The organism is Pseudopedobacter sp., assembly GCF_040392825.1.
Taxonomy (GTDB): domain Bacteria; phylum Bacteroidota; class Bacteroidia; order Sphingobacteriales; family Sphingobacteriaceae; genus Pseudopedobacter.
Window position 1 is genome coordinate 1 of sequence record NZ_JBEBVH010000001.1, and the last position, 57671, is coordinate 57671.

Below are 57671 nucleotides of genomic sequence, written 5' to 3' on the forward strand. Positions count from 1 at the left end.
TATGTTGCTCTTTCTGGCCTTTAATGCGCCGCAGGTATCAGAAGCTAAATGGAAGTTTAAGCGTCTTACAGATTAATGACGGCTTTTACAAAACATTGTTCTGTCTAGGAGAGCTTCTGTTTCTAAAAACTTAAACAGGAATTAGCGGGGATAATTAGATCTCGGGGAACTCCGTGGTAATGGCGAGGTGTATCTTATCATTATCTTATTAGAATACTTTTACTTTCAATTATAATATGATTTTATCTCGTCTTCACACCAGGTGAAAAAAGTAAAACATTATTTTGTCGATTTTGTTACCAATTTATAATTAGAAGAAACTACCGTTGTAGTATAACCAATTTGAACTTAATTTCTTATTTATAATTGCTGTTTTGATAAACATTCGGCGTTTTAATAAGGTAATTTTTGCTGAAATATTAATATTCTTAAAGTCTATACTACTTAGATCACTTAACCAGCAACTTTGTATTAAAGTTTATAAATCTAATTAATCAATTAAATTGAACAGAAATGAAAAAATTGTTTGCTGAATTTTTCGGTACCTTTTGGTTGGTATTCGGAGGATGTGGTAGCGCAATCTTCGCTTCGCACATAGCTCCGGCTGAAAATGGACAAATAGGCATCCTTCTTCTCGGGGTTGCCCTTGCATTTGGTCTTACCGTACTTACCATGGCATATGCCGTTGGGCATATTTCAGGAGGGCATTTTAATCCTGCGGTCTCTTTTGGCTTATTGGCAGGAGGCAGATTTTCTGCGAAAGATCTGATTCCTTATATTTTGGCGCAATGTATAGGCGCAATAGTTGCGGCGGCGGCTCTGTATACCATTAATGGAGGGACTGGAGGTAATTGAGCGGGAGCTTTTGCAAGTAATTTTTATGATGCTGTGGTGTATTTTGGTAAAAGTTATTCATTGGGACAAGCTTTTCTAGCTGAGTTTTTACTGACCATGTTTTTTCTCATTATTATTATGGGAGCAACTGATAAATTTGCTAACGGGAAATTTGCGGGAATAGCTATAGGTTTAGCGTTGACTTTGATACATTTAATTTCCATTCCCATTACTAATACATCTGTAAATCCTGCAAGATCTCTTTCTCAGGCAATCTTTGTAGGAGGGCAGGCTACCGCTCAGGTATGGTTGTTCTGGGTAGCGCCTATTTTAGGTGCTATTGCAGGTGGGCTGATCTATAAATTTCTGCTACAGAAACACGAAGAATAAGCATTATAATTTAAATCAGGCAAAAACCTCCAGTAATTGCCTGATTTCTTTTACTTTTTCCTCTGACCCTAATTCTTCATAGGAAGATATGAGGTTTCTAAGTACTCTTTTAATGATGTCCACATTAGAACAAGGTTCATAAAAAGAGCGATCAGGTTGTACCTTAAGCTGTTTCAGGAAAAGATCTATATCTCTTCTGCCAAATATATATCCCCGGTTAAAAACATTTATATAAAACAATACATCGTTATCATATTGAGTTTGGTTCTCTTAAGCTAAGATAAAATGCTGAGGCAGGTTTACTCCATAAATAGGAATATCCAATTTCTGGGCAATGATAGAATAGATTATGGCCAGACTGATTTGGTTTCCCTTTTTAGATTCTAAAACCTGACTGATATAAGAATTTTGCGGATCTTTATGGTTTGTCGTATTACCACCAAAACCATAAATATTGTAGAATATATTATTGATTAGTCTCACCTTTTCCGAAGGGCTGGACTCATACATCATCTGCATCCAAACTTCGCGTTTAATCTCTTCTATCTGATTGATGATCTTTTGTTCTTCAAGATCCGGATACTGGTATCTGTTAATAATTAAAATACCCCTGAGCAGATCAAAAGAACCACTATTATACCAAAGTTCCAGATCCATTTTAACGTTCTGAAACTGTATCTTATGTATAAGATTAACCAAACGTTCCTGTAAAATAGGATTGAAAGATTTTTCCCACTCCAATTCCAGATAAGAAACAATGTCTTCACCGTAAGATAGTAACTTATCTTCTATATGTCGAAAGATTTCCGGATCCGGATCGTCTAACAACCTTATTAATGCTGGAATTTCCTTTTCGTTCATCACTTTTCCTTGAAAATATCAAAAAGCCATTCAGCAAAAAATATTCGTCATATTATTTACCTTTGGCGTATGGTAAAATTTCAGTTCATCAAAGACTTCATATATCATAGAATCACTTCGAAAACCAGACATGGTGTGCATTCACCCTTTGTCTATAAATTGATAGACGAAGTCATCTACGATTTACGATCTAAAGATGAATACAAAAATATCGAAGATTTACGTAAAAAGTTAATATTAGATGATAGAATTATTACCATAACCGATTTGGGTGCAGGTTCGCATATGAACAATAATAAGCAAAAAGCGGTTTCACAAATTGCAGAAAATGCTTTAAAGCCTCGCAAGCTGGCGCAATTGATTTATCGTTTGGCCAAAATAATGCGCCCTTCTAATATGATAGAGTTGGGGACCTGTCTAGGAATAACTACGGCTTATTTATCCAAAGCGGCGCCAGACGCAAGTGTAATAACAATGGAAGGGTGCCCCGAAACAGCTAAGATTGCCCAGGAAAATTTTAACGAGTTGGAGCTTAATAATATCCATATGGAAGTAGGAAACTTTGATGATAATTTTCCCAAAATCATAGCGCAGTATCCAAAATTAGATTTTGTATTTATTGACGGTAATCATAGAAAAGAAGCCACCTTAAATTATTTTAATTGGAGCCTGCCAAAAGTACATGAAAACTCCCTGCTGATTTTTGATGATATTTATTGGAGCAAAGGAATGAAGGAAGCGTGGGAAGAAATCAAAAATCACCCGGATGTAACTTGCACAGTTGATTTGTTCTGGATCGGATTGGTTTTCTTTAGAAAAGGTCAGGCTAAGGAACATTTTAAGGTGAAGTTTTAATAGAATTATTCTGTTTAACGGTTTGGCGCTTGGCGTTCGGGTGGAAAAGTCCGCAAGAACTTTAACGCTTGAAAGTCAGACTGGCTGATGTAAACCCTGGTTTGTGATTCGGGTATTACCAGTTTGTCTATTTAGCTGTCATTCTGTTTGTTTCTCGTTTTTAATAGCTGAAAGATATGTCCAAACGATAAAAAGAAATTGTAATGGAACTCTAAACCATAAATAAGAAAGTCCATTTCCGTCAAATGTCCCTTTTTGATAGTCAATCTGTTCTATGGCTGCATAAATGTTTGCAGGGAGTATTAGTATGAAAAATGCAATTAGTAACCACGCTGTCATAATTCGGAAATTAGGAATAAAAAGTCCGATCGCCGCAGCGATCTCAATAATGCCTGTCAAATAAACTACTTCTGTTTTGTATGGAATAAAATCGGGCAACATCATTGACATTCCTTTCGTAAATACAAAATGTGCAATAGCCGTAAACAAAAGCATTGCTGACATTGCAATTCGTCCTGACAACGCAAATTCAACGTTTCTGAAAACAAACTTAGTAGTCAAAAGTGTAACTGTAAATACTGAAAGCAAAACTATTAAAGGTTTCATTTTATTTAGTTTGTCATTGTTGTTTGTTTCCGTCTTTTGTTTTAATGTCGTTCGCTACCTGACCGCTAACTCTTAATATACCTGATCATGTGAGATATTTTTTGACTATCAGTAATAGTTTGTAGTTCACGAGCGCCATCTTAATACTAAACACTAGCTACTATAACACCATCAAAAAGCCTCACTAAGACTTATGTAAAAACCGGATATTCTTTTCTCTCCTGTAGGTTTCTCGCCAAAACCGTAATCAAATCTGACAGCCAGGCTTTTATCCAGATCGAAGAAAAAACGTCCACCCAATCCATAGTTAGGTTTTAGGTCAGAAAAAAGGTTATTGAATTTATTATCCACATTTCCAAAACCACCAAAGGCCACTATACCAAATCGGTTGCTAAATCTGTAACGTATTTCCGATTGTAGGGATATATACTGTTCATCGCGGTATCTTCCCTGATAATAACCCCGCATAACTTCATCATTACCCAACTGGCGCAGAACATAAAAAGGAATATGTCTGTCACTGTCTAAACCTTCATAAAACAGTTTGCTCGCAAATACAACTTTTTTATGCAGGGATACGAATTGTCGTATATCTGCTGAGAAGAAATTACCTGAAAAATTATCCTGACCAAAGAAATTAGGTGTATAACCGTATTTTATTCTGCCAAAAAAACCTTTAGTAGGATAAGTATTGGAGTTTCGCGTATCATAAAGTTGACTGATCTTAAACATCAGGAATTTACCGCCCTTTTGGTCGGCAGAAGGGAATGACTCAAATATACCACCTGCCTCTTTGTCTGTGAAGGAGTGAGACTCGAATTCTACACCTAAACCTGCATAGTAATTCTTAAAAAATTTATATTCTACCTCGCTATTTATCCTGATTTTTTCTTGTTTTAATTTGTCTTCATCGATAACTTCCGTATCATTCCCGATTCCGTAAAAATTAAACGGTATATGATAAAATTGTATAGTATGAATGTGATGCCATTTATTTCGTTTAGACCAGATATCGGATTTTAAAGAGAACTGGGTTTGTCCTTTGGTACTTACCAATGCCATGCCATTGATCTGAGAAGCACGGGTAGCATAGTCATGCTTATCCATATAAAATGAATAAAGTCCCGCAGCTCCAACTATAAATCCGGCTTCCTGATTGTATCCCACTGCGGGCAAAGGCATAAAAGTATTTCGTCGTGTAGTATCGTTGGGAAATACCCTGTTAAACTGTTCCAATAATTTATTTTGACCAAAACTTATTGCTGCTATATGTGAGAAAATGTAGGCTGCGAGTAGTTTTTTCATTAGATGATTTAAAGTAGTTTTTTGATATGTTCCCGATACAAGATCCTTTTCCGAAGTCGTAAAGATAGTATTTTAGACAATAGATGATAAGTGATAAGTCAGGGTGGTTTGAGAGAGAGTCCGGAGGGGAGGGGATTTTTTGTTATTTTGTAAATCTGGAAAGGTCCTCTCTAATCTTTTTAGATGCATCTCAGGCACATGTCACACATATCTCACTCCGAAGGGTTCATCTTTACCAGTTACCAACATCACAAATTATTAATAACAAGGAGTAGACAATCGACGATAAGACCAAATTTTTTGTCGATTCCTAAAGACAGTTAGTACATTGCTACTCGCACTATACCAGCACTATACTCCCAGTATACTCCCATCTTAGACCCACTTACATAAAAACTCAAAGTAAGCAACTAATAATTATTCGACCTTTCTTCGGGTTTCCTTCGGGAATTACCCCTGTTTTCTCGAAGAAGTCCCGAAGAAGCCTCGAAGAAAGATAGTGGATTTCTGGAAAAACCAGGAAAATATTGGCAAAATCAGGCATTCCATCTTAAAATGAGGGATGGGGTATGAGTTCATAGTGGTTAAAAGATAAAAAGTCTTACTTTTGTCCAAAAAATTAATGACATGAGTGTACAAAGAGGACCTATATCACAGTTTATAGAGAGAAATTATCTGCACTTTAATGCTGCAGCATTGATGGATGCCGCTAAAGGATATGAAAAACATTTGGATGAAGGTGGCAAAATGATGATTACCCTGGCAGGTGCTATGAGTACTGCTGAATTAGGTATTTCGCTTGCCGAAATGATTCGTCAGGATAAAGTTTCAATTATATCTTGTACAGGAGCAAATCTTGAAGAAGATATTATGAACCTTGTTGCACATTCACATTACAAGAGAGTTCCGCATTATAGAGATCTTAGTCCGCAGGATGAGTGGGATTTATTAGAAAATCATTACAACAGGGTTACAGATACCTGTATCCCGGAAGAAGAGGCTTTCAGAAGATTGCAAAAACATATTCATGCTATCTGGAAAAATGCGGACAATGCAGGAGAACGCTATTTTCCACACGAGTATATGTACAAAATGTTGTTAAGCGGCGTGTTGGAACAATACTATGAAATTGACCCTAAAAACTCCTGGATGTTGGCAGCCGCAGAAAAAAATATTCCAATTGTGGTACCCGGATGGGAAGACTCTACAATGGGTAATATCTTCGCTTCATATGTAATAAAAGGCCAATTAAAAGCCTCTACTATGAAAAGCGGTATAGAATATATGGCCTGGTTAGCAGATTGGTATACAAAAAATTCCGAAGGAAAAGGTATTGGCTTCTTCCAGATAGGAGGCGGTATTGCCGGAGATTTCCCAATATGCGTGGTGCCTATGCTTTATCAGGATTTGGAAATGGAAAATATTCCTTTCTGGAGTTATTTCTGTCAAATTTCCGATTCTACAACATCTTATGGATCCTATTCAGGAGCGGTTCCAAATGAGAAGATTACCTGGGGGAAATTGGATATAAATACGCCTAAATTTATTGTTGAGTCCGATGCTACAATCGTTGCTCCTCTAATTTTTGCGTGGATATTAAGACAATAAAGAAAAAAACTTTTAAAAACAAATAAGTAAAAGGCGAAAAATAATGGCATATCACTAAAAAAAGTGCTCTATGTCATTTGAACCTTATTTTTTTTACTAGTTTAGAATGGTTTTAAATTAGTAAAAACAGTCATCAAATTGTCAGGCAGAACGTAATTAATTTTACTTTTGTGGTGCGAAAATGAGGTAGGTTACGCATTTTCAATCAGAAAACATTAAAAAATTTAGTATAACAAGCTCAATATGAGAAACTTCTCATCTGATTTTAAGAAATTAGTAAGATCCCTTCTGATAGTCTCGGCTATCATTATTGGAGCGTCAGTTGTATCTGTTGCTCAGGAAGCTGCTGAAGAGCCTGCTGCTGCAGGCGGGGCAGTTGTTGGTGATGCAGCTGCAGGTGAAGCTTTATTTAAAGCAAACTGTACTGCCTGTCACGCGGTAGACAAAAGAGTGATGGGACCTGCATTAGCAGGTATCGATCAACGTCACGACAGAGAATGGTTACACAAATGGATTAAAAATGCTCCTGCAATGGTTGCTTCTGGCGATGCTGCTGCAGTGAAAATTTTTAATGAGTACAACCAGGCTCCTATGACTCCGTTTCCTCAATTGTCTGATGCTGATATCGACAATATTTTAGCTTATGTTAAAGCTGAGGAAACTAAAAAGGCAGAACAACCAGCCGGAGGCGCAGCAACAGCAGCTGCCGAAGACAAAGGTGTAAGCGGTTTTATGATCGCTGGTTTAATTGCGGTAGTCGTTATTGCTTTAGTTATTATCCTGGTTTTAAACCGGGTGATTTCAACTTTAGAGCGTTTGCTTTTAAATAAAGGTGATGCCTTAATTGTTGAAGAAGATGAAGAAGCTAAAGAGGAAAAAGATCAGTATGCTGGTGTTAAGAAATTCCTGAAGAATAAAAAAGCAGTATTCTTCACTGTAATTGGTCTTTTGATAATTATCGGTGCATACAGTACTTCTGTGATGTGGAATACCGGTGTTCAGCAAGGATACCAGCCGGTGCAACCAATTAAATTCTCTCACCAGTTACACGCAGGAACAAATCAAATTGAATGTCAGTATTGTCACTCTGGTGCATGGAAGTCTAAAAATGCAACTATCCCTTCGTTAAATGTTTGTATGAACTGTCATAAATATGTTCAGGCGACAGATAACTATGGTGGCGAAATTTCTCCGGAAATCCAGAAAATTTATACGGCATTAGATTATAATCCCGAAACTCAACAATACGGAGATAATCCAAGACCTATTGAATGGGTTAGAATTCACAACCTGCCAGACTTAGCATATTTCAACCACTCACAACACGTGAACGTTGCAGGTATTGAATGTCAGAAATGTCACGGTCCAATAGAGACTATGGAAGAAGTATATCAATACTCTCCATTGACTATGAAATGGTGTGTGAACTGTCACAGAGAAACTGAAGTAAATCATGAGCATAACTCATATTACGACAAAGTAATTGCGGCACACGAACAAATTAAGAAAGGTGAAAAAGTTACAGCAGCTGTCCTTGGTGGATTAGAATGTGGTAAATGTCACTATTAATTAATTGGTTAAATAATTAGAATAAACTGTAAGTCTTATATAGCTTAAATGGAAAGCACAAAGAAATATTGGAAAGGTTTAGAGGAGCTGAATCAAACTCCTGAATTCGTTGAGAAGAACAAAGGCGAATTTGCTGAACCGCTTCCTATTGAAGAAGTATTAGAAGGTTCTGGATTGAAGACTTCTACTCCACGTCGTGATTTTTTAAAGACTATGGGATTTGGTTTAGGTGCAGTAACTTTAGCTGCATGTAATACCGCTCCGGTTAGAAAATCTATTCCATATCTGATAAAACCAGAAGACGTAACACCAGGTGTTCCTAACTATTATGCATCAAGCTTTAAGGGAACAGGTGTTATTGTTAAAACACGCGAAGGCAGACCGATTAAATTGGAAGGAAACCCAGCGTGTCCTATAAACGCAGGAGGTTTAGATGCACAAGGTCAGGCTTCTGTTTTAGATCTTTATGATAACTCTAAACTACACGGACCTTTATTAAACGGTAAAGAATCATCCTGGGAAGATGTAGATAAATTTGTAAAGGCAGAACTGGCTAAGGTGCAGGCTGCTGGTAAATCTATCGTTATTCTTAGCGCTACAATAAACAGTCCTTCAACTAAAAAAGTAATTGCAGAATTTACTGCTAAATATCCAAACACCAAGCAGATTACTTATGATGCCGTTTCTTACGGTGGAATCATTAAGGCAAATGCTGATAGCTTTGGTAAAGCAGTAATCCCTCAATATAATTTTGATAAAGCTCAGGTTGTGGTAAGCTTTGGCGCCGATTTCCTGGGGTCATGGATTTCTCCTTCTCAGTATGCTGTTCAATACTATAAAAACAGAAACTATAAATCCTTAGCGGCGAAGAAAATGTCCAGACACATTCAGTTCGAGTCAATTCTTACTCAAGCTGGGGCATCTGCAGATTCAAGAATTGTAATTAAACCTTCTCAGGAAGCAGCGGCAGTACTTGCATTGTATGCGGAGTTAACGGGAACGTCAGTTTCAGGAGCCAATCTTTCTTCTAATCCGGCGGCAACTGCAGCTATCAAATTAGCAGCTAAAGAATTGTCGGCAGCTAAAGGAGCAGCTTTAGTGATTTCAGGCTCAAATGACCCTCAAATCCAGACAGTAGTTAATGCCATTAACAGTGCGCTTGGAAGTTACGGTTCTACTATAGACCTGGATAACCCAAGTAATCAATATGCAGGAAATGATACTGATATTGTAACGTTAATTAACGAAGCAAAAGGCGGGTCTGTTGGAGCTGTTTTCTTCCTGAATACTAATCCTGTATATACTTATGCAGATAATAAGTCGTTCAAAGAAGCAATCCAGAAAGTAGCGTTAAGAGTTTCTTTTGCTGACAGAGAAGATGAAACAGCATCATTATCTAACGTAGTTGCTGCAAATCATAACTTTTTAGAATCTTGGGGTGATGCTAACGCGTTATCTGGTTATTATACAATCGTTCAACCGACGATCAATCCAATTTATAATACAAGGCAAGCAGAAGAAAGCTTATTAAACTGGGCAGAGAATGCAACTCCGGAGTATTATACATTTGTAAAGAATAATTGGGAAACTGCAATTCTTCCAGGTTCTGGAAAAACATGGCAGGATGTTTTACAAACCGGTCATATATTACAGGCAGCCAAACCAGCAGCAGCTTATAGCTTTGTTGGGAATGTAGCAGCAGCAGCGGCTACATTAGCATCTAAGTACAAAACAACAGATGCTATAGAACTTTGCTTGTATACCAGTGTAATAGGAACAGGCGAGCAGGCTAATAACCCTGTTTTGCAAGAAACACCAGATCCAATATCTAAAGTAACCTGGGATAACTATGCAGCTGTTAATCCTAAGTATGCAGAGAAATTAGGATTAAAAGAAAATAGTCTTGTTAAAGTAACAGGTGGAGATTATTCTGTTGAATTACCTCTTTTACTTCAGCCAGGTCAAGCTCACGAGACTGTAGCAATAGCTTTAGGTTACGGAAGAGAAAAATCGGGAAAAGTAGGTGACGGCCTGGGTAAAAATGCATATCCGTTTATGGGCGTTTCTACTGTAACTATTGAGCAGGTTTCTGGTTACTATGAGTTAGCTCAGACACAAACTCACCATTCTTATGAAGGAAGAAATGTAATTAGAGAAGCTTCATTCTCAGACTACAAAAAAGACCCTTCAAGTGGTAACCCTCATAATCACCATAAGACTTACGATTTATGGAAAAAATATGAGACCCCTGGACACAATTGGGTAATGGCAATCGATTTGAATGCTTGTACTGGTTGTGGTGCATGTATAGTTGCTTGTAATATCGAAAATAACGTTCCTGTTGTGGGTAGAGACGAAGTTCGTCGTCGTCGCGAAATGCACTGGTTACGTATCGATCGTTATTACACTTTCAACGAAGAGGGAAAATCAATCACAGAAGAAAAAGAGATCCAAAAGATTGAAGGAAGAATGGAAGACATTTCAGTGGTTAATCAACCAATGATGTGTCAGCATTGTGACCATGCTCCTTGTGAAACTGTTTGTCCGGTACTGGCAACGGTACACTCTTCTGATGGTTTGAACCACATGGCATATAACCGTTGTGTAGGTACAAGATATTGTGCTAACAACTGTCCTTTCAAAGTTCGTCGTTTCAACTGGTTTAACTACTGGAACGATTCTCGTTTCGATAACTATTTAAATAACGAGTTTACACAATTGGTATTGAATCCGGATGTAACTACACGTTTCCGTGGTGTTATGGAAAAATGTTCAATGTGTATCCAACGTATCCAGGCGGGTAAATTGCAAGCTAAGATCGAGAGAAGAGAACTTAAAGATGGTGATATCAAAATGGCTTGTCAGCAAACTTGTGCTTCAAATGCAATCATCTTCGGTGATGCAAATGACCCTAATTCTGAAGTATCGAAAGCGCTTAAAAACGAAAGAGTATACTACGTTTTAGAAGAGATCAATGTTCAGGCAGGTGTTGGTTATATGACAAAGATTACTAACACAGGGTTACAAGAGGCTTAATTTTAGGATTTTATTAAAAAGAAAATATGGCATCTCATCACGAATCGATATTAAGAGAACCGTTAATAACCGGTAAAGACATTACGTACAGAAGAATTTCTGACGAGGTTCTTTTACCAGTAGAAAATAAACCAAACAAAGCTTGGTGGATAGGATTCACTGTAGCTGTAGCAGGAGCTTTGCTTTGGGTTGTCAGCATTAGTTATACATTCTGGTATGGTATAGGAGCATGGGGATTAAACAAGACAGTAGGTTGGGCTTGGGATATCACCGGTTTCGTATGGTGGGTAGGTATCGGTCACGCCGGTACATTAATCTCTGCGGTATTGTTACTTTTTCGCCAGAACTGGAGGAATTCAATTAACCGTTCTGCAGAGGCAATGACAATCTTTGCCGTTATCTGTGCTGCAACTTACATTATTGCACACATGGGACGTCCATGGTTAGCTCATTTCGTATTCCCGCTTCCGAATCAATTTGGTTCATTATGGGTTAACTTTAACTCACCACTAATTTGGGACGTATTTGCGATCTCTACATATTTCTCTGTATCATTATTATTCTGGTACATTGGTTTATTACCAGATATTGCAACTATCAGAGATAGAGCAACAGGTTTAAAAAGAAGAATCTATTCTATCCTTTCTTTCGGATGGACTGGGTCGGTAAAAACCTGGCAACGCTTTGAGGCTGTTTGTTTGATCTTGTCAGGTCTTTCTACACCTCTTGTACTTTCGGTACACACAATTGTATCCTTTGACTTTGCTACCTCGGTAATTCCTGGTTGGCATACCACAATTTTCCCTCCGTACTTCGTTGCGGGAGCGATTTTCTCCGGATTTGCAATGGTACAGACGTTGTTGCTAATTACCAGAAAAGTATTAGGTCTGGAGAACTACATTACCATGTTCCATATTGAATCTATGAACAAGATTATCGTGTTAACAGGTTCTATTGTGGGTGTTGCGTACTTGACAGAGCTGTTTATTGCATGGTATTCTGGTGTAGAGTACGAGCAGTATGCATTCCTGAACCGTATTTCTGGTCCTTATGCATGGGCTTACTGGTGTATGATGACTTGTAACGTGATTACGCCGCAATTATTCTGGTTCTCTAAAATCAGAACGAATATAGCAGTATCATGGGTGTTGTCAATCGTTGTAAACATTGGTATGTGGTTCGAGCGTTTTGTAATTATCGTAACTTCATTACATAGAGATTATATCCCGTCAAGCTGGGCAATGTTTTATCCAACTTGGGTTGATATCGGTCTATTTATTGGTTCAATCGGAGTATTCTTTACATTGTTCTTATTATTCATTAGAGTGTTGCCTTCTGTAGCTATGGCAGAGGTTAAATTACTGGTGAAATCATCTTCAGAACAAAGTAAGAAAGCATTGATTGAAAAAGGAGTTCTTAAACCAGAGGAGGTTGAATACTATAAAGAGTCTTTAACCAAATTTGATAGTGTTAACCAAGCTGATTACGCAAAATAATAACAATGAGCAACACTAAATATATTTTAGCATCTTATGCAGATCCTGACGATATGATGGCAGGGATCGATGCTTTACAAAAAAATAACATCAAGATTTACGACGCTTTTACTCCTATGCCAATACACGGTATAGAAGACAAGCTGGGCGTTAAGAGAAGCCGTTTACCAATCGTTGCATTTTTATTTGGTATAACTGGAACTGCTTGTGCTTTTAGTTTAATGTACTATACTCTGGTTTACGATTGGCCGATGAATATAGGAGGTAAGCCGGCATTCGCATTCCCGGATTTTATTCCGATTATGTTTGAGCTTACGGTTTTATTTGCTTCTTACGGAATGGGATTTACTTTCTTTTATAGAACACACCTTTTTCCGGGAAGAGCACCAAGAGTAATGGATTTTAGAGCTACTGATGATCATTTTGTGTTAGCAGTTGATGCAGCAGAGAACACAGACCACGAGAAAATCGATTCTTTGTTTAGAGAAACTGGCGCAGTAGAAGTTAAGTACAACGATAGAAAATATGTTAGCTATGAATAAGACCAGTATAGTAAGTTTCGCATTAGTAGCTTTAGGTGCTGTAGCTATATTAAGCTCTTGTAGAGATAAGAGAAGTACTGGATTAGAATTTGCTCCGAACATGTATGAACCAATTGCATACAATCCGGATCAGAAAAACCCGAATTTTGCTGATGGAAAGACAGCGCAAATTCCACCGGCGGGAACTGTGCCTATTGGATATACGAAATTTGAATATCCTAATACAAGAGAAGGTTACGACGCTTCTAAGGCAGCACTTAATCCTTTGGAAGTAAATGAGAAGAATTTAGCAGAAGGTAAACAATTATACATTGCTATGTGTGGCCCTTGCCACGGAGCAAATGGTACTGGCAACGGTCATATCGTTGAGCTAGGTAAGTATCCGGCGCCCCCTTCATACGCTACGGGAAATTCTTCAAGGGGAGGATTAATGAAGGATTTAACTCCAGGTCAGATTTACCATACCATAGAGTATGGATTAAACCTAATGGGATCTTACGCTTCTCAGCTTTCTCCTGAAGAGAGATGGAAAGTAGTAATGTATGTTAATCAATTACAAAACGGACAACAATAATTGATCAAAAAATAAAATGGGAACTCATAATCATACGCATAATTTTTCGGAACAATTCGAATTCTCAGGAAAAGCTAAAACGTATAGTTTAGTAGCGATTTTGATCGGTATTGTTGCTATCGCCTACGGTTTTTTAACTGAGAATGGTTCAAACCACCACGCAGAAAGGACTTTTGCCAATCTGTTATTAATGGGCTATTATTTCACTTGTGTGTGTGCTGCCGGAACTTTCTTCTTAGCAGTGCAATATGTAGCACAAGCAGGATGGTCTGCAGGTTTGATTCGTATACCTCAGGCATTTTCAAAAGTGTTGCCTATCGCCAGTATTATTTTAATAATAATTGCAGCAGCAGGTTTAGGTACACATAATTTATATCATCACTGGAACGGTGAGGGCCTTACAGAAGTGGGACACAAAAACTACGACCCGCTTATTGCAGGAAAAGCAGGTTACTTAAACACACCTTTTTTCCTTACCAGATTAGTTATCTTCCTGGCTGTTTATAGCTTTTTCGGATACCTATTACCTAAATTATCTAATAATGAAGATTTGGAAGGCGGATTGAGTAGCTATAAACGAAGCATTAAGAACTCAGCAATATTTTTGGTAATCTTTGGTTTCACTACACCAATATGGTCTTTTGATACTATTATGTCATTAGAGGCACATTGGTTCTCCACCATGTTTGGTTGGTATAACTTTGCAGCAATGTGGGTGACAGGTTTATCTGCTATTGCTATTGTAGTAATCTTATTAAAGAAAAGCGGATATTTAAGCTGGATAAATGAAAATCATATCCATGATTTAGGTAAATTTATGTTTGCTTTCTCTATTTTCTGGACTTACGTATGGTTTGCCCAATTCTTATTGATCTACTACGCGAACATGCCAGAGGAAACCGTGTATTTTTACAAAAGATTTGAACCAGAATATTTACCTTGGTTCTGGCTGAATTTAATCATGAACTTTGTTTCTCCGTTATTAATTTTAATGACAAGAGACTCAAAACGTAAAATGAACGTTATTCTTTTTGTAGCAATCTTAATTATCTGTGGTCACTGGTTAGATTACTATATGATGATTATGCCGGGTACAGTAGAGGCTCATAGAGGTTTCGGACTAATCGAAATAGGTATTTTCTTTGGATTTGTTGGTTTATTTACTTTCTTAACCTTGAGTGCGTTAAGCAAGGTGGCATTGGCGCCTAAAAATCATCCATTCTTAGAAGAGAGTGTACATCATCATATTTAATAGAAACTGGTACTACTTAAAATAAAATGAATATAAAGAAGTATTTAAATTTTAGAACAGTGTTGTCATTAGTTGGAGTAATGAGTCTGTCATTAACTTCAGTTATGGCGCAAACTGCAGAACAGGCGGTTGATGCTGCTACAAAACATGAGGGCTTGGGTAAGGTAGTATTCTACTATGTTTTGTTATTCCTTTTAATCGGCTTGTTTATAGGTGTGATTGGGAAGGTTCTTCATGTGTATGAACTGACAAAAAAAATTCAGGGTAAGAAGGAGGGAATTGCATGGAATAAATTCAATGGAATAATGTTTATAGTAGCATTATTAGTTGGATTATATGGTGCATATTGGTCTTATACTGTCCATGGCGCGCAAATTTTACCAGAGGCAGCTTCTGAGCATGGTAAATCTGTAGATAGCATGTTCAATACAACTTTGATTATTACTACAATTGTATTTGTATTGACACATATTGCTCTGTTTTTCTTTCTTTTCAAATACAAGTTTAGCAAGAAGAAAAAAGCTTATTTCTATCCTCATAATGATACGTTAGAGAAGTACTGGACTATTATTCCTGCAATTGCTCTATCTATATTGGTGTTAATGGGATTCTTTATTTGGAGAGGAATAACTAATGTTTCAGAGGAAGACATTGCTAAGGCAATTAAGATCGATGTTACTGCACAACAGTTTAAATGGAATGTAAGATATGCTGGTGCAGACGGCGAAAATGGTAAGAAAAACTATAAGCTTATTGGTAGCTTGAACGGTTTAAATGCTATAGGTTTGGATTTGTCTGATAAGAGAAACTACGACGATCTACAAGTAAATGAAATTGTACTTCCGGTAGGAAAGCCTGTTAGATTTACAATTTCTTCAATAGACGTTCTACATAGTTTTTACTTACCTCACTTCAGAGTTCAGATGAATGCGGTACCAGGTATGCCTACTTTCTTCCAGTTTACGCCTACCATTACTACAGCTGAAATGAAAGAGAAAACCAATGATGCTAAGTTTGAGTACATCTTGTTATGTGCGAAAATTTGTGGAGGTTCTCACTATAACATGAAGTTCAATGTAAAGGTGGTTAGTGAAAAGGAATATCAAAAATGGTTGACAGAGCAAAAGCCTATTGTAACCGAAGATATGAAGAAAGAATACCAGCTAGCTCTTGAGAAAGAAAATGGTGTCAGTAAACAAATTGCATTAAACAATTAAGAAAAATTAGAGATTATGGCAACAGCTGCAATTCATACAGATACACATCACCATGATGACCATTCTCATGGTCATCATCACGAGACATTCTGGACGAAGTATATCTTCAGCCAGGATCATAAAATGATCGCGAAGCAGTACCTTATTACAGGTATTATCATGGGCTTAATTGCGATGCTTTTATCATTAATGTTCAGGATTCAGTTAGCGTATCCTGATTCATCATTTCCTTTATTAGAAGTGTTGTTAGGGAAATTTGCTCCAGATGGCAGATTAGATCCTAACTTCTTCTTATCGTTAGTAACTATCCACGGTACCATCATGGTATTCTTCGTATTAACTGCGGGTTTAAGTGGGACTTTCTCTAACTTATTAATTCCATTACAATTAGGCGCTCGTGATATGGCTTCCCCATTCATGAACATGCTTTCATACTGGTTGTTCTTTGCTGCTAGTGTTGTAATGGTAGGTACTTTCTTTATCGAATCTGGGCCAGCGGGTGCTGGATGGACAATTTATCCTCCATTATCTGCAGTACCTAAGGCTATGCCGGGTTCTGGCTTGGGTATGACGCTATGGTTAGTGTCTATGGTACTTTTCATTATATCAAGTTTAATGGGAGGTATTAACTATATTTCTACTGTACTTAATATGCGTACAAGAGGAATGGACTTATGGAAAATGCCTTTAACTATTTGGTCGTTCTTCCTAACTGCTATAGTAGGTTTGTTATCATTCCCTGTATTAGTAGCAGCGGTAGTACTTTTGATTTTTGATAGAAGCTTTGGTACTTCTTTCTATTTGTCAGATATATATATAGGAGGACAAGCTTTACCAAATGAAGGTGGTAGCCCTATTTTATTCCAGCATTTATTCTGGTTCTTAGGTCACCCGGAGGTATATATTGTAATTATGCCCGCTTTGGGTATCTCTTCTGAGATTATCTCTACTAACTCACGTAAACCTATTTTCGGTTACCATGCGATGGTGTACTCTTTAATTGGTATTACTGTATTGTCTTTCATCGTATGGGGACACCATATGTTCGTAACAGGTATGAATCCTTTCTTGGGAGGGGTATTTATGATTACAACATTAATTATTGCTGTTCCTTCTGCGGTTAAGACGTTTAATTATTTGGCTACACTTTGGAGAGGTAATATCAGGTTTACTCCGGCAATGTTATTTGCAATCGGTTTGGTATCTTTCTTTATCTCCGGAGGTTTAACCGGTATCTTTTTAGGAAATGCAACTTTGGATATCAATCTACATGATACTTACTTTGTAGTTGCCCACTTCCACCTGGTAATGGGATCTGCTGCGATATTCGGTATGATTAGCGGTGTTTACCACTGGTTCCCTAAGATGTACGGTAGAATGTTAGACGAAAAATTGGGATATTTACACTTCTGGATTACTTTCGTAGCGGCTTATTTGGTGTTTTTTCCAATGCACTTTATGGGCTTAGATGGTGTTCCCCGTAGATACTATGCTTTCACAGAGTTTGAATTTATGCATGAATGGTTGTCTGTTAACGTATTTGTTACCTGGGCAGCAATCGTTGGAGGCTTAGCTCAGTTTATATTTGTGTACAATTATTTCCATTCTATATTCTACGGTAAAAAGGCAGAACAGAATCCTTGGCAGTCTAATACTTTAGAATGGACTACTCCGGTAGAACGTATTCACGGAAACTGGCCAGGAGAAATACCTACAGTGTATCGTTGGCCTTATGATTATAGCAAACCGGGGCATCACGAAGATTTCATTCTTCAAACTGTGCCTCATTCTCAAACAATGAGTTCTAATTTGCCTCACGATTTCGAAGGTAATGAAGAGGCAGAGAAAATACAGGAGCAATGGAATGCCCTAAATACTGTTGAACAAAACGAAGAAGTAAAATAATAACTTCAGAAATTCAATAATAAAATAATGGGGTATCCGGGTAAGTATACTTACAAGATACCCCATCATTATATAAAGTAATGGATCAGAAAAGAGAAAAAAGGTTTATTAAGTATAATTTTTATACTATTGTTTTCCTTTTTTTAGTGATTTTGGCAGGTGGGATTGTTAGAAGTAGCGGAGCTGGAATGGGGTGTCCGGATTGGCCGAAATGTTTTGATCATTATATTCCTCCTACAGACGTTTCTCATCTTCCGGAAGATTATCAGCAAAGATATGTCGAGCAACGCTTGGCTAAGAATAACAAATTTGCAAATATGCTGGATAAGATGGGATATCATGATCTGGCCTATAAAGTTCGTCATGATGAATCCATAAAGATCCCCGAAGAGTTTAATGTAACCAAGACTTATACCGAATATGCCAATAGATTGGTTGGCGCCATAACTGGTATATTCGTTTTGCTGACATTTATTGGATCGTTTGCTTATTTAAAAGCGCATACTAGAATTTTTGTAATAAGCTTTATTAACTTAATCTTATTAGGGTTTCAGGCATGGTTAGGATCCATTGTAGTCTCTACCAATTTACTGGCATGGACCATTACGGTGCATATGATAGTTGCCGTACTTATTTTAGCACTGGCAATATACACGTACCACTATGCAAGATCGTTATGTGATACCAGTGTTCTGGCTTTACAGTCATCTAATTTGTTAAAGATAGTTGTTTGGGCTTCTCTGCTATTATGCTTCGCTCAAATTATTATTGGTACAGAATTAAGAGAAACGATAGATGCGATCATTCAGTTTAACCCTTCTATGGCAAGAGGCGAATGGTTACAACATACAGGAGAAATTTATCTGAATCATAAATTACTTGCATTGTCTGTTGTTGCTTCAAGTGTGCTTATCTTTTTATTGGTTAAGAAGTATAAGGTAGGTCAGACACAATTAAGATTTGCGATATATGGATTGTTATTAGTCGCCTTACAATACTTATTAGGAGTTATTTTAAATTTCTTTGCTATGCCACCAGCTGCTCAGGCACTGCACATGGTATTGGCTACATTAATGTTTGGTGCACAGTTTTATTTGTTGTTGATGCTTAGAAAAGCATCTGTAAAGATGGGGGAGAATTGAAAACATTCATTAAAGATTTTAAAAATTTAGTAAAGTTAAGACTGACATTGTTGGTTGTTTTCTCTGCTTCTGTTACATTTCTGATTGGTCAGAAGATACAGATTGAAAGAGCCAATATTGATCATATTAACTGGAAAAACTGGTTAATACTGATTGTTGGTGGGTTTTTAGTAACCGGAGCTGCTAACTGTTTTAATGAAATTATTGAAAAGGATTTAGATAAACTAATGACCCGAACCAAAGACCGTCCAATGCCAGCGGGGCGCATGACAACCGGACAAGGCTTGGTGTTAGGTTTGGTGATGGGAATTATAGGTACAAGATTATTATTGATACTTAATCTTGAAACGGGATTCATATCAGTTTTCAGTATTTTGCTTTATGCTTTTGCTTATACCCCTTTAAAAAGAAAATCTCCTATAGCTGTTTTTGTCGGAGCTATTCCCGGAGCATTACCACCACTTATTGGATATTTGGCAGCTTTAGGACATACAACGGAGTTCGAAGTAATGGACTATCAAATAGCTATTATACTGTTTGCTATTCAATTTGTATGGCAGTTTCCGCACTTTTGGGCAATTGCTTGGGTGTTAGACGATGACTATAAGAAGGCAGGTTTCCGTTTGTTACCCACTACAAAGCGAGATAAGATAAGTGCAGGTTTTACTTTAGCCAGTACATTATTGCTAATTCCTGTGAGCTTATTACCAACTATATACGGATTTGGTGGCAATATTATTGCGGTAGTGTCACTTGTTATAGGAATCTGGTTTGCCTGGTTAGCAATAAAATTATTTATGAAATTAGACATAGATTCTGCAAGGAAATTAATGTTTGCAAGTTTCATATATCTGCCTGTAGTGCAATTGGTATTATTGTTTAATTTGAACTAATATGATTATGCAAAACGCGAATAATGAAATAGATAGATATAACCTTCAGCCCAAAAAATTTATCATGTGGCTGTTTTTAATCTCATCAACCATATTTTTTGCTGGTTTAACCAGTGGTTTTATAGTGTATACCGGATCTGGCAGAGTATTGAATGTTCAGCTCCCGAAAATTTTTGGCTATAGTACGATTGTAATTATTTTAAGCAGTCTTACATTGTATTGGGCCTCTCAGCAAACAAAGCGTCTGAATTTTGCAAACCAAAGGATAGGGCTTTGGCTTACCTTCTTTCTGGGTATTGCCTTTATCGCTATGCAGATTTACGGATGGAAAATTTGGACAGGATTAGGAGCGTATTTTATAAACTCTAATGCAAGCATTAGTTTTGTTTACGCATTTACATTCCTACATATATTGCATATATTAGCAGGATTAATAATAATCATAACTGCGCTTGTAAGCAGTTATGGTAAATTACCAAATGTCATTAATAGTTTTAGGATGCAAATCACTTCTATTTTCTGGCATTTTGTAGATATCTTATGGATATATTTGTACCTTTTCTTACTTTTGAATCAGTAAAATTTTTAATTAAAGAATTTACAACCAACAATTTTAATGAATACTACAGTAGCAAAATTAGACGAAGTTAAAAGTACTCCATGGAGTGGGGGTAAGTCGCCTTTTTCCGTAGAATACGGAAAAATAATGATGTGGTTTTTCCTGGTTTCTGATGCCTTTACATTCTCAGCATTCCTGGTTTATTATGGAGCGCAAAGATTCAGTAATTTGACCTGGCCTGATCCAGATATCGTTTTCCAGTCTATTCCGGGAATTATGGATAGTGGTGCCCCATTGGTATTTGTGGGTATCATGACCTTTATACTGATTATGAGTTCTGTAACTATGGTTCTAGCTGTAGAAGCAGGGCATAGGAACTCAAAGAAAGAAGTTGTTGGATGGATGATTGCCACTATTATTGGTGGTATGATGTTCTTAGGCTGTCAGGCCCTGGAGTGGAGCCATTTACATCACACAGGTTTTTGGTGGGGAAGTGTTCCGAGCGCAGAAGTGATGACTACTTTAGGCTCAGATTATGTAAGTACCTTACAGTTTGCGAACCTTTTCTTTACTATCACAGGTTTTCATGGTTTCCACGTTACAACCGGACTTATTTTAAACGTCATTATCCTCATAATGGCTATGAATGGAACTTTCGAGAAAAGAGGTTCTTATTTAATGGTGGAAAAAGTGGGTTTATACTGGCACTTTGTAGACCTTGTTTGGGTATTCGTATTTACATTCTTTTATTTGGTTTAATCTTATAGCATTATAGAATATGTCTCAAAATTCAAATATAGAGCATGCAGAAGGGCATGAGCATGCATCAATGAGTAAAGGAAAGATTTGGCAAGTATTCTTTATCTTGCTGGTATTAACGGTTATTGAGTTCATTATAGCTTTAGCTATACCAGAAACAATGTTAAGACACAGTATAAAGAACTTTATTTATATATTCTTAACGCTATTAAAAGCATACTACATTATAGCGTATTTTATGCACTTGAAATTTGAAAAATATGGTCTGATAGTTTCTATAGCAGTATCTTTCATTTTCATTATCTACTTTATTATACTTTTGTTAGTTGAAGGTGGGTATCAGCATATAACCAGACACTTTGGATGATATGAGGAAGCAATTTCCTTTAAAGAAGATATTAATCCTGGTAGCCATATTAGCGGTACCAGGATTTTTATATTATTTACTACAGGACAAAGGTAAAAACAGGTATAAACCGCTTCCATTTTATGGACCAAAAACGGTGTTGGAAACGTTTACTACAAAACGCGGAGAGAAGATACCCGATACACTTTATCACAAAGTTCCAGCCTTTAAAGGAATAAATCAGAATGGAGATCCCTTTGATTTTGGAACGGTAACAAACCATATAATAATAGCAAGTTTCTTCTACACAAAATCAGAAAAATTGGGTGAAGAAATGAATAAACAACTCGATTGGTTACACAATCGGTATATTGGAAATAAAATGATCCGCTTGTTATCTATTTCCATTGATCCGGAGTATGACCAGGGAAAAATATTAAGAAGCTTTGCGAATCAGTTTAAAGCAAAACCAGGAAAGTGGGACTTTGTGTCAACAGATACGACTACTGTTTATCCACTATCATCACGAGGTTTTTTTGTAAATGCATTTAAAGAAGGCGATAAATACATATTATCTGAAAAAATTATTCTCTTAGACAAACAGCATAGAATCAGAGGTTATTATAATAGTTTGCAACCTGAGGATATGAAATCTTTAAATGACCAGATTAAAGTGCTGATAACCGAAGAGCTAAGAAAGATGCCCTAATAGTTATGAATGATAAAGTTATTTTCAGGCTTATTACTGCCGTTTCAATATTTGTGTTTCTTGTTGTAGTGATTTTGAACAGAAAGATTATTCCTGTAACAATAGAAACACCGTCTTATATTTATTTTTTTCCGAAGTTAAATGCAATTATTAATGGTACTTGTACCATATTGCTGTTAATTTCATTTTATTTTATAAAAAAAGGAAACATACGAGTACATAAAAGGATAAACCTTTTTGCATTCTTTCTCTCTTCTCTGTTTCTTATTTCTTATATTGTATTCCACTATTTTGCTCCCGAAACCAAGTTTGGCGATTTAAATGGAAATGGAATTTTGGAGGCTGAAGAAATTACAGCGGCAGGCAATGTAAGGTATATTTATTACGTTATATTAGTAACACATATCATTCTGGCTGCTATTGTGCTTCCTTTAATTCTTTTAAGCTTTTACAGAGGTTTACAAATGAACGTAGAGAAACACCGAAAACTGGTAAGATACAGCTTCCCGGTATGGTTATATGTGACGATAACTGGAGTGGTAGTTTATTTAATGATTTCCCCATATTATCAATTTTAATGATATGAAAAAGGTAAAGATATTTTTGGCAAGTGCTGGTTTCAGTCTGGCTATGTTTATAACACCTTTGAATAGTAATGCACAGTGCGCCATGTGCCAATCTACCGTTGAGTCTAATATAAACTCAGGGGATAGTACCGCTAAAGGTTTGAATAAGGGTATAATGTATTTGTTAGCGGCACCATATATTGCCGTGGCTGCCATCGGTTTTTTGTGGTATAAAAAATACCGGAAAAAAGATATAACTATCGATATCAAAAAAGAAAAAATTAATTTAAATTAGGACTTGAACCTGCTTAATTGCAGGTTTTTCCATTTATTAGATTAAATTATGTTGGTTTAATCTAATATACATTTAATATTATTCTTATGGCTGGTACACCTAAACTACAGGCAATGCTGCATGCCAAATGTCCAAGATGCAGAAGAGGCGATGTTTTCCAAAATAGTATGTATGGAATAAAGTCTCAGAAGATGTATGAACACTGCCCTCATTGTGGGTTAAAGTATGAAATAGAACCAGGATATTTTTATGCTGCTATGTATATCAGCTATGCTATAAACGTGGCTTTAGGTGTAACTATCGGAATTTTGACCTATATCATTACTAAAGAAGAAAAATCACCGTGGATTTATATTACTACAATTTTAGTGGCAAGTTTTATTACAGCACCACTGAATTTTAGATATTCAAGAGTGATATTATTGCATTTATTGTCTCCAAAAATTAGTTATAGACCAGATTATGATCACGATTAAAAAAGATGTATATGAATTTCTTAAGTTGTTAAGAAAGAATAACAATCGCGAGTGGTTTGATAAAAATAAAAGTTTGTACGAAATAGCAAAAGAAAATGTTGATGAATTTGCAGCGTTTTTAATTAACGAGATAAGTAGTTTTGATTCGGCGGTACCCGTTGATACCAGCGTAAAAAAATGCGTATTGCGTATTTATCGGGATGTAAGGTTTAGCAAGGATAAAGCGCCATATAAGAATAACTTCGCTATCATTATTGCCGAAGATCGAATGAAAGAGGGGCCAGTTTATTTTATTCATATAGAGCCAGACAATAATTATATTGGTGGCGGATATTGGAGACCGTCTGCTCAACAGCTTAGTGCGGTTAGACAAGAAATAGACTATGGTACTTCTGAATTTTTGTCTATCCTGGAAGATAAAAATTTCAAAGATTTCTTTGGAGAATTAAGTAGAGAAGATGTACTTAAAACAAATCCAAAAGGCTATGACAAGGACCACCCCTATATTGAAATTCTGAAGCTAAAAAGTTTTATCTGTATAAAGCATTTTGAGGATAAAAGTTGGGAAACGGAAAAAGGGGTTAAAGAATTGCTCCGAGGACTAAAGTTAATCAAACCATTAAATCATTTTTTAAATAGAGCATTAGAATAATTATGAGAATTAAAATCTTATTAACGTTTGCTTTTTCTGCGCTTTTACTGAGCTCATGTGTAGTCATGTCTAAAAAGAAGTACCAGAAATTATTGTCTGATCAGGATTCGCTATCAGGAGGTTGGGGAACTGCACAGGTTAAAATTGAGTCATTAGAAGAAGAAATGGCCAGATTAAAAAGAGATACAGCAAATCTTCACCAGAAAGTTTCCGGTTTGAATAAAGAATTAGACGATTTAAGAGGTAATTACGCAACACTGAGGTCTAACAGCTCATCGGAAATAAATAAGCTGTCTGCAGACTTAAAAAGGAGGGAGCAAAGACTTAAGGAAGTTGAAGATATGATTAAGAAGAGGGATGAAGCCAGCAACGCCTTGAAGAATAAATTACAAAAAGCATTGCTAGGTTTCCAGGATAAAGGTTTGACCGTAGAAATGAGAGATGGGAAGGTATATGTTTCTTTAACAGATAAATTGCTATTTGCTTCTGGTAGTATTGTTATAGACGAAAGGGGAAAACAGGCGTTACATGAGTTAGCTGTAATATTAAATACACAACCAGAAATTAATATTGCGGTGGAAGGGCATACAGATAACCAGAGAGTAGTCAATCTGGGACAGATTAAAGATAATTGGGACTTGAGTGTGCTCCGAGCCACTTCTGTTGTGAGATTTTTGACCACTGAACAAAAAATATCTCCAAACAGGATTATTGCTACCGGAAAAGGTGAATATCAGCCAATCAGTTCTGATAATTCTGCTGACGCAAGAAGTAAAAACCGAAGAATTGAGATTGTGTTGTCTCCAAAACTGGATGAATTATACAATTTGCTAAATTAAGACAGACTAATAAATTGAAGAAAGCACAGGCTATATATTGATCCTGTGCTCTTTCTATTTCTTCGCTTTTTTTTCCAGTTAAAAAGGGCTTCTCAGATCTTTAAAATTGACAAGTTGTTTGTCTTTCTCAGATAAAATAACTTTATCCGTATCAAATTGCCAATCTATTTTTAGATCTTCGTCATTCCAAATAACACCGATTTCCGACGCTTTGTCATACATTCCTGTTACTTTGTATTGAAAAATGGTGTTGTCTTCTAAAGTTATAAAACCATGTAAAAAGCCTGGAGGAATCCAGAACATAGTAAAATTTTCTCCGGAAAGCTCAATGGAGAAATATTGTCCATAAGTTGGTGAGTTTTTCCTTATATCTACAGCTACATCAATAGCTTTTCCTTGTATGACCCTTACCAGTTTCCCCTGAGCATATGGGTTGGCTTGTGCATGTAAACCTCTTAACGTTCCTTTTTGAGAAAGAGATTGGTTGTCTTGTACAAAATTTGTATCTATACCTGCTGCTTTAAATAGCTTTTCATTGTAGCTTTCGTAAAAATAGCCTCTATCATCTTTCCAGATCTTCGGTTCGATGATGATAAGGTCCTTAATAGGACTTTCTATAAAGTTCATTATAATGGATTTGATAATTCTAAAACACTGGGAAAAAATAGTACCTGATTAGGGAATTGCTGCATTAATAATTCCTGAAGGTTGGGAAGGTGTTCGTCTCTGAACTCTTCTAATTCCTGTCTGCTATTTGCAAAACATTGTGCACAATAGGTAACTCCTTCATTCACGGGTTCTGTTAATTTAAATAATTTTGCTTCATGAAATTTATGACTGGCTAAAGCAGCAGGAATGTATATATGATGCATAAAATGATGAAACTCCTTTTGTATTTTTTCATCAACAATTGCTGTTACATTGAAAATAATCATTCTGCAAAGTTAATCTATTGAATCGGAAATTCACCTTTTTTAGTTTACAGCGAATCACCTCGTAAACGCCGGAAGCGCCTTCTGGCATCGCTGATATATAAGCTGCCGGGGAATTCATTCATTAATTTTTCATAGTATGCATTTGCCGTTTTTGAATCTTCCAATTTGTCCTGGTAAAGAATTCCTAAATGATAGAGTGCATCATCGGCCCAAATACTCGCCGGATATGCTTCATGTAATTTCTTGTAAGCAGAGATAGCTTCCTGAAATTGTTGCAGAGATGTATATATTTTAGCTTTGCTTAAGAGTATATCGTCGGCCAGTTTAGTGAGTGGAGAGCGCAGCAGAATGCTGTCCAGACTGGATAAAGCTCTTTCGTATAAATGCTGTTCTCGAAAAAATTCCGCCTTTGCATATTTTTGAAGATCACTATTTACACTATCTTCATCAAAATGATCCTGAATTAGAAGACTTAAATCCAGGGCGTCATTAGCTATTAATTGTGAAGTAGAAGCTTTTAATACGTCTAATTGAGCTTTTGCCCATTTAAAATCTGCATTGTAAAAGGAAAGTTTAGCATTTCTAAATTTTGCTTCTTGCCCCAGGATAGTATTCGGAAGCGATTTTTCAATTTGTCCGTATAGTAAAGATGCTTCCCAGGGGTTGTTATTCAGTATATTTATGTCTGCAAGTTCTAATTTAATTTGAGCCAGTTCGCCAGCGCTTAAACGTGGTATATTTAGAGCATTTGTCAACAGGCTATCTGCTGCATTTACTTTGCTAAGCTGGTTTGCTTTTAATTTTGCAAGTTCCAAAATAGCAAATAAAGTGCGTTGATTTTGACCGAATTCATGGATTACGGATTCATAAGCAGCTTCTAAAGAAGATAGATCGGTTTTTACCAGCCCCTTCTTTTCTGCTTGTAATTGCTTTAATTTAAGCAATTCAATTTGTGAAGAAATATAAAACGGATTGGTTTTTCCTTTCGAAATAATATAATCCAGTGCTTTTTGTGCATATTCATATTCGTAATTGTTCTTTAAAACAGAAGCGAGCATAAAAATAGCGCTTCCATCTTCGTTTAAACGCTTGTCAATGGAAATGGCTTGTATAAGGGCAAAGTTGTATTCTTTTAATTCCACATAGGTCCAAGCTAGCAGGTCACTTAAGGCAATGCTGCTGGTGTTCTTTTGAATTCTCCGCAATAGAATGCTTTTTAGAGTTTGGTAATCCTGGTTGTTTTCGTAAACTCTGCTTAAACTGGATTTAGCGGTAGGCAGATAATCAGGTTGTAATTCTATAATGTTTAATATCTCCTGCGTGAGAAGATCTTTTTGACGTAAATAGCGATATAAATTAATTAGTTCGAACGAAAAAAGTGTTTGATTGTTCAGAACTTTCCGACCGGAATTTAGAACTTTTGCAGCGTATTCAAATTGATTTATTCTGTAAAATCCATTTGCAATTTGACTTATTGAAAAGTTGTCGACAGGAAGTTTTTGCAACAAATCCTGGAGGTACTTGTCGGCATTATTTTTGTCACCTTTTTCTATGTAAAGTTGGATTAACGAAACTTTATTGTTCGGGTTTGCGGGATTTTCCCTTAAGTCTTTTTTTATAATTTTTTCTGCGGTATCATACTCCCGTAATTTTAATAGTGTATTAATATAACCTTCAAAGGCGAGATTTTTATAATCTCTTTGCTGATAAAGTCGCTCGTATATCTTTTTTGCTTTTTCGTATTCGCCATTTATGAAAAACTGCTGAGCATGCATGAAATTATCATTGTCTTGTGCATAGGTTAATAGGCCAAGACTGAGTATTGAGAAAAGGATAAGTACCGTTTTTTTCACACTCAATAATATAAAATATATTTTTGAGATTATATTAATATAACTTATTTGTTACTTTTTGTATTGCCCTCGTTTATTGAAGTTTTAGTTAATTTGAAAGTTACGGTTTATTCGCATTTAATATTCATAAAATTGATCCAGTGACTCGAAATTTTCTACTAAGATATGTATTTGCTGGTTTGGCCTTGCTGCTTTTCAGTTGCAGGGGAGATAGCTACAAAGAAAAAATTCCGGCAGAAACATTTTTTAAAAACTCCGAATCTTCTTTTTTTAAAATATCTCCAGACGGTAAATATGTTTCTTCTCTTAAAGAAAACCAAAATGGTGAAAAAAACCTTTTTATTCATAATATCTCGAATGGAAATCATTCACAACTAACTTCATTTGAAGGAAAATCTATCCGGGATTATTGTTGGGTAGGCAATGACTTTTTGTGTTTGATAGTTGAAGATGCTGGGTGCAAAGATTTCGGGATGTATACTGTACAGCGCGATGGGAATAAATTAGAAGAAGTGGTGCTGAGTTATAGCGTTACAAAAATTGATTTTATTCAAAAAAGTAATCCTCCGAATAATACTTCGGTACTTTTTGCTATGAATGACAGGGATCCTGAGCGTACCGATGTGTACAAGCTAAACGTACCTTCAGGCAAGAAGGAAGTTATAGTCAATAATCCTGGTCATGTTCTTGAGTGGTTTGCTGATGAAGATAATATCGTCAGATTGGCCAGAGGGAGTGAAGATACAAATGAGAATTGGTATTATAGAGAAACAAACGAAGAGGACTTCAGGAAGATTATTTCAAATCATTTTACTACTAACATTAAACCAATATTATTTGTTAAAGGAAAGCGGCACCATTTATATGCATTATCTAATATAAAAAGAGATAAATATGCTTTGGTAGAAATAGATTGCAGTACTGGTAAAGAGCAAAGAATAATATATGAAAATCCGAATACGGATATTCTGAATGTGGTTTATTCGGCAAGGACCAACCAGATTATTTATTTTTCAACGGGCTTGGCAAAGGAAAAAAGACATTTTTTGTTTCCTGGTATTGAAACTTATTACAAGAACCTGAACAAAAAGTTAGGAACGGAGGTTATAGAAATTATTGACCATGATGAGTCTGAAAAAAATATCATTTTAAAAGCCTATAGTGATAAAGTGCCCGGATCCTATTATTTATATAAATCTAAACAGAATCAGTTAACGAAGTTAGGAGATGTCAATGCTCAAATAATTCAAGAAAGAATGAATAGTATGGTCCCTATCAGTTATAAGAATAAAGAAGGAATTCAGATCCATGGTTATTTAACCTTGCCTAAAGGAGGTAAGCAATTGCCGCCGTTAATTGTTATGCCACACTCTGGTCCATATAAGAGAACCAACTGGGAATATGATCCGGAAGTGCAATTTTTTGCGAGTCGGGGATATGCTGTCTTTCAGCCTAATTTCCGGGGGTCTACCGGATATGGAAAAGAATTTTTTAGAGCGGGACTTAAACAGTGGAATGGTAATATCCATGCAGATATATCAGATGGTGTAGACTGGTTAATCGCAAATAAAAAGATAGATTCTAGCCGGATTGTAGCCTTTGGAAAAGGGTTTGGCGGATTTGCGGCACTTAATCTCGCTATTCAGCAGCCAAAACTCTATAAATCTGTAGTCTCTTATGCTGGTATTATGAATCTGTTTACCTATATCAAAAGTACTCCGGATTACTATAAGCCACATAAGCCGGTTATTGAAGAGTTAATTGGAAGCCCAGAAAAGGATGTCGATTATATTAAATCTGCATCTCCAATATTTAATAGCGGAAAACTAAATATACCTTTACTTTTCTTTCAGGGAGGAAAAGATTCAAGAGGTAATCTTAGTGAGGTGACTCAGTTTGTCAAAGAGTTGAAAAAACACAATAACAACGTAGAATATATAGTAAGAGATGAAGAAGGGCAGAGAATTAGTAAATTCGAAAATAAAATTCATTTTTATAATACTGTAGAAGCATTCTTTGCAAGGTATTTGAAATAAGTGCTTATGAGAGCAGACAGACTGAATTTCCAAAAAAATAGATTATTGATTATCTTATTTTTGATACTGCTTTCAGTCTCGCTGATAGTGGCGTTGGGATTGGGACATAATTTAACAAAAAGGCAAGTTCAGAGCGAATTTAACTCACTTAAAATAGATATTCTGGAAGATTCAATGTCACCTTATGAAGCGTTCTTCCAGCAAACTATTCCCGAAATTTCATATTACCAGGGTTTCTTAGATTCACTTTCTGCGGCAAGATACGCTAATACTGTTTTAGACAAATATCCATTTGTAGAAACCATAATATTTTATGATTCTTATGTGTCTAACAGAGACATTTTGCATGGAATTGCAGTGAGGAACCTAGGAATTGGAATTAAAAACGTATATAAATTTGGAAAAAAAGTACCTCCGGGTTCAGGAGTAATTTATGATAGCAGGAAGCCCGGAAAATTGAGTCTTAGTAATGCAGACGAATTTAATAATATAGGTCTTAAAATGGCTGCTTTCATAGAGTCTGCCGATACTACTAAAAATGTAAGTAATGAAACCATTTTTAAAACATTTTATAGTTTCTCACCTAATAAAATAAGTTATATGAGTGTTCCCAGAAGGCAGGAAATTAGCGCCTTTCAGGAAATTATGAATAATCCAAATAAAAAATATCCGGTTTATGAACAAGACTTGTTTTCTTTCGAACTAAATCCATATAAGCTTAAGATTATCAATAGGCATCCTAATCTTTACCAGAATATTAGTATTGAGGAGCTTTCTTTTGAATCTATATTCGAAAATCCTAACTATTTAAATACCAGTATGCCACTCCCCGGGGCTTTTTCGGGATATAAGCTATATTTTACCAGCAGTAAGTTATACTTAAAAAGAGAAGTTAACAGGCGTTTTTTACCGATAGCATTTGGAGTATTTTTTATATATGCTATTATGATAATCATAACTTTTCTGATTTATAGGAACTTTCGTATGAGCAGAAAACTTTTTAAACTTCAATATGACTTTGTAAATAACCTTACTCACGAATTTAAGACTCCCGTAGCGGTTATTAAGATTGCCGGAAATAATATTAGAAGTGCGCATGAGCTTAGTATGCAGGAACTGAATCATTATGGGAAAATATTGGACGAAGAAGCCGATAAGTTGAATGAGTTAATGAATAAGTTGCTGTCTTTTACCCAGATTGAAAATAAAACCATTAATATCAAGCAGGTTGAAATAGAATTGGAAGCATTCTCTCAAAATATTATTAACGGATATCAGTTAAAATATCCGGATTATAAAATTGATTTGGATGTTAAAAGAAGCGTGAAAACATTTATATCTGATCCGGTGTTGTTAACTAGTATTTATCAGAATTTAATCGAAAATGCTTATAAATATTCCAATCCTCAACAAAAATATTTGAAGATAACGGTATCCAGGAGTAAGAAAAATATCGTGTTTAGTTTTAAAGATAAGGGAATAGGTATAGAAAAAACAGAAATTGATAATATATTTAAGAAATTTTATAGAATAGAGAGTCAATATAATCAGCAAGGAAGTATTGGTTTAGGTTTGGCTTTTTGTAAAGAACTTGTTAACTTAATGAAAGGTAATATTACCGTAAACAGCAAAGTGGGTAAAGGTTCTGAATTTATAGTGGAACTACCTTATATCAATAAATAATATGCAGAAAAACAATAAAATAGCAGTTATTGAAGATGATGAAAATTTAAGGTTTTTGGTTGTTCATCGTTTAAAAACAGAGGGATACTCAATTGTAGAAACAGGGAATGGGAGTGATGCAGAAGAGTTGGTGTTAAAAGAAAATCCGGAAATTGTTTTATTAGACTGGATGCTGCCTGGTGTACAAGGGTCAGAAATATGTAAGAATTTAAGAGCCAAGGGATACGAAGGATTGGTTGTAATGATGACTGCCAAAGCCCAGGATCTGGACAAAATAGATGCTTACAATTTTGGCGTGTCAGACTATGTAACCAAACCATTTAATATGGATGTTTTAGTTGCAATGTTAGACAGTAAGGTTAAGTTTTTAGTTAATAATGATAAGCATGAAATATCCCGGTTTGGAGATATGGAGCATCATCCGCACATTCATTCTATTATTAAGAATGGTAAAAAGATAGAGCTTACCATTTTGGAAAATAGAATTTTATTGTATTTTCTGAAAAATGTAAATAAGGTAATCAGCCGTGATGACTTAATGTTAGAGGTATGGGGATACAATTCTGATGTTAATACACGTACATTGGATATGCATATTGTACGCTTGAGAAAGAAAATTGAAGAAAATCCGGATAGGCCTGAATATCTTCAGACTATAAGAGGAGTTGGATATAAATTCAACGCATAAATAAAAAAGGGAAATCAATGATTTCCCTTTTTTATTTAATGTTGGTTCTTTGGTCTGTCTCTTATTTGAGAAGGCTTTAAATAAACCTTTTCGCCTTTTTTATTGATGTAATATTTTTTGTTATTTCCATCTATATAAACGTTGGAGCCATCAGGAGCCATCTTCCCTCTATACGTTTGATCGGCAATTTTTGAAACTCCTTTAGAAGCTACTTCGGCTGTTTTTTTTCCTACCGCCTTGGCACCTTTTTCAATTGCTTTTCCGGTATTTTCTGCGGCTTTTTCTACTTTATCCTGCGCATTAATGCTAGTGGTGTATAGAAGTACAAAAGCAAATGCTGATAAACCGATTAAAAATTTCTTTTTCATGATAGTACGCTGTTTTCTACTATACTATCAAAGAATTTGCCAATATAATTTTATTCGGCTAGAACTTCAATATCAAAAAATAATGGAGTGTTTGGAGGGATTGTACTGCCACCATTTGATCCATAAGCTAAGTAAGAAGGTAGAATTAATTTAATGTGCCCGCCTTTTTTTATCTTTTGGATGCCTTCTATCCAACCTGTGATCAGGCTTCCATTGTAAATTGTCGTTTCAAAAGGAGTTTCTCTACTTGACGAATCGAACACCGTACCATTAAAAAATCTCCCTGCGTAAACCACCTTAACAGATGATCCGATGGCAATTTGTGACCCTGTTCCTTCATTTACTATTTTATAATAGAGGCCAGTTTCTTCGTCTTTAGTATAAACGTGACTCAAGGTCTTAATGTATCTATTAATTAATGTGTCTTCTGCGGCAGTCTGCGTTTTTGCATTTATAATATCTATAGTCGCATCAAGAATAGTATTTCCTTTAATTAATGTACTGTACCCGTCTTTTCCGAACATGATATATGAAGGTAATAATGCTCTTACCTTTTCTCCATACTTTGCTTTTAGGAGGACATTTCTAAGTCCGATAGGTGTAATATAGCCAATAAATCCGCCCTTTGCAGAGTTAAGATTAGGCATATAAGAATATGTGTCAGTTGAGGTAATTAATGCGCCTGTCGTTGTAACATTAGCGCCTTCTAAAGTCTTTAAGTCCATTAGAAAGAATACCTGATTATAATTTTGCAAAGTATCTCCCTCTCCGGTTCTTAATGTACTATAATAAAAACCAGTGCTGTCTTTCTTAAACTGAGAAGTAAGATTGTTTTTAGTTAGGAAGTCATTAATACTTAATTCCTCTATTTCTTTTAAAGTTCTTGTTTCTTTAGTACATGCGCCTAATAAAATAGAGAAGGTAAGTATCAGACCTAAAAATTTCTTTATCATTTTCTATTGTATATCTATTAATTCTATATCAAAATCTAAAACAGAGTTAGCAGGTATAATGCCTTGGCTCTTATTTCCGTAACCATATACCGAAGGAATGATTAAACGTATTTTTTCTCCTTTTTGCATTAATTGTATTCCTATTTGCCAGCCTAATATTACATCAGCTAGTTTAAATTGAGCTTCTTTGTCTCTAGAGTCAAAGATAGTTCCGTTTAGAAGCCTGCCTGTATATTTTACAGTAATAATTGTATTTGGATTGTAACTATACTTTTCGCCTTGACTTTTATTTTGCTCGTATCTATAAAAGTAAATTCCCGATGCATCTCTAGTGGCGGGTATGCCTTTTTCCACCAGAAACTTACTAATTAGCATCTCATCATTATTTAACTGAGCCTGATACTCCATTTGAGGATTTGCCGTTTCTTCAGACTTTAAGCAAGCCCCAAAGATAAACATACTACACAGCACCGCAACAGATACCAACAAATTTTTCATAACTCTACTTACAAATTTATTTATCTTTTTAGATAAATCTAACATTTAACATTTTTTAAGACCTAGTCTATACGCCAATTTGCTGTTTATGTGATACAGTTCCTTTTGTGAGTATATGTAATTTTTTTATGAAAAGAGGTGCATTGAAATTACTCACATCAAATAGAAGAATCCCAAAATGCTCCTGTTTAGAGTAGGAAAGGACTAAAATGTGTCAGAAATAACAAAAAAGCACAAAGCTGACATATAAAATGCTTTGTGCTCTTACCAGAAAATAGCAGTTAATCGGTAGCATCATCCTGTTTAGAAACAATATTTATTAGCTTCTATTAATTTTTTTGCAACGCGTTGTCGGGCTTCTTTTATATTAAAAGGAGAAGTTTTTGTAAAACGCCTTAATCCCATCATCATCATATTCAGTTCATCGCCATCTGCGAAAGAATTTAACGCCTCTTTTCCAGCAAGGTGAACTTTATCTACTGCTTCCTGTATATAAATTTTCATTATATCTATTTGTCCGGAAACCGCTTCTTCACCTTTAAGATTAACTAATTTCTCTACTCGAAGCAATGTTGATTCTGCAACATATACATATCCGATAATGTCGGCAATATTCATTAATATTTCCTGTTCTTTTGCTAGCGTCATCATGAGTTTCTGAACAGCGGCGCCCGCTATCATTAATCCTGCTTTCTTTAAATTCTTGAGGATTTTCTTTTCTGCATAAAACAATGAGCCATCTTCAGCGATATTAAAGTCCGGGATAGATGTTAATTCTCCGGCTACAGCCTGCGCAGGAGTCATTAAGTCTAATTCTCCTTTCATTGCCCTTTTTAAAAGCATATCAACAATCAACAATCTGTTAATTTCATTTGTTCCCTCGAAAATTCTGTTTATTCGGCTGTCTCTGTATGCTCTGTCCATTGGTGCTTCGGCAGAAAAACCCATACCGCCGTAAATCTGGACGCCTTCATCCACAATATAATCCAGCATCTCTGATCCCCATACCTTAATGATGGCACATTCTACCGCAAATTCTTCCGTAGATTTTAGCTTAGCTTTGCCAGAATCCATCCCCGATGTTATTAATCTCTCATAAGCGTCATCTATATTTTGTCCAGCTCTATAGGTAGCACTTTCTATGGCAAAATTGCGGGTTGCCATTTCCGCAAGTTTGTAGCGTATTGCTCCAAATTTTGAAATTTGTAATCCAAACTGAACACGTTCGTTAGCATAATTAATAGCAGTATTGATGACTTTACGAGATGATCCAATGGTAGCCGCACCTAATTTTATCCGACCAATATTCAAAATATTAACAGCTATTTTGAACCCGTTACCTCTTTCCGAAAGCATATTTTCTACAGGTACAGGGCAATCATTAAAAAATACTTGCCGGGTAGAAGATCCCTTTATTCCCATTTTATGTTCCTCGGGATTCATGCTGATACCGCCAAAATTTCTTTCTACAATAAAAGCCGTCAGGTTTTTATCATCTTCAATTCTTGCAAAGACGATAAAAATATCTGCGAATCCACCGTTTGTAATCCACATTTTTTGCCCATTTATAAGATAGTGGGTTCCTTCGGGATTTAAACTAGCTTTGGTTTTGCCACTATTGGCATCAGATCCGGAATTAGGCTCGGTTAAACAATAAGCAGCTTTTAATTCACCTGACGCCAGTTTTGGAATGTATTTATTTTTTTGCTCCTCATTTCCATAATAAAGAATGGGTAAGGTACCTATTCCTGTATGGGCAGATAAGGCGACAGCAAAGGAATGTCCTGCTCCAATAACATCGGTCACCAACATGGAAGTGTTAAAGTTTTTTCCAAAACCACCATATTCTTCGGGAATAGAAACAGCCAGCAGTCCGAGCTCACCGGCCTTGTCCATTAAAGACTGCATTAATCCCTCTTCCTGCTGATCAATCTCCTCTAATTTTGGGTAGATTTCTGTTTGCAGAAAGTCTTCGCAAGTCTTTTTTATCATCAATTGTTCTTCGTCGAACTCTTCCGGGATAAAAATATCTTTGGCTTCGGTTTCTTTAATGATGAATTCACCACCTTTTAAAGATTGAACTGCATTTTGCATGGTTTAATTTTTTATGGATGAAAAATTTAGGAACCTGGGGCTCCTAAATTATCATCGTATTGTTAGTTAGTGTTATATCTTTATAGTAACTCAAAAATTCCTGCAGCACCTTGTCCGGTTCCGACACACATGGTAACCATTCCGTATTTTTGGTTAGTGCGTTTTAGCTCGTTTAAAATCTGAACAGTAAGTTTTGCTCCTGTACAACCAAGTGGGTGCCCTAAAGCAATCGCTCCACCATTTACATTTAGTTTATTGGTGTCAATATCCAAATTGCGTATAACAGCTAATGATTGAGAGGCAAATGCTTCATTCAGTTCTATCAGATCTATATCATTGAGATTCATATTCGCCATTTTCAAAGCTTTCGGAATGGCTTCGATGGGGCCTATTCCCATAATCCTGGGCGGAACTCCTGCAATCCCATAACTTATTAATCTGGCTATGGGCTGTACATTTAATTCTTTAAGCATTTTTTCAGATACGACCAGAACAAATGCAGCCCCATCCGAAGTTTGGGAAGAATTTCCGGCAGTAACAGAGCCGTTTAGAGCAAAAACAGGTTTCAATTTAGCCAATGCTTCTGGATTGGTGTCTTTTCGGGGGCCTTCGTCGGTATCTACAACAAATTCTCTTGTTTTCTTTTTCAGATTTTCGTCTAAATAAGTCTCGTGTATTGTAATCGGCAGTACACCGTCTTTTAAATGTCCATTCTCAATAGCGGCAATTGCTTTCTTGTGGGAATTATAAGCAAACTGATCCTGGTCTTCTCTGCTTACATTAAATTCTTTAGCCACAGCTTCGGCTGTAAGGCCCATACCCCAATACCAATCTGGATTCTCTTTTGCTACTTTAGCATTCGGTACAATTTTATTTCCACCAAACGGCATTCCAGACATTATTTCTACGCCACCAGCTATAATACAATGGGCCATCCCTGCTTTAATTTTGGCCACTGCGGTAGCAATAGTTTCGAGACCCGACGCACAGTATCTGTTTACAGTAACGCCAGGTACCTTATCTGTACTCAATCCCATAAGGGAAATCATACGACCAATATTTAAACCTTGCTCGGCTTCGGGAGTTGCATTGCCCACAATAACATCGTCTATACGATTTATATCTAAGTTTGGAACAGAAGCAACCAAACCTTTTATAACATCGGCAGCCAGATCATCTGCCCTTGTAAATCTGAAGACGCCGCGTGGAGCTTTTCCTACTGCTGTTCGGTATCCTGCTATAATGTATGCTTCCATATTATTATCTAGATTTGAGTAGTGTGTATTGAGATTGCTTGTATGTTGTCTTGATATTAGAGATGGACTTTATAATATTTTAAATGTTTTCTAATGATTTTTGAAGTTTACAATTCATTTTTTGAATTTCATCTATTTTATTGAGAATCTTTTCTGTTGATATATCGTCAATAAACTCTAGCTTATTAGCGATTACTATTTGAGTTAATTCGTAGGATGAGCCATTGGTTATTCCTAAAAACTGCTTAAATTCTTCTTTTGTATTTCGTCCTGTTTCCTCAGAAATATTTAAAGATATTGAAATAGCGCATCTGCGAGCCTGAGAAGTTAATCCAAATCTTTCATCAGGTGGAAATTTAGCAGTTGATTCATAAATATCAATTGCTAAATCTATTGACTTATTCCAGATTTTCAACTCTTTAATATTGTGCATAATTATAAAGTCTAATGTCCTTTTTAATACTTTTCTATTGTCAAATATGCAAGGTCTTAATACGCAATACTCACATCTCAATACTTAAATCTCTCAATCAATTCCTCAACGGTTTACCTCCTGTAATTATGCTTTGAATTCTTTCTAGTGTCTTACGTTCTGTACATAAAGAAACAAAGGCTTCTCTTTCCAGATCTAAGAGATATTGTTCGTTAACAATGGTAGGAGCAGATAAATCTCCTCCGCACATTACATATCCTAGTTTTTGAGAGATTTTTTGATCGTATTCGGAAATATAGTTTCCAGATCTCATACTATTAGCGCCGGCATAAACCATACCCAATCCCGAATTTCCAAGGACCTTAACATCCTTCCTTGGAACAGGTGCTGAATAACCAGCATTGGCCAGATCCAAAGCCTTCGTTTTTGCATCTGAAATAAGGCGATCCCTGTTCATGGTTATCGAGAACTTTCCGGTTTGTAAATAACCTAATTCAAAAGCTTCAAGCGCAGAAGTAGATACTTTAGCCATGGCTATTGTTAAGAACCTGTCCTTTAATATATTCTGGTCTATCTGTCCTTCTTTAAATTCATCGGAGGCCCTGAGAGCAAATTCTTTGCTGCCACCGCCACCAGGAATTAAACCAACACCAAATTCAACCAGTCCCATATACGTTTCTGCATAAAGCTGTACATGGTCTGCATGCAGGCAGAATTCGCAACCTCCACCCAATGTTAAATTATGCGGGGCCAGAATAACCGGAATAGCAGAATGACGTATTCGCATAGAAGTATCCTGGAACATTTTAATAGCCATATTTACCTCATCCCATTCTTGCTCAACGGCCATCATGAATATCATTCCCACATTTGCTCCGGCAGAGAAATTAGCAGCGTCATTGCCGATAACAAGCCCTTTATAAGATTTTTCAGCTATGTCTATCGCTTTGTTAATTCCAGCCAGAACCTCTCCATCAATCGTATTCATTTTTGTATGAAACTCAAGGTTTAAGATGCCATCTCCTAAATCGGTTAAGGTAGTTCCTTTATTTTTCCAAATGGTTTTTGTTGGCCGTATATTATCTAAAATAATGTAGGAATCACGACCCGGTATGGTCTTGTAAGTTTTAGTAGGTATATCGTAATATTGTTTTATTCCGTTTTCTATTTTGTAGAAAGATGCATTTCCAGAGCTTAACATGTCATTTACCCATAAAGCAGGTTTTTTGCCATGTTGTTCCATAATTTCAATTCCTTCTTTTACACCAATCGCATCCCATACTTCAAAAGGTCCCAATTCCCAGCCAAAGCCAGCTCGCATAGCATCGTCTATTCTGTATAATTCGTCGGATATTTCCGGAATTCTATTTGAAACATATTCAAACAAACCTGCAAAAGAAATTCTGAAGAATTCACCAGCTTTATCTTTTCCTTTCGCATAGACACGCATTCGCTCTTGTAGATTATCTATTTTTTTTGTTTCGTCTAAAGTCGTAGATTTTACTTTTTGCTGCGGTTTATATTCTAAGGTTTTAAGATCTAACGACAAAATTTCTGACTTTCCGTCTTTGTCCTTCACTTTTTTGTAAAAACCCTGACTGGTTTTGTCTCCCAGCCATTTGTTTTCCTGCATCTTTTTAACATAATCCGGAAGTACAAATGCATCTTTAGATTCATCGTTGGGTGCATTTTGGACTAAGCCATTAGCAACGTTAATCATTGTATCCAAACCAACCACATCTGATGTACGAAATGTAGCAGATTTAGGACGGCCTAATGCTGGTCCGCTAAATTTATCAACTTCTTCAACCGTTAAGTCTAATTTTTGTACCAAATGAAGTAAAGACATAATAGAAAATACTCCTACTCTATTGGCTATAAAAGCAGGTGTATCTTTACACAAAACAGTTGTTTTTCCCAAATAAAGATCTCCGTATTCCAGTAGGAAATCTATTATTTCGGGATCTGTATAAGGTGTAGGTATAATTTCTAAAAGTCTGAGATATCTTGGAGGGTTAAAAAAGTGCGTTCCGCAAAAATGCTTTTTAAAATCTTCGCTTCTTCCTTCTGCCATTAAATGGATAGGGATGCCAGAGGTATTAGATGCAATAAGAGTTCCAGGTTTCCGGTATTGTTCAACCTGGTCAAAAACAGATTTTTTTATTTCCAGATTCTCAACTACAACTTCTATTATCCAGTCGCATGAGGTTATATCTTTCATATTGTCAGCAAAATTTCCTGTGCTGATTTGATGAAGAACAGATTTACTGTAAATAGGAGACGGATTGGATTTTAATGCATTTTGTAAAGAACTATCGACAATCCTGTTTTTTACTCTTTTGTCTGATAAATCTAATCCTTTGGCTTGTTCTGCAGCAGTTAGTTCTTTAGGTGCTATATCCAACAATAAAACTTCTACGCCAATGTTGGCAAAGTGACAGGCTATGCGAGACCCCATGATTCCAGAACCTAAAACAGCGACTTTTTTAATAGTTCTTTTCATAAAATGAATATAGATTATGGTTGATAATCTGTTGTTAACTTATTTATCTTTTTCAAGGACTCAATTAAATGCTCCTTATCTGTTTCTGCGATATTATGATTTAAATAGTCGTTGAATTTTCTAACAACGACTCTTGCTAAATGCCTTTTTTCTTTACCCAAATCTGTTAAGAAAACCTTTACAGAGCGTTTGTCCGTTTGATGGCTTTGTCTATATATCAACCCATCCCTTTCCAAATTGTTTAACATTCTGCTCAGACTTGTAGATTTAAGACCCAATAGCGAAGCAACTTCCGATACGGTTGTGCCTTCTTCTTCGTGTATATTGATTAATAAATAACCAACTGATTGTGTAATTCCAAATTCAGAAGCAATACTATTATATTTGTTGGCAATGTTTTGCCAAACAACCTTTAAAAAATAGTCTATGGTTTCTTGATGCTTCATGTTAAAATAGTTATTGGGTTATAGTAGTTTTAACAAATATAATAAACTAAAAAACATTATGCAAGCATAATAAATCTATTTTTTGGAGTAGTTTTTGTATATAAAACTGCTATGCTGAACTTAAATCATTAAATTTTATTCTAATTAAGACGCTCTAAGTAACTATGATATTAATTGTTGACGATAAAGCAGAAAACATTTATTCGCTCAAAAAACTTCTCGAGTTAAAAAATTTTTCTGTAGATACGGCAATGTCAGGAGAGGAAGCTCTCAAAAAAGTACTTAAAAACAATTATGCCTTGATTATTCTGGATGTACAGATGCCCGGCATGGATGGATTTGAAGTAGCCGAAACATTATCAGGATTTAATAAAACAAAGAATATTCCCATCATTTTTTTATCTGCCGTAAATAAGGATAAAAAATTTATCACAAAAGGCTATGCTTCAGGAGGAATTGATTATGTTACTAAGCCAGTAGATCCGGATATCCTTTTGTTAAAAGTAAAGACATTCTATAAGCTTTATGAGCAGACATTAATATTAAACGAAACACAAAAAAACCTGCAATCGGAGATAGAGATTAGGAAAAATGTACAAGAAGAACTTAGAAAAAAAGTAGAACATTTACATTTTACATTAGAGTCGCTGCCTCAGATAGCTTTTACGGCTACTGCTGAAGGGACAATAGATTTTGTTAATAAGAAATGGTTTAGTTACGCTGTAACGGACAGAAGCTTCCCCCCGGTACATCCCGAAGACAAAGATATTTTTCAAGAATGGTCCATTGCCATGTTGACAGATAATGCTCTGGAAATGGAAGTTAGAATTAAAAAAATCAATGGAGACTCCTACAGGTTCCATTTATTGAGAATTGTACCTATAAAAGAAGACGGGAAAGTAGTAAAATGGGTTGGAACCTTTACAGATATTGAGGATCAAAAACAAATAGAGAAGAAAAAAGATGAGTTTTTGAGTATAGCCAGTCATGAACTTAAAACACCGCTTACAAGTATAAAGGCCTATGTCCAACTTCTTGAACGTAATTTAGTTGATATTGAAGAAACGCCTGCGAAAACATATATCAGCAGGGTGCAGTCACAATTGGATAAGCTACAAAGTCTGATTACCGATTTATTGGACATTTCAAAAATAGAGAATGGGAAATTAAAGCTTAATAAAAAGCTATTCTTACTGGATGATCTGATAGATAATGTCATTAATACGATATACCATACTTATGGTAATTTAAAAATAGAGATAGTTAAGGATGGAGAAGCCCTCGGCAGAGAAATTTTGGGTGATGAAACTAGAATAGAACAAGTTCTTATTAACTATCTCACCAATGCTATAAAATATGCGCCGGATACAGAGCAGATTCTGGTAAAAACAGAAATTATTCGAGATTTTGTAAAAGTTAGCGTTATTGATTTTGGAATTGGAATATTGGAAAACAATCAAAAAAATCTTTTTGATAAGTTTTACAGAGTTGAAGAAACCTCTGTTAAATTTCAGGGATTAGGAATTGGCTTATATATCTGTTCTGAGATTATCAGGCAACATAATGGGAATGTTGGCATTGAAAGCAAATATGGGTCTGGCTCTACTTTTTATTTTACTTTACCTTTAACCTACTATAATTAAAAAATGGCAAAAGCATTTTTAAGAAACCTTCAGATAGGTTTTGGAATTTCACTTTTAATATTAATCTTAAGTTCCGGAGCTTCTTATATCAGTATTCAAAAGTTAATCCAGAGTAGGGAGGAAATAGCTAAAACAAGAGAGATAGTTGAATCAACAATTGAGGTGCTGGTTGATTTACAGAATATAGAAACAGGTCAGCGAGGTTATCTCCTGACGGGTCGGGACGTTTTTCTAGAACCATATAATTCCGGTGCAAAAAAGGTATATTCTTCTTTAGAAAAGGTTAAAAAACTGACAGAACCGGCATCGTACACAAGGCGAAAGATAGAAAGTCTTGAGGTCTTAACCAATGCGAGACTTGGGTATCTGGAAGAAGCCTTGGTGCAAAAACGTAATGGGCTGCCTATCGAGACTAAGAAGCTGGAGTTGGGCAAGAGTACAATGGATAAATGCAGAGCCGTAATTGATGAAATTGTAGAGTATGAAGAAGCTATATTGTTTAGAAATGGGAATAAGCTGGAAAATTACATTGCATATAGTGTCATCTTTATTATAGTTGCAGCGATAGCTTCTATATTCATAACAATGTACTTTTATAACAGAGTAAGGTTGGACTTTAGAAGGAGAGATGAACTTCAGACAGCATTGAAACAAAAAGATGCTGAAATGACGAGAAGGATAAATATTATCAGAAATATTGCCAACAAAATATCCGAAGGAGATTATGAAATTGAGATCAATGATGCTGAAGAAGATGATTTGGGAGTTGTAGCCAATTCATTAAATCATATGACAAGGTCATTGAAAACTGCTTTCGATCAAATAAACGCAAATGAATGGCAGCAAACAGGCTTGGCCAGCTTAAATAAAAGCCTGGTAGGTAATAAGACTGTCGAAAATCTATGTAACGATGTATTAAAGTTCATTGCAAACTATGCGAATTGCTATAATGGAGCGCTGTATTTATGGCAGGATGATAAAATAGTGCTAAAGGCGGCTTATGGTTTGGAAAACTATATGGCTAAATCTTTTAATGTTGGTGAGGGAATGATTGGACAGGTGTTTAAAGACAGAGAATTCAAGCACTTCGAAAATATAGACACCAAAGATTTCACTGTTAGTTTTTCCAGTGGCAAGCTAAAGGTAGCAGACATCGTTCTTTTTCCATTGATGCTGGAAAAAGAATGTTTAGGTGTTATCGAATTGGGATTACACGAGAGTTTGGATGAAAAGCAATTGTCATTTTTTAGGGAGGCCTGTAAAGATATGGCCAATGCTATTGCAGATGCTTATAACAGGAATAAAATCCAGACCTTATTGGAAGAGTCTCAGGCTCAGTCCGAAGAGTTGCAGACACAGCATTCAGAACTCGAAAATCTGAATATGGAGCTCGAAGCACAAACGCAGAAACTACAGGCATCTGAGGAGGAACTAAAAGTACAACAAGAAGAGCTTTTACAATCTAACCAGGAACTAGAAGAACGATCGAAATTATTGGAAGAAAAGAATCTAATGATAGCCGAACGTAATCTTGAAATACAGAAAAAAGCAGAAGAACTGGCTGTAAGTACTAAATATAAATCTGAGTTCCTGGCTAACATGTCTCATGAACTCAGAACGCCGTTAAATTCAATTTTGTTGTTATCACGCCTGATGGCAGAAAACACAGAACACAACTTGAATGAAGAGCAAGTAGAATCTGCAAAGGTTATTCAAAGCTCAGGAGCAAGTTTATTAGAACTGATAGATGAAATCTTAGATTTATCGAAAATAGAGGCAGGTAAAATGACTTTGGACTATCAGGATATAAGTATTGAAGGGATCATACAGGAGATGCAAGCTTTATTTGCTCCAATTGTGCGAGAAAAAAATCTGCAATTCGATATAAAGGTTAATTCAGATGTAAATCAGACTATAGAAACAGATAAAATGAGATTAGAGCAGGTTATTAAGAACTTGCTGTCTAATGCAATTAAATTTACATCGAAAGGTAGTGTCGGTTTCTCCATTAGCAAGGAAAAAGAAAATGTTTTATTCTCGGTAAAAGATACGGGAATTGGTATTCCACCAGAGCAACAGAAAATAATTTTTGAAGCATTTCAACAAGCCGATGGCTCAACAAGAAGAAAGTTTGGTGGAACAGGGCTGGGACTGTCAATCAGTAGAGAAATAGCAAAATTATTAGGTGGGGAGATAAGGCTAACAAGTAGGGAAAATGAGGGCAGTACCTTTACTTTAGTCGTTCCAATTAGAAGCTCCCATACGGTAAATAAGCCTCATGTACAGGAACTAATAGAAGATATTTCGGCCGATGTTGAGGAAATACAGCATATAACTCAACAGCAGGCACCTAAAACAAACCTGGCAGTGTTAGAGATTCCGGAAAATGTAGATGACGATAGAAATGATATTGGACGGGATGACAAGGTAATTTTGATTGTAGAAGACGATGTTAACTTTGCTAAAGTACTACTCAAATATACCAGAAAGAAGAAGTATAAAGGTGTTGTCGTTGTTCGTGGTGATATTGCTGCGGAATTTGCAGAACGGTATCAGCCTTTGGCTATACTCCTGGATATTCAGTTACCTGTGAAAGATGGTTGGCAGGTTATGGAAGAAATAAAAAGTAATCCTGCTACTAAACATATTCCGGTTCATATCATGTCTTCGCTTAAAGTAAAAAAGGAAAGTTTATTAAAGGGCGCTATCGACTTTATTGACAAACCTGTTGCCTTAGAGCAGATTAATGATATGTTCAAAAGGATAGAAGAAGCTTTAAATCGTTTCCCTAAAAAAGTCCTGATTGTAGAAGAAAATCAAAAACACGCAAGTGCTTTATCTTATTTTCTAAGTAGCTTTAACATCCACACAGAAATAAAAAATAGCGTAGCAGATAGTATCAACGCCTTAACTTCAGATAAGGCAGATTGCGTAATCTTAGATATGGGAGTTCCTGATACTGTAGGTTACGAGACTTTAGAAGCAGTAAAAAGAAATCCAGGATTGGAGAATTTACCAATTATCGTTTTTACAGGAAAGAACTTGTCCCAGTTAGAGGAGGCAAGATTAAAGCAATATGCCGACTCTATTGTTCTGAAAACAGCCCACTCATACCAAAGAATTTTAGATGAAGTTGGATTATTCCTGCATTTGGTAGAGGAAAAAAAGCAATCTGACAATAGTACAAAACGAACCAATAAACTTGGTGCTCTGCAGGAAGTATTGAAAGATAAAAAAGTGCTTATTGCAGATGACGATGTTAGAAATATCTTCTCTTTAACAAAAGCTCTGGAAAAATATCAAATGAAAGTTATTTCTGCTATAGACGGAAAAGAAGCTTTAACTCAGTTAGAAAACAACCCGGACACGGCAATTGTATTGATGGATATGATGATGCCTGAAATGGACGGATATGAAACAATCAGGGAAATTAGAAAAAATAATAATTCGGAAGACCTTCCTATAATAGCCGTAACGGCAAAAGCAATGGTTGGAGACAGGGAAAAATGTATTACGGCGGGAGCGTCGGACTATATTTCCAAGCCAGTAGATACAGATCAATTACTTTCTTTATTAAGAGTTTGGTTATATGAATAACAGCCTTGAATTATGGAAGACAAAAAAAATGTATTGATAATAGACGATGATAGCCGGAATATCTTTGCGTTAAGTCTTTACCTCAAAGCGAAGGGATTTCAAAGTGTTTCTGCATTGAGCGCTAAAGAGGGCATAGAAATCTTAAACAAATCTGACAATGTAAGTGTTGTCTTTATGGATATTATGATGCCGGAAATGGATGGGTACGAAGCCATCAGGAAAATAAGGGAAATACCCAGATTTAGTTTATTACCGATAATAGCTGTTACAGCACAGGCGATGATTGGCGATAAAGAAAAATGTTTGGATGCCGGAGCATCCGGATATATTTCTAAACCTATTAATATGGATAAGCTGGTAGCTATGATTAACGATTTGACATAATGGTGGAGCAGGATATTATTAATGATGAAGATTTGGATATGTTGCTGGAAGATGTATCATCGTTATATGGATATGATTTCTCACAATATAGCAGAGCTTCGTTAAAAAGAAGATTAAATAGAATATGTGTAATAGACAAGTTTACAAGTTTCGCCGAACTTAGGTATACTGTTATTAAGAAACCGGATTATTTACAGCGTTTTATAGAAGAAATAACTGTAAATGTAACTGAAATGTTTAGAGACCCCTCTTTTTACAAAACGCTCAGAGAAAGTGTTTTGCCTCAGTTGGGTACCTATCCATTTATTAGAATTTGGGTAGCAGGTTGCTCCACCGGAGAAGAAGCTTATTCAATAGCAATTCTTTTAAAAGAGGCAAACCTCCATAACAGATATCTTATATATGCAACGGATATTAACCCTACAGTGTTGGAAAAGGCGAAAAAAGGGATGTTTCCCATAGGATATATGCGCCAGTATTCAGAAAATTATAATAATTCAGGAGGTAAGAAAGATTTTTCGCAATATTATACTGCCAATTATGACGTAGCAAAGTTTGATTCGGATTTAAAATCTAAAATCATTTTTTCTACTCATAATTTGGTTTCTGACAGATCTTTTAATGAGTTTCAACTGATTGTATGTAGAAATGTGTTGATCTATTTCGATAAAGAGTTACAGAGTAAAGTGCTTACTCTTTTTGATGAAAGTTTAGAGTCATTAGGCTTTCTGGCCTTGGGATCTAAAGAAACTTTACGTTTTTCGGATCTGGAAAAAGGCTATAAGCAAGTGGTGAATGATAAAATTTGGAGGAAAATAAAATAATGAAAGAAACTGTGGGCATTTTTTTGATTGGGGGTTCTGCGGGGAGTATTAAGGTAATACTACAAGTATTGCCAGAGCTTGTCAAACCTAAATTTCCAATTTTAAGTGTGCTTCATAGGGCTCCTTCGGCTCAATCTGTCCTGCAGGATCTGTTCTCCAGTTATACGGATGTACCTGTTTTTGAGATAGAGGATAAGACAATTTTGGAGTCGGGAAATATTTATGTAGCACCTGCAGATTATCATCTGTTAATAGAACAAGATAGATCCACGACATTAGATTATTCTGAAAAATTAAATTATTCAAGGCCATCTATAGACGTAACATTTGTGTCGGCAGCTCAGGTTTATAAGGAGAAAACATTTGGGTTACTGCTTTCCGGAGCTAACGAAGATGGAGTTAAAGGTCTTAATTACATTAAATCCCAGAAAGGTACTGTATTGGCACAGGATCCTGGAACTTGTGAGGTAGAATATATGCCCAAACAGGCAATACTTAAGGTGGCTGTTGATCTTGTGGTTAAGCCAGAAGAAATAGCCATGTTTATTAATAAATTAAGCGGTTTGTAAATATTTTAAGTTGTTATCTTTACAAACCGTCTATTGAATAAATATAAACCAGGTGAAACTTTTTGAATATTATGAACAGGAAGAAGATTTTAATTTTCGATGATGATGTCAACATTTTAGAGCTTTGCTCCATTGTTTTGGTGGACTATGGGTATGACGTGGAAGTTTCCGAAACATCTCACGACATAATTGAAAAAGTTGCACAGGTAAATCCGGATGTGATTTTGATGGATAATTGGATACCCGATATTGGAGGTATAAAAGCTACTCAGTTGTTAAAAAGCAGTTCTGAGTTTGGCCACATTCCGGTAATATATTTTTCTGCAAATAATGATATTCATTTACTTGCAGAAACTGCAGGAGCTGATGCTTATTTATCCAAACCTTTTGATTTAACGGAATTGGAATCCATTGTGTCCGAAGCGGCAAATAAAATGAAAAATGGATAGCAGCCCATCGTGTGGTCGCTCTAAAGAGAGTATATGAATCTAACGAGTATATACTCTCTTTTTTATATCTCATGATGCTCCTCGTCCTGATACAGTTCCTCTATGAGGCCTTGATTATTGCTAAGAATAACTTTTCTTTTCAGGCTAAGCTTAGGTGTCAATTCGCCCCCGTCGATAGTGAACTCATGTGTTAACAGAGCTATTTTTTTTACTTTTTCCCATTTTCCAAAATCTGCGTTAAGTCTGTCTACCTCAGACCAGATCATGTCTATAACTTTTTGGTTTTTAGCTAGTTGTTCGTGGTCGGTCTCATTGATCTGATTTCTTCTGGCCCACTCAATCACTTTTTCATAATTTGGAACAATTAACGCAGACGGAAAGCGTCTGTTTTCTCCGATAACCATTACCTGTTCTATATATATAGACTCCTTAAATTTGGTTTCGAGCACCTGGGGCGATACATATTTTCCACCCGCGGTTTTAAATACTTCTTTTTTACGATCTGTAATAGCTAAAAATCCGTCAGTTAGTTTTCCTATATCACCTGTATGAAACCAGCCACCATCAGTAATGGCTTCCTGTGTAGCATCATCTCGTTTGTAGTAACCTTTCATTAAACTTGGCCCTTTACAAAGAATTTCCCCGTCTTCAGCTATTTTCACTTCTACATTGAACAGTGGCTTTCCAACTGTACCAAATCTGGTTTGGCCTTTTCGTGGTCCATTAACAGCAATAACCGGAGAGGTTTCTGTTAAACCGTAACCTTCCAATACTTTTATACCCGCCCCCCAGAAAACTCTTGCAAGTCTTTCTTGTAGTGATGCGCCACCGGAAACAATTAACATAATTTCGCCTCCTAGGGCCTCTTTCCATTTTTTGAAGATCAGCTTTCTGGCTATTTTTAATTGTAGCTCATACCAACTTCCATTAGCGCCATCCAGTTCATACTTAAGTCCTAAGTTTAAAGCCCAGAAAAATAAGCTTTTCTTAATGCCGGTTAACTCGTGTCCTTTGGCAACTATTTTATCATAAACTTTTTCTAATAGTCTCGGAACTGCAGTAAAGCAATGGGGTTTAACCTCCGAAAGATTTTGTACAATGGTATCCAAGCTTTCTGCATAGTAGACCGATATTCCTAAATAGAAATACATATATACAACCATCCGTTCGAAAATGTGAGATAGAGGTAAAAAACTCAATGCTCGTGTCACACCTTCAGGATAAAGCCTGGCTGACCCCTCTATATTACTAAGCAGATTTTTGTGTGTAAGCATTACACCCTTAGGAGTTCCAGTTGTTCCTGAGGTATAAATCAGCGTTAGCAAATCATCTTCCGTAATCTGTTTGCGGTATTCTTCCAAATCTATTTCAGTTTGGTCTTCATGCCCTTCAGTAATTTCTAGCCAGTGAGAAGCACCAGTTACAACGTCAAAAGTGAATATTCCGATATCTTGTCCGTTTAGATCGGCTATATGTTTAACCTTATTATACAAGGCTTCCGAAGAAACAAAAACAATTTTTACTTCAGCATCTTTAAGAATGAATTTAATGTCGTTTTCTGCAAGTGTAGGATACATGGGAACTTGTGTAGCTCCAATTTGCATAATGCCGAAATCACAGAAATTCCATTCAGGACGATTCTCGGCCATTATAGCTACTTTATCATCTTTTTTTATTCCCCTTTTTATAAGTCCCTTACTTACCTGATTTGCAATTCTGATAAAATCTTCACAAGAATATTTTACCCATTTAGCATCTGTTTTATATGCTAAAACATCATTATAATTGAAATTTGCTTTATTGTGCTTAAGCAGATCGAATACTCTTGAAATCCCTTGCATAAAATGTAGTTAATCGGTTACTTTAAGTTACTGATTTTTAGCTGCCAGTCCAAAAAATACTGCGAATATATTTTTAATCAAAAAGCAGTGTTTTTAAATGCTAAACACTATTAATTTAACGTTTTATTCAGATATAAGTTTTTTTTATTTCTATACTTGTGCAAATTTTGGGCAGCTTAAGTTGCATTATATTTCAAACGTTATTTAGATGAAACAGAGATTTTTTTTAACAGTTCTATTGTCAACTTTATTTTGGACTAATGTTAAAGCGCAGGATTATACTGCTGGAGTAGGGCTCAGGTTTGGCGGCTATGAAAACGGGATTACGGGTAAATATTTTATAAACGAGTCTACTGCTTACGAAGGCATTTTGGGCTTCAGAACGGGAGTTGTTGTACTTACCGGATTATATGAAAAACATGCACCGGCTTTTGATCTCCCGGATTTGAAATGGTATTTTGGTGTTGGAGCACACATAGGTGGTATTAATGGAGAGAGATATAGAAGGTATACTGGAAATGACGACAAAGTTTATGGCAGTGGTTTATTGTTGGGGGCAGATGCAGTAATTGGTTTAGAATGGTTAATTCCTAATGCGCCTCTATCATTAGGAGCAGATTTGCATCCGAGAATAGAGTTAGCTAAAGGGCCGTTTTTAGATCTGGAACCTGCTATTTCTATTCGCTATATATTTTAATAAAACGAGGTAAAAAGTAAAAAAATAAACAGTGCTGGAAAAATCCTCGCCAGAAGTGTTTCTGGTGAGGATTTTTTTGAAATTAGCGCCGGGTTTTCTTACAGATGGCCCCGCTTGGACAATAAGCTATTTCCTGTCATTAGGAGATTAATCCTTAACCTGCCCTCATCCGCCTGTTGGGCACCTTCTCCCCCAGAGAAGGGATAATAAACAAAGGGATAAAGGCAAGGTTTTGGGTCGGTCCTTTTCTATCAATTCCTCAGCCAATTATTGTAGATCTTAAGCGTAGCCTTATCTACTTTCTCCTTTTTTACAATTTGCACTTTTTCTGTCTGGTCTTCTTGTAAAGTTATTGTTAGTGTTTTAAGAATACCGTCTCTATTTACCAAGATATCAATTTTATCTCCTGGGAGTTTATTAATCAGATTAGTCTGAATATCTTCAATACGTTGTTGATCAGCGGCTATAATTTCGTCGTTTACATTTAATCCTCCGTTCCAGGCACTTCCATTTCTTAAAACTTTTGTTACTATATTGCTTTTGTTAATAACGGCTCCTAACGAAGGCCTCGCATTAGGTACACCTTTGCTGAGTTTAAGACCTAAATAGCCTAAATATTTATCGAAATCAATAGGCTTTGTACCGTAAACATAATCATCATAAAAGCTATCAAGGTTTGTTCCGGTAGCCTTTTCCAATGATTTTTTAAATTCATCACTTGTAAAACCCTGATTCTTTTCTTTAAAAAATTCCTGATAAGCAGTTTTTAGTACGTAATCCATACTTTTTTTCCCTTTTGTCTGATGAATAATTTCCAGGTCGAGAATTAGTGCCAGCAGAGATCCTTTTGTATAGTAAGAAACCTGTGAATTAGAACTGTTTTCGTTTTGTCTGTAATATTTTATCCAGGCATCAAAGCTAGCCTCTGCAACAGATTGAATTTTATCTCCTGCCAGATTGATTTGTGTTTGAATGTCTTCTGCTATCAAATCAAGATAACGATCTTCAGTAATAATTTGTGCCCGTTTTATTAATAGATTATCATAATATGCGGTAAAGCCTTCAGCTATCCATAAATCCGTAGTATAATTTTCTTTTTCATAATCAAAAGGTCCTAAAGCTTGTGGCCTTAACCGTTTTACATTCCATAAGTGGAAATATTCATGAGCAACAAGGCCAAGAAAATTAGAATATATTAACGGATCGGTATATCCCATCCGTTTAGCACCCAGAACCGTTGAATTAAGGTGTTCTAAACCGCCACCCCCATTTTTATAATTATGGACAATAAAGACATATTTCTTGTTAGGATTTTCTCCAAAGATAGATGTCGCCTCTTCTACGACCTTAGCCATATCTCTTTTTAGATTCACAACATCATAATTTCCACCACCTACCATGGCAACTTCATGTTTAACACCTGCAGCAGTAAATTCAAAGATATCCTGATTACCTATTTCTATTGGAGAATCGTAAAGCCAATCAAAATTTTGAGCAACGAAGGTGTTTGTATTCGTTTTATGCTCTTCTAGTCCTGTAGATATTCGTTTCCAGTTATGAGGTAGCTTAACAGAAACAGAAACAGAGTTTTTAAAAGCCTCTTGAGTATACATGAAAACACCTGTAGGGGATACAAAAGCATGATCTTCATCTACAAAGCTGGTTCTGACTGAGATTTCGAAAGCATAAATTTTATATTTTACAAGCACAGTATTTTCGCCTTCGGTTTCAATTTTCCATGCATTTTTTCTGCTTTTTTTAGCTTTCAGAACTTTCCCATTCAAAGAAGAGGCGGAAAAGTCTTCTACATTTTTTGCAAATTCTCTTATCAGATAAGAGCCAGGGGCCCACACTGGTAAAATAACTTCCACCTCATTTTCTTTAATATGCTCTATTTTCATTTCTACTCTTATGTAATGAGTATGTGGTTCGGGAAACGACAATGTATAAGAAACAGATTGGCTATTTTGAGCTTGCGCGGAAACGGCTGTTGTCATAAGAATTGCTATAAAAAATATGTAAACTGAATTCAAATTCATATAAAATAAGATTTTATAATTTCAAAATTAAACTTTCTATATGCTTTTATAGTCATAAGTCTTATAATTATAATAATGAATGATACTTTTGAACTGTAAAATTGGAGATAATCAATAAATTAGCAGTTCACTATTTGCACCTTTTTGTAATTAACCTAACGATGATGATAAAATATATTGTTTACACTTTAGTAGCTCTAGTGCTTGCGTATTTAATTTTTAACAGAATAAGCAGCGACTCCAAAAAGAAACCAGAAAACAACAAGACAGCTCAGAGTAAAGGTGCCGGTACCGCACTTAATGGCATAATAATTAAGGCAGAAAAATTTGATAATTCTATATCCGTTTCTGGTTCTATTGAGGCAAATGAGCAGATCAAACTAAGAAGCGAAATATCTGGTTTAGTTAGAGATATTTATTTTAACGAGGGTTCGGTAGTTTCTAAAGGTGCAATTCTAATAAAAATAGACGATAGAGAACTTAAGGCCCAATTAGCACAAGCTTTGACCAAGGAAAAACTAGCTTTTGAAGTAGAAAGAAGATCATCGAAATTGTTTGATGCAGAGGCAATTAGTCAGGAAGAGTATGATAATTCGTTAGCAGAGTTTAAATCGTTGCAAGCTCAGACCCAACTGATAAAAGCTCAGTTGTCGAAAACAGAAATACGAGCTCCGTTTTCTGGAAAAATAGGATTAAGAAGTATCTCTGTAGGGGCATATATTACACCTACAACAGACATCGCTAATTTGGTAAGTGTAAATCCGGTTAAGATAGATTTCTCTATTCCTGAGAAATATGCCAAACGTGTTAAGGTAGGATCTAGACTAGATTTTACAGTCGCGGGAAATAAAAAGGAAATGAAGGCAACAGTATATGCCATAGAACCGGCGATAGATGTTAATACAAGAACGCTTCTCTTAAGAGCGAGAGCAGAAAATCCAAATGGAGATTTGCTTCCGGGAACCTTTGCCAACATAAAACTACCTTTGGAATCTATCGATAATGCTATACTGGTTCCTACAGAAGCGGTTGTGCCAGTTTTAAAAGGTAAACAGGTTTTTGTTTATAAGAATGGAAAAGCGATTGCTACAGATGTCGAAACCGATATAAGGACAGATAAAGATGTTCTGGTAACTTCAGGATTAAGTGTCGGGGACACTATACTGACATCAGGGTTAATGTCATTAAGATCAGATCAGGACGTAAAAATAAAAATAGTGCAACAGAAATAAATATATCATGAGTATTTCAACAACAAGTATAAAAAGGCCTGTATTAGCCATTGTAATGAACCTCGTGATTGTTCTGTTTGGTGTAATTGGCTATACATTTTTGGGAGTAAGGGAGTTTCCTTCAATAGACCCGCCGGTAGTTTCGGTTCGAACAGCTTATCCGGGAGCGAATGCAGATATTGTGGAGTCGCAAATTACCGAACCACTGGAAAAGACAATCAATAGTATTGATGGAATAAAAAATATTTCTTCGTCCAGTAATCAGGGAAGTAGTGTAATTACAATTGAGTTCAATCTGGACAAAAATCTGGAAGAAGCGGCAAATGATGTAAGAGATAAAGTTTCCCAGGCAGCAAGGTGGCTGCCGAAAGATATTGACGGGTTGCCTGTTGTGTCTAAAGCCGATGCTAACTCAGATGCTATTATCTCTATGACTATCCAAAGTAGTAAGAGAAATATTTTAGAAGTAAGTGATTTTGCAGAGAATGTAATAGCTCAACGTATACAAACAATTCCTGGAGTTTCAAGCGTCCAGATATGGGGGCAGAAAAAATTTGCAATGCGCCTTTGGTTAAATCCTGAGAAACTCGCATCTTATGCGCTTACCCCTTTGGATGTTAGAAATGCTTTAGAAGCACAAAATGTAGATTTGCCTTCGGGAAAAATCTCTGGAGATAAAACAGAGCTGACTGTAAAAACATCTGGAAACCTGACTACTGAAGATGAATTTGAGAATTTAATTATTAAGAATGATGGAACTAACATTATACGTTTAAAAGATGTGGGTTCTGCTGTTTTAGGACCAGAAAATGAAGAAACTATATTGCGTTCATCAGGAAAACCTATGGTTGCAACAGCAATTGTACCACAGCCAGGAGCCAATTATTTGGATATTGCGAGGGAATTTTATAAACGCTATGATGCATTAAAAACCGAGCTTCCAGAAGATTTTACACTCAATATTGCACTGGACAATACCTTATTCATAAAACGATCTGTTATTGAAGTAGCTGAGACCATTTTGATTGCGTTGGTGTTGGTTATTGCCATTATATATCTTTTTTTCAGAGATTGGAGTATAGCTTTCAGGCCATTAATAGATATTCCTGTTTCCTTAATAGCAACGTTCTTCATTATGTACTTAATGGGTTTTTCCATTAATGTATTAACATTGCTGGCGATAGTTTTGGCAACGGGACTTGTGGTAGACGATGGAATTGTGGTTACAGAAAATATATATAAAAAGGTAGAAGAAGGAATGTCTCCTTTCGAAGCTGCCATAAAAGGTTCAAATGAAATATTTTTTGCAATTATTTCAATTTCCATAACGCTGGCAGCGGTATTCTTGCCTGTAATCTTTTTAGAAGGCTTCGTAGGGCGGCTATTCAGAGAATTTGGTGTCGTCATAGGCGCTGCGGTTCTGATATCTGCATTTGTTTCACTTACGCTTACCCCAATGTTAAATGCGTATTTGATGAAAAGCGAGCATAAAAAGTCTAAATTTTACGATAAAACAGAACCCTATTTCGAAATGATGAACAATAGCTATGGTTCGTCATTAAATAAATTTATGAACAAAAGGTGGTTGGCTTTTCCTATTGTTCTGCTTTGTTTTGTTCTGATAGGAATATTTTGGAAGATTTTGCCAAAAGAAACAGCCCCTTTAGATGACAGAAGTGGAGTGAATCTATCAGTTACCGCACCAGAAGGAGCTTCTTTTGAATATACAGACAATTTTATTCAAAAAGTTAACCATATTATTCAGGATACGGTTCCAGAGATTTTAAGTCACATTTCTATAACCGCTCCAGGTTTTTCCGGAACAGGGGCACCAAATACAGGAATGATTCGCCTGCGGTTAGTAGATACTGATAAGAGAGAACGAACGCAGCAGGAAATTGCGCAGGAACTTACGCAAATAACAAGAAAACTGTCAGAAGCAAGGGCTTTTGTTATTCAGCAACCTACAATTTCTGTTGGTAGAGTAAGAGGGTTGCCTGTTCAATATATTGTTCAGGCAAATAGCTTTGAGCAATTGCGGGAAAAGGTGCCACAGTTTATGCAGGAAATTTCACAAGATCCTACTTTTGTAAATACAGATGTTAATCTGAAATTTAATAAGCCGGAGCTCAGCGTTTCTATTGATAGAAATAAAGCACAAGATTTAGGAGTCTCAGTTTTAGATATAGCTCAGACATTACAGCTTTCTCTAAGTGCACAACGTTTTGCTTATTTCATTATGAATGGTAAGCAATATCAGGTAATTGGCCAGTTCGACAGAGAAAAAAGGGACGATCCTTACGATCTGACATCAATTTTTGTAAGAAATAAAAAGGGAGAATTAATCCAGTTAGATAACTTAGTGAATATAGAAGAGCAAAGCAGTCCGCCTCAGTTATATCGGAATAACCGTTTTGCATCTGCCACATTCTCTGCATCTCTGGCTCCCGGGAAAACTATGGGAGATGGAATAGCCGCTATGGAAAGAGCTAAAGAAAAGGTGCTTGATGATTCTTTTTCTATAGATTTAGCAGGCGAATCGAGAGACTTTAGTGAAAGTAACTCAAATACTATTTTTGCCTTTGGTTTGGCATTGCTTTTAGTTTATTTAATTCTTTCCGCTCAGTTCGAAAGCTTTATCGATCCTATTATCATTATTGTTACGGTTCCTTTAGCTGTGGCAGGAGCTTTTTTTTCATTGTGGATTTTAGGGCAAAGCTGGAATATCTTCAGCCAGATAGGGACCATTATGTTGATAGGGCTCGTCACCAAGAATGGTATTTTGATAGTAGAGTTTGCTAATCAGCTCAAAGAGCAGGGAAAACCTGTTGCCGAGGCTATTCGGGAATCGGCAGTAGCCCGTTTAAGACCAATTCTAATGACGAGTTTGGCAATCGCTTTAGGAGCGCTTCCAATAGCAATGGCTTTGGGTGCTGCTGCAAAAAGTAGAATGAGTATGGGAACAGTTATCATTGGAGGAACTATGTTTTCGTTAATACTCACATTATACGTTATCCCTGCAATCTATTCTTATTGGTCCAAAGAACATAAAATAAGTAAGGCGGAAATTGCAGCTAAAGAAATCGAGTTAGCAGAAAGAGGTTCATAATATGAAGAAGCAAATCAGTTATATTGTAGGTTTACTTTTTTGTGTTACTAATGCCGTAGCGCAAGAAAGACTAACCTTAGAAGAAGCAATCAGAATAGGTTTAGAAAATAATTACGATATTAAATTAAGCAAAAACTCGCAAGAGATTAGCGAAAATGATTTGAAATATGGTGCTGTAGCTATGTTACCTGTTATTACAGGAGATCTTATAGGTGTTAACAATGTACAAACATCAGAAACAGAGCGTGCTAACGG

Annotated in this window: 49 protein-coding genes and 2 pseudogenes (1 of these 51 running past the window's edge); 35 read left to right on the plus strand and 16 right to left on the minus strand. The window is 36.0% G+C overall.

The genetic code is table 11. The annotated features are described in order from the left end of the window. Positions 1-513: 513 nt before the first annotated feature. Positions 514-1224 (plus strand): annotated as a pseudogene (gene aqpZ, locus ABWO41_RS00005) (aquaporin Z). 15 nt (positions 1225-1239) lie between these two features. Here aqpZ and ABWO41_RS00010 read toward each other — a convergent pair. Next, positions 1240-2085, minus strand: a pseudogene (locus ABWO41_RS00010) (transglutaminase-like domain-containing protein). A 69-nt stretch (positions 2086-2154) separates the two neighbouring features. On the opposite strand from ABWO41_RS00010, the gene ABWO41_RS00015 reads away from it, so the two are divergent. Next, positions 2155-2940, plus strand: a complete 786-nt coding sequence (locus ABWO41_RS00015) for an O-methyltransferase (protein ID WP_353131769.1) — start codon at positions 2155-2157, stop codon at positions 2938-2940. 138 nt (positions 2941-3078) lie between these two features. On the opposite strand, the gene ABWO41_RS00020 is transcribed toward ABWO41_RS00015, so the two are convergent. Both ABWO41_RS00020 and ABWO41_RS00025 read right to left on the minus strand, forming a co-directional pair. Further along, positions 3079-3546, minus strand: coding sequence for a DoxX family protein (locus ABWO41_RS00020; protein ID WP_353131771.1), 468 nt, complete (start codon positions 3544-3546; stop codon positions 3079-3081). A 171-nt stretch (positions 3547-3717) separates the two neighbouring features. Beyond that, a complete protein-coding gene (locus tag ABWO41_RS00025) occupies positions 3718-4851 on the minus strand; it encodes a BamA/TamA family outer membrane protein (protein WP_353131773.1) in 1134 nt (377 codons plus the stop codon). 627 nt (positions 4852-5478) lie between these two features. Between ABWO41_RS00025 and ABWO41_RS00030 the strand changes: the two genes are divergently transcribed. The 20 genes from ABWO41_RS00030 to ABWO41_RS00125 all read left to right on the plus strand — a co-directional run bounded on the left by ABWO41_RS00030 (position 5479) and on the right by ABWO41_RS00125 (position 25286). Then, entirely contained in the window at positions 5479-6459 is a 981-nt protein-coding gene (locus ABWO41_RS00030) for a deoxyhypusine synthase family protein (protein ID WP_353131775.1), read from the plus strand. A 243-nt stretch (positions 6460-6702) separates the two neighbouring features. Further along, positions 6703-8028, plus strand: coding sequence for a c-type cytochrome (locus ABWO41_RS00035; RefSeq protein WP_353131777.1), 1326 nt, complete (start codon positions 6703-6705; stop codon positions 8026-8028). A gap of 48 nt (positions 8029-8076) precedes the next feature. After that, on the plus strand, positions 8077-11064 hold the full coding sequence (locus ABWO41_RS00040; RefSeq protein ID WP_353131779.1) for a TAT-variant-translocated molybdopterin oxidoreductase: 2988 nt from the start codon (positions 8077-8079) through the stop codon (positions 11062-11064). Between the two features lie 26 nt (positions 11065-11090). Then, a complete protein-coding gene (gene nrfD, locus ABWO41_RS00045) occupies positions 11091-12560 on the plus strand; it encodes an NrfD/PsrC family molybdoenzyme membrane anchor subunit (RefSeq protein ID WP_353131781.1) in 1470 nt (489 codons plus the stop codon). A 5-nt stretch (positions 12561-12565) separates the two neighbouring features. Beyond that, positions 12566-13102, plus strand: coding sequence for a DUF3341 domain-containing protein (locus tag ABWO41_RS00050; RefSeq protein ID WP_353131783.1), 537 nt, complete (start codon positions 12566-12568; stop codon positions 13100-13102). Beyond that, complete coding sequence (locus ABWO41_RS00055) at positions 13086-13676, plus strand: c-type cytochrome (protein WP_353131785.1); 591 nt, start codon at positions 13086-13088, stop codon at positions 13674-13676. Before ABWO41_RS00050 ends, ABWO41_RS00055 begins: the two co-directional genes overlap by 17 nt. Before the next feature lie 16 nt (positions 13677-13692). Next, complete coding sequence (locus ABWO41_RS00060; RefSeq protein ID WP_353131787.1) at positions 13693-14928, plus strand: quinol:cytochrome C oxidoreductase; 1236 nt, start codon at positions 13693-13695, stop codon at positions 14926-14928. Between the two features lie 26 nt (positions 14929-14954). After that, positions 14955-16145: a cytochrome c oxidase subunit II gene (locus tag ABWO41_RS00065; RefSeq protein ID WP_353131789.1), complete on the plus strand. Its 1191-nt coding sequence runs from the start codon at positions 14955-14957 to the stop codon at positions 16143-16145. Between the two features lie 15 nt (positions 16146-16160). Then, the gene (locus ABWO41_RS00070; protein WP_353131791.1) at positions 16161-18050 is read left to right on the plus strand and encodes a cytochrome c oxidase subunit I; all 1890 of its coding nucleotides are present in this window, start codon (positions 16161-16163) and stop codon (positions 18048-18050) included. 80 nt (positions 18051-18130) lie between these two features. After that, positions 18131-19192 (plus strand): COX15/CtaA family protein, encoded by a 1062-nt coding sequence (locus ABWO41_RS00075; protein WP_353131793.1) that lies wholly within the window; start codon positions 18131-18133, stop codon positions 19190-19192. Continuing rightward, positions 19189-20085, plus strand: coding sequence for a heme o synthase (gene cyoE / locus ABWO41_RS00080; RefSeq protein WP_353131795.1), 897 nt, complete (start codon positions 19189-19191; stop codon positions 20083-20085). Before ABWO41_RS00075 ends, cyoE begins: the two co-directional genes overlap by 4 nt. 7 nt (positions 20086-20092) lie before the next feature. Then, on the plus strand, positions 20093-20665 hold the full coding sequence (locus ABWO41_RS00085; RefSeq protein WP_353131797.1) for a cytochrome c oxidase subunit 3: 573 nt from the start codon (positions 20093-20095) through the stop codon (positions 20663-20665). Between the two features lie 36 nt (positions 20666-20701). After that, positions 20702-21403 carry a cytochrome c oxidase subunit 3 gene (locus ABWO41_RS00090; RefSeq protein ID WP_353131799.1) on the plus strand — a complete coding sequence of 234 codons (702 nt, stop codon included), beginning with the start codon at positions 20702-20704 and terminating at the stop codon, positions 21401-21403. A gap of 19 nt (positions 21404-21422) precedes the next feature. After that, positions 21423-21770, plus strand: coding sequence for a cytochrome C oxidase subunit IV family protein (locus ABWO41_RS00095; RefSeq protein WP_353131801.1), 348 nt, complete (start codon positions 21423-21425; stop codon positions 21768-21770). Position 21771: 1 nt separating this feature from the next. After that, positions 21772-22458: an SCO family protein gene (locus tag ABWO41_RS00100; RefSeq protein ID WP_353131803.1), complete on the plus strand. Its 687-nt coding sequence runs from the start codon at positions 21772-21774 to the stop codon at positions 22456-22458. A 5-nt stretch (positions 22459-22463) separates the two neighbouring features. Next, entirely contained in the window at positions 22464-23036 is a 573-nt protein-coding gene (locus ABWO41_RS00105) for a DUF420 domain-containing protein (protein ID WP_353131805.1), read from the plus strand. 4 nt (positions 23037-23040) lie between these two features. After that, positions 23041-23319 (plus strand): CAMCR motif-containing small membrane protein, encoded by a 279-nt coding sequence (locus ABWO41_RS00110; RefSeq protein ID WP_353131807.1) that lies wholly within the window; start codon positions 23041-23043, stop codon positions 23317-23319. 86 nt (positions 23320-23405) lie between these two features. Next, positions 23406-23795 (plus strand): DUF983 domain-containing protein, encoded by a 390-nt coding sequence (locus ABWO41_RS00115; RefSeq protein WP_353131809.1) that lies wholly within the window; start codon positions 23406-23408, stop codon positions 23793-23795. Further along, on the plus strand, positions 23782-24447 hold the full coding sequence (locus tag ABWO41_RS00120) for a DUF2461 domain-containing protein (RefSeq protein ID WP_353131811.1): 666 nt from the start codon (positions 23782-23784) through the stop codon (positions 24445-24447). The genes ABWO41_RS00115 and ABWO41_RS00120 overlap by 14 nt, the downstream gene beginning before the upstream one ends. A 2-nt stretch (positions 24448-24449) precedes the next feature. Beyond that, a complete protein-coding gene (locus ABWO41_RS00125) occupies positions 24450-25286 on the plus strand; it encodes an OmpA/MotB family protein (protein ID WP_353131813.1) in 837 nt (278 codons plus the stop codon). Positions 25287-25364: 78 nt separating this feature from the next. Here ABWO41_RS00125 and rfbC read toward each other — a convergent pair whose 3' ends face one another. Genes rfbC through ABWO41_RS00140 form a run of 3 tightly spaced genes read right to left on the minus strand, consistent with a single transcriptional unit; the run spans position 25365 to position 28074 of the window. Beyond that, complete coding sequence (gene rfbC, locus ABWO41_RS00130; RefSeq protein WP_353131815.1) at positions 25365-25913, minus strand: dTDP-4-dehydrorhamnose 3,5-epimerase; 549 nt, start codon at positions 25911-25913, stop codon at positions 25365-25367. After that, positions 25913-26221, minus strand: coding sequence for a DUF4286 family protein (locus ABWO41_RS00135; RefSeq protein ID WP_353131817.1), 309 nt, complete (start codon positions 26219-26221; stop codon positions 25913-25915). The genes rfbC and ABWO41_RS00135 overlap by 1 nt, the downstream gene beginning before the upstream one ends. A gap of 44 nt (positions 26222-26265) precedes the next feature. Further along, positions 26266-28074 carry a tetratricopeptide repeat protein gene (locus tag ABWO41_RS00140; RefSeq protein WP_353131818.1) on the minus strand — a complete coding sequence of 603 codons (1809 nt, stop codon included), beginning with the start codon at positions 28072-28074 and terminating at the stop codon, positions 26266-26268. Positions 28075-28214: 140 nt separating this feature from the next. On the opposite strand from ABWO41_RS00140, the gene ABWO41_RS00145 reads away from it, so the two are divergent. Genes ABWO41_RS00145 through ABWO41_RS00155 form a run of 3 tightly spaced genes read left to right on the plus strand, consistent with a single transcriptional unit; the run spans position 28215 to position 32481 of the window. After that, positions 28215-30110: an alpha/beta hydrolase family protein gene (locus tag ABWO41_RS00145; protein ID WP_353131820.1), complete on the plus strand. Its 1896-nt coding sequence runs from the start codon at positions 28215-28217 to the stop codon at positions 30108-30110. Between the two features lie 6 nt (positions 30111-30116). Further along, complete coding sequence (locus ABWO41_RS00150) at positions 30117-31793, plus strand: sensor histidine kinase (protein ID WP_353131822.1); 1677 nt, start codon at positions 30117-30119, stop codon at positions 31791-31793. A gap of 1 nt (position 31794) precedes the next feature. Beyond that, the gene (locus tag ABWO41_RS00155; protein WP_353131824.1) at positions 31795-32481 is read left to right on the plus strand and encodes a response regulator transcription factor; all 687 of its coding nucleotides are present in this window, start codon (positions 31795-31797) and stop codon (positions 32479-32481) included. 35 nt (positions 32482-32516) lie between these two features. Here ABWO41_RS00155 and ABWO41_RS00160 read toward each other — a convergent pair whose 3' ends face one another. The 8 genes from ABWO41_RS00160 to ABWO41_RS00195 form a co-directional block, all read right to left on the minus strand. Then, positions 32517-32849, minus strand: a complete 333-nt coding sequence (locus tag ABWO41_RS00160) for a hypothetical protein (protein WP_353131826.1) — start codon at positions 32847-32849, stop codon at positions 32517-32519. A gap of 50 nt (positions 32850-32899) precedes the next feature. Then, positions 32900-33802, minus strand: coding sequence for an FKBP-type peptidyl-prolyl cis-trans isomerase (locus ABWO41_RS00165; protein ID WP_353131828.1), 903 nt, complete (start codon positions 33800-33802; stop codon positions 32900-32902). 3 nt (positions 33803-33805) lie between these two features. Then, positions 33806-34345 (minus strand): FKBP-type peptidyl-prolyl cis-trans isomerase, encoded by a 540-nt coding sequence (locus tag ABWO41_RS00170; RefSeq protein ID WP_353131830.1) that lies wholly within the window; start codon positions 34343-34345, stop codon positions 33806-33808. Between the two features lie 258 nt (positions 34346-34603). Further along, positions 34604-36394: an acyl-CoA dehydrogenase FadE gene (locus ABWO41_RS00175; RefSeq protein ID WP_353131832.1), complete on the minus strand. Its 1791-nt coding sequence runs from the start codon at positions 36392-36394 to the stop codon at positions 34604-34606. An 80-nt stretch (positions 36395-36474) separates the two neighbouring features. Beyond that, positions 36475-37650: an acetyl-CoA C-acyltransferase gene (locus ABWO41_RS00180; RefSeq protein ID WP_353131834.1), complete on the minus strand. Its 1176-nt coding sequence runs from the start codon at positions 37648-37650 to the stop codon at positions 36475-36477. Between the two features lie 79 nt (positions 37651-37729). Then, positions 37730-38083, minus strand: coding sequence for a four helix bundle protein (locus ABWO41_RS00185; protein ID WP_353131836.1), 354 nt, complete (start codon positions 38081-38083; stop codon positions 37730-37732). 97 nt (positions 38084-38180) lie between these two features. Beyond that, on the minus strand, positions 38181-40586 hold the full coding sequence (locus ABWO41_RS00190) for a 3-hydroxyacyl-CoA dehydrogenase/enoyl-CoA hydratase family protein (protein WP_353131838.1): 2406 nt from the start codon (positions 40584-40586) through the stop codon (positions 38181-38183). Between the two features lie 14 nt (positions 40587-40600). Continuing rightward, positions 40601-41032: a MarR family winged helix-turn-helix transcriptional regulator gene (locus ABWO41_RS00195; protein ID WP_353131840.1), complete on the minus strand. Its 432-nt coding sequence runs from the start codon at positions 41030-41032 to the stop codon at positions 40601-40603. A gap of 164 nt (positions 41033-41196) precedes the next feature. Between ABWO41_RS00195 and ABWO41_RS00200 the strand changes: the two genes are divergently transcribed. The 6 genes from ABWO41_RS00200 (at position 41197) to ABWO41_RS00225 (ending at position 48498) form a co-directional block, all read left to right on the plus strand. Next, positions 41197-42675, plus strand: a complete 1479-nt coding sequence (locus ABWO41_RS00200; RefSeq protein WP_353131842.1) for an ATP-binding response regulator — start codon at positions 41197-41199, stop codon at positions 42673-42675. A gap of 3 nt (positions 42676-42678) precedes the next feature. Further along, the gene (locus tag ABWO41_RS00205; RefSeq protein ID WP_353131844.1) at positions 42679-46272 is read left to right on the plus strand and encodes a response regulator; all 3594 of its coding nucleotides are present in this window, start codon (positions 42679-42681) and stop codon (positions 46270-46272) included. Between the two features lie 12 nt (positions 46273-46284). Further along, positions 46285-46656 (plus strand): response regulator, encoded by a 372-nt coding sequence (locus ABWO41_RS00210; protein WP_353131846.1) that lies wholly within the window; start codon positions 46285-46287, stop codon positions 46654-46656. Beyond that, positions 46656-47480, plus strand: a complete 825-nt coding sequence (locus tag ABWO41_RS00215) for a CheR family methyltransferase (RefSeq protein WP_353131848.1) — start codon at positions 46656-46658, stop codon at positions 47478-47480. The genes ABWO41_RS00210 and ABWO41_RS00215 overlap by 1 nt, the downstream gene beginning before the upstream one ends. Continuing rightward, positions 47480-48049, plus strand: a complete 570-nt coding sequence (locus ABWO41_RS00220) for a chemotaxis protein CheB (protein WP_353131850.1) — start codon at positions 47480-47482, stop codon at positions 48047-48049. Before ABWO41_RS00215 ends, ABWO41_RS00220 begins: the two co-directional genes overlap by 1 nt. Positions 48050-48120: 71 nt before the next feature. Then, complete coding sequence (locus tag ABWO41_RS00225) at positions 48121-48498, plus strand: response regulator (protein WP_353131852.1); 378 nt, start codon at positions 48121-48123, stop codon at positions 48496-48498. Between the two features lie 62 nt (positions 48499-48560). On the opposite strand, the gene ABWO41_RS00230 is transcribed toward ABWO41_RS00225, so the two are convergent. After that, entirely contained in the window at positions 48561-50339 is a 1779-nt protein-coding gene (locus ABWO41_RS00230) for an AMP-dependent synthetase/ligase (RefSeq protein WP_353131854.1), read from the minus strand. Positions 50340-50547: 208 nt separating this feature from the next. Here ABWO41_RS00230 and ABWO41_RS00235 point away from each other — a divergent pair, with 208 nt between their 5' ends. Continuing rightward, positions 50548-51036, plus strand: a complete 489-nt coding sequence (locus ABWO41_RS00235; RefSeq protein WP_353131856.1) for a hypothetical protein — start codon at positions 50548-50550, stop codon at positions 51034-51036. Positions 51037-51287: 251 nt separating this feature from the next. Here the strand turns inward: ABWO41_RS00235 and ABWO41_RS00240 are convergent, their stop codons facing one another. After that, positions 51288-53033 carry a M61 family metallopeptidase gene (locus tag ABWO41_RS00240; protein ID WP_353131858.1) on the minus strand — a complete coding sequence of 582 codons (1746 nt, stop codon included), beginning with the start codon at positions 53031-53033 and terminating at the stop codon, positions 51288-51290. Between the two features lie 203 nt (positions 53034-53236). Between ABWO41_RS00240 and ABWO41_RS00245 the strand changes: the two genes are divergently transcribed. The 3 genes in view from ABWO41_RS00245 to ABWO41_RS00255 are tightly spaced (at most 7 nt apart) and all read left to right on the plus strand, a layout consistent with a single transcriptional unit that may run on beyond the window. Beyond that, a complete protein-coding gene (locus ABWO41_RS00245) occupies positions 53237-54307 on the plus strand; it encodes an efflux RND transporter periplasmic adaptor subunit (protein ID WP_353131860.1) in 1071 nt (356 codons plus the stop codon). Between the two features lie 7 nt (positions 54308-54314). Next, positions 54315-57416 (plus strand): efflux RND transporter permease subunit, encoded by a 3102-nt coding sequence (locus ABWO41_RS00250; protein ID WP_353131862.1) that lies wholly within the window; start codon positions 54315-54317, stop codon positions 57414-57416. A gap of 1 nt (position 57417) precedes the next feature. Further along, positions 57418-57671: the start of a TolC family protein gene (locus ABWO41_RS00255; RefSeq protein ID WP_353131864.1), read on the plus strand. The gene runs 1054 nt beyond the window's last position; the window shows 254 of its 1308 coding nt (coding positions 1-254); it begins with the start codon at positions 57418-57420; the stop codon falls past the right edge of the window.

What these genes read in the sequence shown, in the direction of transcription:
- ABWO41_RS00230 (WP_353131854.1), bottom strand. Translation starts at nt 50,339, where the DNA reads ATGCAAGGGATTTCAAGAGTATTCGATCTGCTTAAGCACAATAAAGCA.
- ABWO41_RS00040 (WP_353131779.1), top strand. Translation starts at nt 8,077, where the DNA reads ATGGAAAGCACAAAGAAATATTGGAAAGGTTTAGAGGAGCTGAATCAA.
- ABWO41_RS00160 (WP_353131826.1), bottom strand. Translation starts at nt 32,849, where the DNA reads ATGAAAAAGAAATTTTTAATCGGTTTATCAGCATTTGCTTTTGTACTT.
- ABWO41_RS00185 (WP_353131836.1), bottom strand. Translation starts at nt 38,083, where the DNA reads ATGCACAATATTAAAGAGTTGAAAATCTGGAATAAGTCAATAGATTTA.
- ABWO41_RS00225 (WP_353131852.1), top strand. Translation starts at nt 48,121, where the DNA reads ATGAACAGGAAGAAGATTTTAATTTTCGATGATGATGTCAACATTTTA.
- ABWO41_RS00060 (WP_353131787.1), top strand. Translation starts at nt 13,693, where the DNA reads ATGGGAACTCATAATCATACGCATAATTTTTCGGAACAATTCGAATTC.
- ABWO41_RS00155 (WP_353131824.1), top strand. Translation starts at nt 31,795, where the DNA reads ATGCAGAAAAACAATAAAATAGCAGTTATTGAAGATGATGAAAATTTA.
- ABWO41_RS00150 (WP_353131822.1), top strand. Translation starts at nt 30,117, where the DNA reads ATGAGAGCAGACAGACTGAATTTCCAAAAAAATAGATTATTGATTATC.
- ABWO41_RS00215 (WP_353131848.1), top strand. Translation starts at nt 46,656, where the DNA reads ATGGTGGAGCAGGATATTATTAATGATGAAGATTTGGATATGTTGCTG.
- ABWO41_RS00175 (WP_353131832.1), bottom strand. Translation starts at nt 36,394, where the DNA reads ATGCAAAATGCAGTTCAATCTTTAAAAGGTGGTGAATTCATCATTAAA.
- ABWO41_RS00025 (WP_353131773.1), bottom strand. Translation starts at nt 4,851, where the DNA reads ATGAAAAAACTACTCGCAGCCTACATTTTCTCACATATAGCAGCAATA.
- ABWO41_RS00085 (WP_353131797.1), top strand. Translation starts at nt 20,093, where the DNA reads ATGCAAAACGCGAATAATGAAATAGATAGATATAACCTTCAGCCCAAA.
- ABWO41_RS00165 (WP_353131828.1), bottom strand. Translation starts at nt 33,802, where the DNA reads ATGATAAAGAAATTTTTAGGTCTGATACTTACCTTCTCTATTTTATTA.
- ABWO41_RS00100 (WP_353131803.1), top strand. Translation starts at nt 21,772, where the DNA reads ATGAGGAAGCAATTTCCTTTAAAGAAGATATTAATCCTGGTAGCCATA.
- ABWO41_RS00020 (WP_353131771.1), bottom strand. Translation starts at nt 3,546, where the DNA reads ATGAAACCTTTAATAGTTTTGCTTTCAGTATTTACAGTTACACTTTTG.
- ABWO41_RS00120 (WP_353131811.1), top strand. Translation starts at nt 23,782, where the DNA reads ATGATCACGATTAAAAAAGATGTATATGAATTTCTTAAGTTGTTAAGA.
- ABWO41_RS00050 (WP_353131783.1), top strand. Translation starts at nt 12,566, where the DNA reads ATGAGCAACACTAAATATATTTTAGCATCTTATGCAGATCCTGACGAT.
- ABWO41_RS00190 (WP_353131838.1), bottom strand. Translation starts at nt 40,586, where the DNA reads ATGAAAAGAACTATTAAAAAAGTCGCTGTTTTAGGTTCTGGAATCATG.
- ABWO41_RS00220 (WP_353131850.1), top strand. Translation starts at nt 47,480, where the DNA reads ATGAAAGAAACTGTGGGCATTTTTTTGATTGGGGGTTCTGCGGGGAGT.
- ABWO41_RS00055 (WP_353131785.1), top strand. Translation starts at nt 13,086, where the DNA reads ATGTTAGCTATGAATAAGACCAGTATAGTAAGTTTCGCATTAGTAGCT.
- ABWO41_RS00195 (WP_353131840.1), bottom strand. Translation starts at nt 41,032, where the DNA reads ATGAAGCATCAAGAAACCATAGACTATTTTTTAAAGGTTGTTTGGCAA.
- ABWO41_RS00235 (WP_353131856.1), top strand. Translation starts at nt 50,548, where the DNA reads ATGAAACAGAGATTTTTTTTAACAGTTCTATTGTCAACTTTATTTTGG.
- ABWO41_RS00090 (WP_353131799.1), top strand. Translation starts at nt 20,702, where the DNA reads ATGAATACTACAGTAGCAAAATTAGACGAAGTTAAAAGTACTCCATGG.
- ABWO41_RS00110 (WP_353131807.1), top strand. Translation starts at nt 23,041, where the DNA reads ATGAAAAAGGTAAAGATATTTTTGGCAAGTGCTGGTTTCAGTCTGGCT.
- ABWO41_RS00200 (WP_353131842.1), top strand. Translation starts at nt 41,197, where the DNA reads ATGATATTAATTGTTGACGATAAAGCAGAAAACATTTATTCGCTCAAA.
- ABWO41_RS00240 (WP_353131858.1), bottom strand. Translation starts at nt 53,033, where the DNA reads ATGACAACAGCCGTTTCCGCGCAAGCTCAAAATAGCCAATCTGTTTCT.
- ABWO41_RS00105 (WP_353131805.1), top strand. Translation starts at nt 22,464, where the DNA reads ATGAATGATAAAGTTATTTTCAGGCTTATTACTGCCGTTTCAATATTT.
- ABWO41_RS00205 (WP_353131844.1), top strand. Translation starts at nt 42,679, where the DNA reads ATGGCAAAAGCATTTTTAAGAAACCTTCAGATAGGTTTTGGAATTTCA.
- ABWO41_RS00015 (WP_353131769.1), top strand. Translation starts at nt 2,155, where the DNA reads ATGGTAAAATTTCAGTTCATCAAAGACTTCATATATCATAGAATCACT.
- ABWO41_RS00075 (WP_353131793.1), top strand. Translation starts at nt 18,131, where the DNA reads ATGGATCAGAAAAGAGAAAAAAGGTTTATTAAGTATAATTTTTATACT.
- rfbC (WP_353131815.1), bottom strand. Translation starts at nt 25,913, where the DNA reads ATGAACTTTATAGAAAGTCCTATTAAGGACCTTATCATCATCGAACCG.
- ABWO41_RS00095 (WP_353131801.1), top strand. Translation starts at nt 21,423, where the DNA reads ATGTCTCAAAATTCAAATATAGAGCATGCAGAAGGGCATGAGCATGCA.
- ABWO41_RS00030 (WP_353131775.1), top strand. Translation starts at nt 5,479, where the DNA reads ATGAGTGTACAAAGAGGACCTATATCACAGTTTATAGAGAGAAATTAT.
- ABWO41_RS00115 (WP_353131809.1), top strand. Translation starts at nt 23,406, where the DNA reads ATGGCTGGTACACCTAAACTACAGGCAATGCTGCATGCCAAATGTCCA.
- ABWO41_RS00170 (WP_353131830.1), bottom strand. Translation starts at nt 34,345, where the DNA reads ATGTTAGATTTATCTAAAAAGATAAATAAATTTGTAAGTAGAGTTATG.
- ABWO41_RS00245 (WP_353131860.1), top strand. Translation starts at nt 53,237, where the DNA reads ATGATGATAAAATATATTGTTTACACTTTAGTAGCTCTAGTGCTTGCG.
- ABWO41_RS00180 (WP_353131834.1), bottom strand. Translation starts at nt 37,650, where the DNA reads ATGGAAGCATACATTATAGCAGGATACCGAACAGCAGTAGGAAAAGCT.
- nrfD (WP_353131781.1), top strand. Translation starts at nt 11,091, where the DNA reads ATGGCATCTCATCACGAATCGATATTAAGAGAACCGTTAATAACCGGT.
- ABWO41_RS00250 (WP_353131862.1), top strand. Translation starts at nt 54,315, where the DNA reads ATGAGTATTTCAACAACAAGTATAAAAAGGCCTGTATTAGCCATTGTA.
- ABWO41_RS00125 (WP_353131813.1), top strand. Translation starts at nt 24,450, where the DNA reads ATGAGAATTAAAATCTTATTAACGTTTGCTTTTTCTGCGCTTTTACTG.
- ABWO41_RS00070 (WP_353131791.1), top strand. Translation starts at nt 16,161, where the DNA reads ATGGCAACAGCTGCAATTCATACAGATACACATCACCATGATGACCAT.
- ABWO41_RS00210 (WP_353131846.1), top strand. Translation starts at nt 46,285, where the DNA reads ATGGAAGACAAAAAAAATGTATTGATAATAGACGATGATAGCCGGAAT.
- ABWO41_RS00035 (WP_353131777.1), top strand. Translation starts at nt 6,703, where the DNA reads ATGAGAAACTTCTCATCTGATTTTAAGAAATTAGTAAGATCCCTTCTG.
- ABWO41_RS00065 (WP_353131789.1), top strand. Translation starts at nt 14,955, where the DNA reads ATGAATATAAAGAAGTATTTAAATTTTAGAACAGTGTTGTCATTAGTT.
- ABWO41_RS00135 (WP_353131817.1), bottom strand. Translation starts at nt 26,221, where the DNA reads ATGATTATTTTCAATGTAACAGCAATTGTTGATGAAAAAATACAAAAG.